Source organism: Streptomyces sp. NPDC006193 (assembly GCF_040613915.1).
Taxonomy (GTDB): Bacteria; Actinomycetota; Actinomycetes; order Streptomycetales; family Streptomycetaceae; genus Streptomyces.
Map to the genome: position 1 here is coordinate 1 of NZ_JBEXTB010000042.1, position 47,876 is coordinate 47,876.

At 74.8% G+C, this 47,876-nt stretch carries 34 protein-coding genes and 2 pseudogenes; 22 read left to right on the plus strand and 14 right to left on the minus strand.

What is annotated here, in order from left to right:
- Positions 1 to 92, minus strand: a pseudogene (locus tag ABZ261_RS27405) (GlsB/YeaQ/YmgE family stress response membrane protein); the annotation flags it as partial.
- A gap of 322 nt (positions 93 to 414) precedes the next feature.
- Here ABZ261_RS27405 and ABZ261_RS27410 point away from each other — a divergent pair.
- On the plus strand, positions 415 to 1,611 hold the full coding sequence (locus tag ABZ261_RS27410) for an ABC transporter substrate-binding protein (protein ID WP_356863673.1): 1,197 nt from the start codon (positions 415 to 417) through the stop codon (positions 1,609 to 1,611).
- A 367-nt stretch (positions 1,612 to 1,978) separates the two neighbouring features.
- Here the strand turns inward: ABZ261_RS27410 and ABZ261_RS27415 are convergent, their stop codons facing one another.
- Positions 1,979 to 3,244 (minus strand): helix-turn-helix domain-containing protein, encoded by a 1,266-nt coding sequence (locus tag ABZ261_RS27415; protein ID WP_356863733.1) that lies wholly within the window; start codon positions 3,242 to 3,244, stop codon positions 1,979 to 1,981.
- A gap of 579 nt (positions 3,245 to 3,823) precedes the next feature.
- Between ABZ261_RS27415 and ABZ261_RS27420 the strand changes: the two genes are divergently transcribed.
- Positions 3,824 to 4,510 carry a LuxR C-terminal-related transcriptional regulator gene (locus ABZ261_RS27420; RefSeq protein WP_356863675.1) on the plus strand — a complete coding sequence of 229 codons (687 nt, stop codon included), beginning with the start codon at positions 3,824 to 3,826 and terminating at the stop codon, positions 4,508 to 4,510.
- Positions 4,511 to 4,601: 91 nt separating this feature from the next.
- On the opposite strand, the gene ABZ261_RS27425 is transcribed toward ABZ261_RS27420, so the two are convergent.
- Positions 4,602 to 5,120, minus strand: a complete 519-nt coding sequence (locus tag ABZ261_RS27425) for an RNA polymerase sigma factor (RefSeq protein ID WP_356863677.1) — start codon at positions 5,118 to 5,120, stop codon at positions 4,602 to 4,604.
- Between the two features lie 62 nt (positions 5,121 to 5,182).
- Positions 5,183 to 6,532, minus strand: a complete 1,350-nt coding sequence (locus ABZ261_RS27430) for a protein kinase (RefSeq protein WP_356863679.1) — start codon at positions 6,530 to 6,532, stop codon at positions 5,183 to 5,185.
- Between the two features lie 431 nt (positions 6,533 to 6,963).
- On the opposite strand from ABZ261_RS27430, the gene ABZ261_RS27435 reads away from it, so the two are divergent.
- Both ABZ261_RS27435 and ABZ261_RS27440 read left to right on the plus strand, forming a co-directional pair.
- The gene (locus tag ABZ261_RS27435) at positions 6,964 to 15,696 is read left to right on the plus strand and encodes an amino acid adenylation domain-containing protein (RefSeq protein ID WP_356863681.1); all 8,733 of its coding nucleotides are present in this window, start codon (positions 6,964 to 6,966) and stop codon (positions 15,694 to 15,696) included.
- Entirely contained in the window at positions 15,689 to 19,528 is a 3,840-nt protein-coding gene (locus tag ABZ261_RS27440) for a beta-ketoacyl synthase N-terminal-like domain-containing protein (RefSeq protein WP_356863683.1), read from the plus strand. Before ABZ261_RS27435 ends, ABZ261_RS27440 begins: the two co-directional genes overlap by 8 nt.
- Positions 19,529 to 20,344: 816 nt before the next feature.
- Here the strand turns inward: ABZ261_RS27440 and ABZ261_RS27445 are convergent.
- Genes ABZ261_RS27445 through ABZ261_RS27455 form a run of 3 tightly spaced genes read right to left on the minus strand, consistent with a single transcriptional unit; the run spans position 20,345 to position 22,824 of the window.
- Positions 20,345 to 21,064 (minus strand): enterobactin synthetase, encoded by a 720-nt coding sequence (locus ABZ261_RS27445; RefSeq protein WP_356863685.1) that lies wholly within the window; start codon positions 21,062 to 21,064, stop codon positions 20,345 to 20,347.
- 30 nt (positions 21,065 to 21,094) lie between these two features.
- Positions 21,095 to 22,573: an AMP-binding protein gene (locus ABZ261_RS27450; RefSeq protein ID WP_356863687.1), complete on the minus strand. Its 1,479-nt coding sequence runs from the start codon at positions 22,571 to 22,573 to the stop codon at positions 21,095 to 21,097.
- Positions 22,573 to 22,824: an acyl carrier protein gene (locus tag ABZ261_RS27455; protein WP_356863689.1), complete on the minus strand. Its 252-nt coding sequence runs from the start codon at positions 22,822 to 22,824 to the stop codon at positions 22,573 to 22,575. The genes ABZ261_RS27450 and ABZ261_RS27455 overlap by 1 nt, the downstream gene beginning before the upstream one ends.
- 341 nt (positions 22,825 to 23,165) lie before the next feature.
- Between ABZ261_RS27455 and paaA the strand changes: the two genes are divergently transcribed.
- The 9 genes from paaA (at position 23,166) to kynU (ending at position 31,155) form a co-directional block, all read left to right on the plus strand.
- The gene (gene paaA / locus ABZ261_RS27460) at positions 23,166 to 24,278 is read left to right on the plus strand and encodes a 1,2-phenylacetyl-CoA epoxidase subunit PaaA (protein WP_356863691.1); all 1,113 of its coding nucleotides are present in this window, start codon (positions 23,166 to 23,168) and stop codon (positions 24,276 to 24,278) included.
- Positions 24,275 to 24,586, plus strand: a complete 312-nt coding sequence (paaB, locus tag ABZ261_RS27465; protein WP_356863693.1) for a 1,2-phenylacetyl-CoA epoxidase subunit PaaB — start codon at positions 24,275 to 24,277, stop codon at positions 24,584 to 24,586. Before paaA ends, paaB begins: the two co-directional genes overlap by 4 nt.
- A 46-nt stretch (positions 24,587 to 24,632) precedes the next feature.
- Positions 24,633 to 25,367, plus strand: coding sequence for a 1,2-phenylacetyl-CoA epoxidase subunit PaaC (gene paaC, locus ABZ261_RS27470; RefSeq protein ID WP_356863735.1), 735 nt, complete (start codon positions 24,633 to 24,635; stop codon positions 25,365 to 25,367).
- A complete protein-coding gene (gene paaD / locus ABZ261_RS27475) occupies positions 25,364 to 25,912 on the plus strand; it encodes a 1,2-phenylacetyl-CoA epoxidase subunit PaaD (RefSeq protein WP_356863695.1) in 549 nt (182 codons plus the stop codon). Before paaC ends, paaD begins: the two co-directional genes overlap by 4 nt.
- Before the next feature lie 8 nt (positions 25,913 to 25,920).
- Positions 25,921 to 27,240: a 2Fe-2S iron-sulfur cluster-binding protein gene (locus ABZ261_RS27480; protein WP_356863696.1), complete on the plus strand. Its 1,320-nt coding sequence runs from the start codon at positions 25,921 to 25,923 to the stop codon at positions 27,238 to 27,240.
- A 56-nt stretch (positions 27,241 to 27,296) separates the two neighbouring features.
- Entirely contained in the window at positions 27,297 to 28,073 is a 777-nt protein-coding gene (locus ABZ261_RS27485; protein WP_356863698.1) for an SDR family oxidoreductase, read from the plus strand.
- A gap of 101 nt (positions 28,074 to 28,174) precedes the next feature.
- Positions 28,175 to 29,023, plus strand: a complete 849-nt coding sequence (locus ABZ261_RS27490; protein WP_356863699.1) for a tryptophan 2,3-dioxygenase family protein — start codon at positions 28,175 to 28,177, stop codon at positions 29,021 to 29,023.
- Complete coding sequence (locus tag ABZ261_RS27495) at positions 29,013 to 29,861, plus strand: alpha/beta fold hydrolase (protein ID WP_356863701.1); 849 nt, start codon at positions 29,013 to 29,015, stop codon at positions 29,859 to 29,861. Before ABZ261_RS27490 ends, ABZ261_RS27495 begins: the two co-directional genes overlap by 11 nt.
- Positions 29,862 to 29,904: 43 nt before the next feature.
- The gene (gene kynU / locus ABZ261_RS27500; RefSeq protein ID WP_356863703.1) at positions 29,905 to 31,155 is read left to right on the plus strand and encodes a kynureninase; all 1,251 of its coding nucleotides are present in this window, start codon (positions 29,905 to 29,907) and stop codon (positions 31,153 to 31,155) included.
- Between the two features lie 42 nt (positions 31,156 to 31,197).
- Here kynU and ABZ261_RS27505 read toward each other — a convergent pair whose 3' ends face one another.
- Positions 31,198 to 31,923, minus strand: a complete 726-nt coding sequence (locus tag ABZ261_RS27505; RefSeq protein WP_356863705.1) for a dienelactone hydrolase family protein — start codon at positions 31,921 to 31,923, stop codon at positions 31,198 to 31,200.
- Positions 31,924 to 32,109: 186 nt separating this feature from the next.
- Between ABZ261_RS27505 and ABZ261_RS27510 the strand changes: the two genes are divergently transcribed.
- Complete coding sequence (locus tag ABZ261_RS27510) at positions 32,110 to 32,856, plus strand: VOC family protein (RefSeq protein ID WP_356863707.1); 747 nt, start codon at positions 32,110 to 32,112, stop codon at positions 32,854 to 32,856.
- Positions 32,857 to 32,937: 81 nt separating this feature from the next.
- Entirely contained in the window at positions 32,938 to 33,396 is a 459-nt protein-coding gene (locus ABZ261_RS27515; protein WP_356863709.1) for a MarR family winged helix-turn-helix transcriptional regulator, read from the plus strand.
- Between the two features lie 127 nt (positions 33,397 to 33,523).
- Here ABZ261_RS27515 and ABZ261_RS27520 read toward each other — a convergent pair whose 3' ends face one another.
- Both ABZ261_RS27520 and ABZ261_RS27525 read right to left on the minus strand, forming a co-directional pair.
- Entirely contained in the window at positions 33,524 to 34,447 is a 924-nt protein-coding gene (locus ABZ261_RS27520) for a GntR family transcriptional regulator (protein WP_356863711.1), read from the minus strand.
- A gap of 320 nt (positions 34,448 to 34,767) precedes the next feature.
- The gene (locus ABZ261_RS27525; RefSeq protein WP_356863713.1) at positions 34,768 to 36,006 is read right to left on the minus strand and encodes a glycosyltransferase; all 1,239 of its coding nucleotides are present in this window, start codon (positions 36,004 to 36,006) and stop codon (positions 34,768 to 34,770) included.
- A gap of 213 nt (positions 36,007 to 36,219) precedes the next feature.
- On the opposite strand from ABZ261_RS27525, the gene ABZ261_RS27530 reads away from it, so the two are divergent.
- Positions 36,220 to 36,348 (plus strand): hypothetical protein, encoded by a 129-nt coding sequence (locus ABZ261_RS27530; protein ID WP_356863715.1) that lies wholly within the window; start codon positions 36,220 to 36,222, stop codon positions 36,346 to 36,348.
- Positions 36,342 to 36,533, plus strand: a complete 192-nt coding sequence (locus ABZ261_RS27535) for a hypothetical protein (protein ID WP_356863737.1) — start codon at positions 36,342 to 36,344, stop codon at positions 36,531 to 36,533. Before ABZ261_RS27530 ends, ABZ261_RS27535 begins: the two co-directional genes overlap by 7 nt.
- 179 nt (positions 36,534 to 36,712) lie before the next feature.
- On the opposite strand, the gene ABZ261_RS27540 is transcribed toward ABZ261_RS27535, so the two are convergent.
- Positions 36,713 to 37,357: a helix-turn-helix domain-containing protein gene (locus ABZ261_RS27540; RefSeq protein WP_356863717.1), complete on the minus strand. Its 645-nt coding sequence runs from the start codon at positions 37,355 to 37,357 to the stop codon at positions 36,713 to 36,715.
- Positions 37,358 to 37,523: 166 nt separating this feature from the next.
- Here ABZ261_RS27540 and ABZ261_RS27545 point away from each other — a divergent pair, with 166 nt between their 5' ends.
- A complete protein-coding gene (locus tag ABZ261_RS27545; RefSeq protein ID WP_356863719.1) occupies positions 37,524 to 38,486 on the plus strand; it encodes a zinc-binding dehydrogenase in 963 nt (320 codons plus the stop codon).
- Positions 38,487 to 38,625: 139 nt separating this feature from the next.
- On the opposite strand, the pseudogene ABZ261_RS27550 reads toward ABZ261_RS27545, so the two are convergent.
- Positions 38,626 to 39,059, minus strand: a pseudogene (locus ABZ261_RS27550) (hypothetical protein); the annotation flags it as partial.
- Positions 39,060 to 39,630: 571 nt separating this feature from the next.
- On the opposite strand from ABZ261_RS27550, the gene ABZ261_RS27555 reads away from it, so the two are divergent.
- Positions 39,631 to 41,217: a beta-N-acetylhexosaminidase gene (locus ABZ261_RS27555; protein ID WP_356863721.1), complete on the plus strand. Its 1,587-nt coding sequence runs from the start codon at positions 39,631 to 39,633 to the stop codon at positions 41,215 to 41,217.
- Positions 41,218 to 41,303: 86 nt separating this feature from the next.
- The gene (locus ABZ261_RS27560; protein ID WP_356863723.1) at positions 41,304 to 42,737 is read left to right on the plus strand and encodes a cellulose binding domain-containing protein; all 1,434 of its coding nucleotides are present in this window, start codon (positions 41,304 to 41,306) and stop codon (positions 42,735 to 42,737) included.
- A gap of 93 nt (positions 42,738 to 42,830) precedes the next feature.
- On the opposite strand, the gene ABZ261_RS27565 is transcribed toward ABZ261_RS27560, so the two are convergent.
- Positions 42,831 to 44,174, minus strand: coding sequence for an MFS transporter (locus ABZ261_RS27565; RefSeq protein WP_356863725.1), 1,344 nt, complete (start codon positions 44,172 to 44,174; stop codon positions 42,831 to 42,833).
- A gap of 94 nt (positions 44,175 to 44,268) precedes the next feature.
- Entirely contained in the window at positions 44,269 to 44,958 is a 690-nt protein-coding gene (locus tag ABZ261_RS27570) for a FadR/GntR family transcriptional regulator (protein ID WP_356863727.1), read from the minus strand.
- Positions 44,959 to 45,147: 189 nt separating this feature from the next.
- Here ABZ261_RS27570 and leuA point away from each other — a divergent pair, with 189 nt between their 5' ends.
- Positions 45,148 to 46,953: a 2-isopropylmalate synthase gene (gene leuA / locus ABZ261_RS27575; protein ID WP_356863729.1), complete on the plus strand. Its 1,806-nt coding sequence runs from the start codon at positions 45,148 to 45,150 to the stop codon at positions 46,951 to 46,953.
- On the plus strand, positions 46,950 to 47,756 hold the full coding sequence (locus tag ABZ261_RS27580) for an ATP-binding cassette domain-containing protein (RefSeq protein WP_356863731.1): 807 nt from the start codon (positions 46,950 to 46,952) through the stop codon (positions 47,754 to 47,756). The genes leuA and ABZ261_RS27580 overlap by 4 nt, the downstream gene beginning before the upstream one ends.
- Positions 47,757 to 47,876 lie beyond the last annotated feature (120 nt).

Below are 47,876 nucleotides of genomic sequence, written 5' to 3' on the forward strand. Positions count from 1 at the left end.
ATGACGATGCCGCCGGGGTCCTTGCCCGGCATCAGCGCCTTGGCGATGAAACCGGCGAGCAGGCCGATGAGTATCCACGCGATGATGCCCATGACATCTCTCCTACCTCGTCGTATAAAGCCAGTGTCAATGCTCCGTCTTTACCGCCGGGCCATTTGTAAACGCGGTGCGAAGCGACCATCTGCCGGACGGTGTTCCCGCCCGCCCGGAAGTCTTCGGCGTCGCGGCCGGAGCGGCGCAGCCGATCGGCTGCCGGGCGGGTGATTCATCTTGCGGCGGCCATGCCGTTCGGCCGCGGCGTCGTTGAAGCCGACGGACCAGTCGGAGAACGGCCGGGGCGACCGGTGGCCGGGCGGCACACGTCAGCACGGGCCCACCCGCAGCTCCCGGCGAGCGACGAGAAGGCAGGCAAGGGTGAACACGTCCCCGACACAGCTGACGATCGGCGTGGTGGCACCGCTGACGGGACGGCTGGCGCCGCTCGGCAGACCGCTGTCGTACGTCCTGCGGGCCGCGGCACCGCGGTTGGCCCGCGTCCGCAACGGCGGCGGCCACAAGGTGTCCGTCGTCGTGCGCGACAGCCGGTCCGACCCGGCGGCAGCCCGGCGGGCCGTCCACGACCTGGCCGCCACCGACCGTGCGCACATCGTCCTGACCATGGCCGGGACCCAGGTGCTGCCCGCCGTGGCGGACGCCTGCGAGGAACTGGGGGTCCCGTGCCTGTCGACGACCTTCCCCTGGCAGACGTACGTGCGCGCACGCGGCGCCGACCCGGGCCACCGCTTCCGGTGGACCTATCACTTCGCATGGGGCCTGGACGACATCGCCGCCGTCTTCGCCCAGCTGTGGGAAGAACTCGGCGGACCGCACACCGTCGGCTGCCTGTGGAACGACGACCTGCAGGGCAGCCTGCTGCGCCACGAGGAGTACGGCTTCGCGCCGGTGGCGTCCGCGCGGGGGCACCACCTGGTGGATCTCGGCCCCTACCGGGAACCCGCGCACGACTTCCGCGCCCAGGTCGGCCGGATGCGGGAGCACGGCGTCGACGTCGTCACCAGCGCGGCCACGGCCGGCGACCTGGCCCGCTTCCACCGCCAGGCCCGCCAGGCCGGGCTGCGGCCCCGGCTGATCACCTGCTCCAGGTGGCTGACCTACCCCCACACCCACACCGTCTCCGCCCCGGACGTCCACGCGGAGCTCGCCGACGCACGCGTGGCCACCCTGGTCTACTGGAGCCCCGGCCACCCCTACCGCTCCAGTCTGGACGGCACCACCTGCGCCGAGCTCGCCCACGCCTACCGGCGCGACACCGGTGAGGCCTGGCTGCAGCCGCTCGGCCTGGCCCACGCTCTCGTGGAGACCGCCCACCACGCCCTGAGCACGGCCGACGACCCCACCGACCGCGCCGCCGTCGCCCGGGCCCTCGCCGGCACCACCCTCGCCACCATCGCGGGACCCCTCGACTGGAACCACGGCCCGACCCCCAACATCGCGCTCATCCGCCTGGCCGGCGGGCAGTGGCACCCCGGCCCGGACGGCCCCCGTCTCGCCGTCGTCACCAACGCGCACATCCCCGAACTGCCGGTCACCGGCCGGCTCACCGCGACGTGACGGACCGACGCGCCCTGCCCGCGTCCTGCCCGTGCGGGGCGGGCACGGCACCGCGTCCTGCCCGTGCGGGCGGACACGGCACCGCGGTCCGGCCGCGGCCTTTCTCGGCGCCGTCCCGTCCGCGGCGGTGGGCGCCGGGACCGGCGCGGCGCCCGGTGCCGAGGTCAGCCCGTCCACGCGGCGGGCGCGGAGCCGTCCCGGGCCGGCGGTGCGACGGCGCAGGAGCGGGCCGGCGGTCCGGCGACGGCGCCGCGGACGTGCCGGGTCGCCGCCGGCGACCCGCTCGCGGCACGGCCCGGACGCCGCCGAAGACGCGGCAGTCCTCGCCGGCGCGGCCCGCCGCCGGTCGCCGGCGAGGGACGAGCGGTCACCTGCGGCTGCGGGCGGACCCCACCGCGTCGCGTGCCGCCGGTGCGCGGACCTGGGCCAGCGTCGTCGCCAGGGACTGCCAGACATGGGCGGCCAGGTCCATGTTCCGCGCCCCCGTCGCCTGGTGGCCGAGCCGCTCCAGGGCCGCTATGCCCTCCTCGATCCGGCCGTCCAGGATGGTCAGCCGGCCGTCGAGGACGGCCAGCCGCACCCGGTCCCGGTAGGGCAGCCGCAGTTCGTCGTCGGACAGCAGGGCACAGCACAGCGCCCGGGCCTCGTCCAGCCTTCCCTCGTGGAACGCCAGCTGGGCGCGCAGCGCGCGCAACGCCTGCCCCTGGACAGGGGTGCCGGTCAGTTCGACCAGCGCCTCGGCCTCGCCCAGCCAGCGGCGGGCCGCCTCCAGGCGGGGCGGGGACATCTCCAGCGCGGCGGCGGTCGCGGCGGTGCGCAGCCGCGTCCACAACTCCAGGTCGTCCCGGCCCCGGAGCAGCCCGAGAGCGGTCTCCAGGCGGTTCTGGGCGGCGGTGTGGTCCCCTTGGCGGTGGCTGACCAGGGAAGCGGTCCACAGCGCTTCCGCCGCCTGGGGTGCGGTGGCCGCGGGCAGCAGGTCCCGCTCCAGTTCGTTGACGTGCCGGCAGGCCGCGTCCAGCCGGCCCAGCTCGGTCTCGACGCCGATCAGCGTCACCAGCGCGGTCAAGGTGTCGGCGACCTCGAGGTCTTCCTCGCGCGCGATGGCCAGCGCGGTCACGGCCGCCGACTCCGCCGTCCCCAGGTCGCCCAGTGCGCGCAGGCACCGCGCGTACTGGACGTGCGCCCGCACCCGGAGTTCCGGCGCCCCCAACAGGTCGCTCAGCTCGATGAGTTCACCCAGCCGGGCGCGTTCCTGCTCGTAGTCGCCGTTGCGGTCGTCGATCCGGCTGAGCAGCCACAGCGCCTGCCAGCGGCTGGAGAGGTCCGCGCGTTCGTCGTCCTGCAGCGCGCGCAGCAGGGCGACGGTGCATTCCGTGCCGGGCGGCGCCGAGCACGCGGCCGCCAGCGCGTGGCCGAGTGATCCGGCGCCCAGCGGCTCGCTCAGCGCGGACACGTCGACGCCGAGCCGCTGGGCCAGGTAGGTGACGGCGCGCGGGGTGGGCCGGCGTTCACCGGACTCCAGTCGTGACAGGTATCCCGTCGACATGCCCTCGCCGACGACCGCCGCCTGGCTCAACCCTCGTTCGAGCCTCATCTTCCTCAGCCGTCGCCCGAAGTACGGCTGCTCGAGCATTCCCACCCTCTGATCCCCCGAGGTGTTCGTGAGTCCGCTTCCTTCCGCGGGTTCCGCTGGCAGCGTGCGGAAGTGGGTCCACACTCTACGAAGCGTCGACAGCACGGGCAACACAGTGGCAAACACGGCAGCCACCGGTCGTCCGCACATGGTTCCCCGTGCAGGGTTTTTCCGTCCCCGCGGAAACCGGAAGGCGGCCGAAAAGTGGCCTGGGTAAAAAGAGTTGACACAGCGTCGGTACCGTCAGGCAAACCCTTGCCAAGGGCGTTGCCCGGCCGTAGCCTCCGAAGTGCCGACCTGATGCGATCTCGCCCTCACTCCGGAGACTTCTGTGCCCCCTCGTGTTCCGTCGGGCCCGTTGCGGGAGCCGGCCGCGCAGACGGCCGCGGCAGCCGCTTCCAGGGCGTCCGGCAGGCGGTTGTGCGGCACGAACGCCCCGGCGGGGCGGGCGGGCGTAGCGGTGGTCCTCGAGGATCCTGAGCGGGCGACAAAGGGGAACACAGCCCCGACAACGTTGTCCGAAGGTCGTCACGCAAGCCAACCCCACGTGCACAGAAAGAGGGTACGTCTGTGGCCGCCATGAGCACCGCCTCCTCCCTCTCCCTTCCCTCCCACGATGGCGGAAAGACGACCGCCGACCCCGCCGCCCGGGCCGTGCCACGGGACGCCGACGGCAGCCGCCGGCGCCGCACCTACACCGCCCACGTGTCCGCCCTGGACACGACCGTCACCGCCGCGGAGACGGAATTCGCCGGGGCGTTCGGCCTGAGTCCGGGCGAGATATGCGGCCGCGACCTCTGCGACCTCCTCCTCGCGCGGTTCCCCGCGCTCCTGCAGCGCCGGTTCGCCGATCTCTCCGAAGGCCGGACCGACTGGTTCACGGAGCAGGTGACCGGCCAGGACGGCACCGGCCGCACCTTCTGCGCGGTCCTGACGGCCGTGGCGGTCGCCGGCCCGGACGGCCCGGCGGGACTCGTCATCCTGCTCAGCCACGCCGAGGACCGCGAACCGGCACAACCCCGTGGCGAGCAGACGCTCAGCGAACTCGACGCACGCGTCCTCGAGGGCGTGGCGAGCGGCGCGTCGACCGTGCAGCTCGCCAGCCGCCTCTACATGAGCCGTCAGGGAGTCGAGTACCGCGTGGGAAGACTGCTGCGCAGATTCGACGCACCCAACCGGCCGGCCCTCGTGGCACGCGCCCACGGGCTCGGGATGTTCGCCGCGGGACAGTGGCCGCCGCGCGTCCTGCCGGACTTCGTCGAGTGACCACCGGGCGGTCCCGCGCCCCCGCCGGGCCCGCCGCGCAGGGTGCGCGACCGCACGCGGCCGCCCCGGGGCCGGGGCGGCCGCGGGCGGTCTACGCCGCCGAGGGCAGCCATGCCTCCCGGAAGCGGCGGCGGGCCCGGTGCAGACGGGACCGGACCGTGCCCACCGGCAGGGACAGGACCTGCGCCATCTCCTCCTCGCTGAGGCCCCAGGCGCGCAGGGTGAGCACCTGCCGGTGGGAGGTGGACAGCCGGTCCAGGACGTCGCTGATGTGCACGGCGTCCAGCGGATTCGCCTCCTCGCCCGAGTCGACCTGCACATAGGCTCCTTCGTCGCCCGCCCGTTTCGCGGTGCGGACCGCCTCGCGCACCGTCACCGAGCGCACCCAGCCGTAGAACGCGGCCGGCTCGCGCAGGGTGCGCAGGCCGCGGTAGACGGCGAGGAGCGCCTCCTGGGTGGCGTCGGCGCCGTCGTCATGGGTGACGGACCGGCACAGTCGGGCGACGTACGGCGTGATCGCGGTCAGCAGGTGGTTCATCGCCTGCTCGTCGCCCGCCTGTGCGCGGGGCAGCAGCGCGAGAGGGGTGGGGAGGTGGCTGACGGTGCTCATGCGGGGGAGTGCTCCTTGTGGCAGCCGGTGCGGTCGGGCGCGGTGGGCCGGGGTGGCCGTCCTCACCGTGCGGGCGCGGGCAGGGGCTCGGCGGCGTCCGCGAAGGCCAGGAGCCCGGCGTGGACGTCGTCGCGGAACGCCTGCATGAAGGAGGGGCTGAAGCAGGCGGTGAAGTGCGGGAACTCGATGGCGAGCCGTCCCTCGAAGGAGACGACGCACGCCATGACGGGACTACGGCCCGCCTGCGGGAAGTACTGCTCGCGGGCGGGCACCAGCCGGACCTCGGCGGCCCGCAGTCCGGCCGGCAGCCGGGGACCGGGGACCACGCCCATGTTGGTGGCGATCACGGTGGCCAGCTGCAGCGCCGGGTTCCGGGGGATCTCCGGCGCGATGCGCATCTCGTGACAGTGGTCCCCGCGGGCGATGAAGTCGCGCAGCCGGGTGTGGACGGTGCGCGCCAGCTCCATCGGTTCGGTGTCCAAGGCGACGCCGAGCGTCTGCAGATGGGTGGTGACCGCCGGCACCATCACGAGGGCGGGCAGCGCAGGAGACAGCCGGGAGCGCAGGTCCACGGGGGACAGGCAGCCGAGTGTGCGGGGACCGTCGCCCTCCAGGCGGCGCCGCGCCGTCGACAGCAGCGCCGCCGCGACGAGGGAGTGCACGGACACGCCCGCCCGGCGAGCGGTCCGCCGCAGCCCGCTGGTGCGCTCCTCGTCGAGGGTCAGCCGGCACACCTCGATGCGGCCGTCCACGGCCGGCTCCGCACCCGGTCCGACGCCGGCGGCGGCCGGCCGGGGCACGTCGTAGGGAACCAGCTCGACGGGGTGCCGCCGGGTCTCCTCGATGCGCCGCTCCAGGTACGCGGCGGTGGCCGCCGGATCGGCGTCGGGCAGCGACCGGCTGACGGGTTGCGGCCAGTCGGGGGAGCCCTCGGCGTCCCCCGGGGCGGCGGCGGAGCCGGCCGCGGCCGGCTCGTCCCCGCCGCCTTCGACCAGGGCCCGGTAGTGGTCCCACAGGGCGTTGTGCACGGCGATGCTGCTGTGCCCGTCGGTGATCGTGTGGTCGATGACGAGGACGAACAGATGGCGGTCGCCCCCGGGCGCGCTCACCAGGACCGCGCGGCTGAGCGGGCCCCCGACCGGCAGCGCAGTGTTCAACTCCGTCGCATAGGCGTCCTCGCCGCCGGTGCGGGTGATCAGCCGGGGCCGTTCGTCCTCGGGGAGGAGGCGCAGCGCGAAGCCCTCGCCGTCGGGCGCGATCCGCGCCCGCAGCGTCGGGTGGGTCCGCGTGACGGCGTCGAACGCCGCGGACAGCGCCCCGGTGTCGACCTGCCCGTGCAGGGTGCAGGAGAGCACCGCTCTGCTTCGCTGCCCGACGTACAGCGTCTCGACCGGACACAACGCACGTTGCATGCCGCCAGCCTTCTTTCCCTCTGTCTCTTCATTGCTTTCACGGCTCGATGACGAGGCGTCACCCATGCGGGCCGAATGCCCGGCGCCCGTCCGAGAGTGCAACGCCCGGGGCGGGCGAATCCACCGGGAACAGGGGGCCGGACGAAAGTTGCGGGAAATCCTGAATGCCGGCCGGAAGCGGCGCTATCCCGGCCGGCGCCTTCTCCAGGGAAAAACCTGAATTCGCGCGGCGGGTCCGGTCCGGGCTTGATCGGTTACGCCGCCGCGTCGCACGCTGGGGGCACTTGCAGGACCAGCGGCGGGCCGATGCCGGCCCCCGCTTCGGCGTGCGACCGTTGCTTCCCCGCTCCGTGGGCCGAGGCCGCACCCCCGTCCGCCCGGCCGGGCCGTTCCGGCCGGGACATCGCGACTTGCCACGTGAGGGTTGTGCCATGTCACTCCGTGAGGGGTCATTCCGTGCCAACGAGCACCGGCCGCTGTCCGGAGCCCAGGAGGGACTCTGGTACGCCGGACGGCTCGCGTCCGACAGCGCCGCGTACAACACCGCAGAGGCGGTGGAGATCCACGGCGCCCTCGACACCGGCCTGTTCGAGACCGCCCTGCGCCGGACCGTGGGAGAGGCCGACACCTTCGCCCTGCGCTTCCACGAGACGGACGACGGCCCCCGCTGCCACCGGGCGCCGGACGCGGACGACTGGACGCTGCGGCGGATCGACGTCAGCGACGCCGGCGACCCGGAGGCCGCCGCCTGGGAACTGGTCCGCACGGAACTCGCGACGCCGGTGGACCTGGACAAGGGGCCGCTGTTCTCGCACACCCTGCTCACCCTCGCCCCCGACCGGCATCTGTGGCTGCTGAGGGCCCATCACATCCTGCTCGACGGCTACAGCTACAAGCTCCTCGGCCGCCGCCTCGCCGACACCTACAACGCGCTGGCCGAGGGGCGCGAACCCGCCCCGAGCGTCTTCGCGCCCGTGAGCCGGCTCCAGACCGAGGAGGCGGCCTACCTCGCCTCCGAGCGCCGCGCCCGCGACCGGGAGCACTGGTCGCGGCGGCTGGCCGGACTGCCGGAGCCCGCACGGCTCACCCGCCGTACCGCCGCGCCCGTCGCCCCCTTCCTGCGCCGCACCGCGGAACTCGAGGGCGCCGACGCGCGGGCCCTGTCGGACGCGGCCGCCCGGCTCGACGTGACGCGCACCGACCTGCTCACCGCCGCCGTCGCCGTCTACCTGCACCGCATGACCGGCGCCGACGACCTCGTGCTGGGCATGGCCACGATGAGCCGGCTGGGCAGCGCCGCCCTGCGCACCCCGGGCACCGCCTCCGACGTCCTGCCGCTGCGCGTCGCCGCCGACCCCGGTACGGCCGTCGCCGACCTGGTCCGGGCGGTCGCCCATGAGGTGCGGCAGCTGCGCCGGCACCAGCAGTACCGCGGCGAGTCCATCCGCCGGGACCTGAACCTGCTGGGAACCGGACGCCGGCTGTACGGGCCGGTGCTGAACATCGTCCCGTTCACCGAGTCCCTCGACTTCGGCGGTCACCCGGCCACCTGGCACCACCTCTCCGGCGGCGCCGTCGACGACCTCCAGATCTCCGTGCGGCCCGGCGCCCGGCCCGACGGCCTGTGGCTGGCCTTCGACGCCAACCCCGCCCTGTACGACGAGGACGAACTCGCCCTGCACCGCGACCGGTTCCTCGTCCTGCTGCGGCGGCTCGCGGACGCCCCGCCCACGACACCGGTGGGGGACCTCGACCTGCTGCTGCCCGGCGAGCACCCCGGCGACGCCCCCGTGCGGGACTTCCCGGTCGACGCGACCCTCACCGACCTGTTCGAACGGCAGGCGCGGACCCGGCCGCAGCGCGTCGCCGTGTCGTACGAGGGCGAACAGCTCACCTACGCGGAACTCGACGCCCGCGCCGACCGCCTGGCCCGGCTGCTGGCCGAGCGCGGCGCGGGTCCCGGCCGGGTGGTGGCGCTGGCCCTGCCCCGGGGCCCGCGGCTGCTGCCCGCCCTGCTGGCCGTCCTCAAGACCGGCGCCGCCTACCTCCCCCTGGACCCCGGCCACCCGGCACCGCGGCTGCGGCTCGTCATGGACGACGCCGCCCCCGTCCTCCTCGTCACCGAGACCGCTCTCGCCGCCCGCTTCACCGGCGGCGTCCCCGCCGTCGTCCTGGACGACCCCGCCGTCGAGGCGGACCTCGCCGCCCGCCCGGCCGGCGGGCTGACCGACAGCGACCGCCGGGGCGCGACGAGCCCCTCGGACATCGCGTACATCATCCACACCTCCGGCTCCACCGGCCGCCCCAAGGGCGTGCCCGTCACCCACGCCCACGTCGTCCGCCTCTTCGCCGCCGCGTCCGAGCACTTCGACTTCGGCGAGGACGACGTGTGGACGCTGTTCCACTCCTACGCCTTCGACTTCTCGGTGTGGGAGATCTGGGGCGCCCTGCTGCACGGCGGCCGGCTCGTCGTCGTCCCGTACGCCGTCAGCCGCTCGCCCCGTGACTTCCTGCGGCTGCTGCACCGCGAGGGCGTGACCGTGCTCAGCCAGACGCCCTCCGCCTTCGAGCAGCTCATGGACGCCGACGGCGAACAGACGCCGGCCGACGGCCCGGAACCGGCGGGCGCGCTGCGCTACGTCGTCTTCGGCGGCGAGGCCCTGCGTCCCGAGCGGCTGCGGCCGTGGGCCGACCGGCACGGACTGCAGCACCCGGCCCTGGTGAACATGTACGGCATCACCGAGACCACCGTGCACGTCACCCACCACCGCATCACCCCGGACGACCTGACCGACCCCCGCCGGACGAGCGTCATCGGCACACCGCTGGCGGACCTGCGGGTGCACCTGCTCGACCCCGCCGGCCGGCCGGTGCCGCCGGGCGCCGTCGGCGAGATGCACGTGGCCGGCGCGGGCGTGACCGGCGGATACCTCGGCCGGCCCGAACTGACCGCCGAACGGTTCCTCGACGACCCCTTCGGCCCGCCCGGCAGCCGCATGTACCGCTCCGGCGACCTGGCACGGCGCCGCGCCGACGGCGCCCTCGAATACCTGGGCCGCGCCGACCAGCAGGTCCAGCTGCGCGGCTTCCGCGTCGAACCCGGCGAGATCGAAGCCGTCCTCGCCGCCCACCCGGGTGTCGCCCGGGCCGCCGTCGTCGTGCGCCGCTCCGGCAACGGCGCCCAGCAGCTCGTCGCCTACACGGTGCCCACCGGACAGGAGCCGCCGAGCCCGGCGGAGCTGCGCGCCCACGCCGCCGCGCACCTGCCCGACCACATGGTCCCCGCGGCCTGCGTGAACGTCGACGCGCTCCCGCTGACCGCCAACGGCAAGCTCGACACCGACGCCCTGCCAGCCCCCGACTTCACCGCCGCCGCGGCCGGAGCCCGCCCGCAGACCCCCCGGCAGGCCCTGCTGTGCCACCTGTTCGAGGACGTGCTGCGGCTGCCGCGCGACTCCGTGAGCGCCGACGCCAACTTCTTCGACCTGGGCGGCGACTCCTTGCTCGCCACCCGCCTCCTGGCCCGGCTGCGGCACGAGAGCGGCGCCGAGGTGCCCATCACCGCCCTGTTCGACGGCCCGACACCGGCCGCGCTCGCACAGCGCCTCCCCTCCCGGCCCGGCACCGCTCCCGCCCGCCCCGCGCTCGGCGGCGTCCGGCGCCCGGAGCGCCTCCCGCTGTCCTACGCCCAGGAACGCATGTGGTTCCTCAACCGGCTCGACGGCTCGGCGGCCACGTACAACATCCCGCTGGTGGCGCCGCTCGGCCCCGCCGTCGACGCCGAGGCGCTGCACAAGGCGCTCGGCGACCTCGCCGACCGGCACGAGAGCCTGCGGACGGTGTTCGCCGAACAGGACGGCGCACCCCACCAGCGGATCCTGCCGCCGGGACAGCTGCGCCCACGGCTGCGAAGGGTGGACTGCCCGGCCGACGAGGTCGCCGCGCACGTCCTGACGGCCTCCCGGCACCGCTTCGACCTGAGCCGCGAAAGCCCCCTCGCCGCCTGGCTGTTCGGCCCCGCCGAGAACCCGACGCTGCTGCTGGTGCTGCACCACAGCGCGGCCGACGGCTGGTCGCTGCGCCCCCTCGCCGACGACCTGACCGCCGCCTACGCGGCCCGCCGGGCGGGCCGCGCCCCGGCATGGGCCCCGCTGCCGGCGCAGTACGCCGACTACGCCGTCTGGCAGCGCGCCCTGCTCGCCCCGGAACCGGACGGCCCGGGACGGCTGGAGCGGCTGACCGCGCACTGGCGCGAGGCGCTCTCGGGACTGCCCGAGGAGTGCACGCTCCCCGGCGACCGGCCCCGCCCCGCGGCGCCGAGCGGCGACGGCGCCCACGTCACCGAGACCCTGGACGCCGCACTCCACCGGGGCCTGCTGGACCTGGCCGACCGGGAGGGCGGCAGCCTGTTCATGGTGCTGCACGCCGCGGTGAGCGCCCTGCTCACCCGCAGCGGAGCCGGCGAGGACATCGTCGTCGGCACCCCCGTCGCGGGACGCTCCGAACCCGCCCTGGACGACCTGATCGGCCTGTTCACCAACACCCTCGTCCTGCGCGCCGACACCTCGGGCGACCCCGCGTTCCGGGAACTGCTCGCCCGGCTGCGCCCGCACGACCTGGCGGCCCTGGACCACCAGGACCTGCCCTTCGACCAGCTCGTGGACGAGCTGGGCCCGCCCCGCCGCCCCGGCCGCCATCCGCTGTTCCAGGTCATGCTGGCCCTGCAGAACAACGAGCCCGCCGTCCTCCGGCTGGACGACCGCGAGGCGCCGCTGCGGCCCACCGCCACCGGCACCGCCAAGTTCGACCTCTTCGTCGACGTCCTCGAACGGCACCGCGCGGACGGCGCCCCCGACGGGCTCGACCTGCACGTCGAGTACGCCACGGACCTGTACGACACCGCCACCGCCGAGGAGTTCGCCCGCGCCCTGGGCGAGACGCTGCGCGCGGTGAGCGCGGACCCGGACCTCAGGATCGGCGACCTCCCCGCACCGCCGGCGCGCACCCCGGCCGCCCCCCGCACGGCCGACGCCGCCGAGGTGGCGGACGCGGCCCTGTCCGTGCCCGGCATCCGCGACGTGCTCGCCCTGCCCGGCGCCGACGGCGCGCCGCCGCACCTGTACGTGGTGCCGGGCCGCGCGGACGCCGCCGAACGCGTCGAACAGGTCCTCGACGAAGCCGGACACGGCGTCGTCCGGGTCACGGCGGTCAACGCCCTGCCCCGCACCGCCGACGGCGCCCCCGACACCGGCGCGCTGCGCGACCTGCCCCTGGCCGACCGCACCGCCGCCGAGACCTGGCGGCAGCAGCTGGCCCGCCTCGCCGGCGTGCGCACGGCCGAGGCCGTGGTGGAGGCCGTCCCCGAGGAACTGGGCCGCCGGCACGCCGGCCCCCCGCGCCGCACCACCCCGCCGGCGCCCGCGGCCGGCCCCCGCACGGCGGCCGGCGCCGTGCCGGCGCTGAGCGAGGGACCGGAGCAGGCCGAGCCGACCGTGCCCGGCTGGGCGCAGGCCCTGGTCCGCGCCGCCGAGCGGGACCACGGCGACATCGTGCACGTGCACGCCGACGGCAGTGAGACCCGGCGCGGCTACGCCTCGCTGCTCACGGAAGCCTCCCATGTCCTCGCCGGGCTCCGGCGGGCCGGGCTGCGCCCCGGTGACCAGGTGATCCTCCAGTGCGACGCCACCGAGGACTTCCTCGCCGTGCTCTGGGGCTGCGTCCTCGGCGGATTTGTCGCCGTCCCGCTCACCGTCCCCGCCTCCTACGCCGCCCCCTCGGCGGCGCTGACCAAACTGGAGGGCATCTGGCGGATGCTCGGCCGGCCCTGGATGGTGTGCTCCGCGGGCCTGGAAGCCGGCCTGCGCGACCTGGCCGACCGCCAGAACTGGCCCGGGCTGCGGCTGACGACGGCCGACGCGCTGCGGGACGCGCCCGAGGACCGGGACTGGTACGCCGCCCGGCCCGACGACCTGATGCTGATGCTGATGACGTCCGGCAGCACCGGCCTGCCCAAGGCCGTGCGCCTGACCCACCGCAACGTGCTGGCCCGGTCCGCCGCCACCGAGCAGATGAACGCGCTCGGCGAGCGGGACGTCTCCCTGAACTGGATCCCCCTCGACCACGTCACCGGCGTGGTGATGTTCCACCTGCGCGACGTGTACCTGGGGTGCCGGCAGATCCACGCGCCGACCTCCTGGATCCTCCAGGACCCGCTGCGCTGGATGGACCTCGCCCACCGGCACCGGGTCACCGTCACCTGGGCGCCCAACTTCGCCTTCGGGCTGCTGGCCGAACAGGCCGACCGCTTCCGCGACCGGGAGTGGGACCTGACGCCGATGCGGCTGGTGATGAACGCCGGCGAGGTCGTGGTCGCGGCAGCCGCCCGCCGGTTCCTGCACACGCTGAAGCCGTTCGGGCTGCCGCAGGACGTGATGCACCCCGGCTGGGGGATGTCGGAGACCTGCTCGGTGGTCACGGACGCCGTGCTGCCCGCCGAACCGCCGGGCGCCGACGAGACGTTCGTCAGCTGCGGCCTGCCCTACCCCGGGTTCGCCATGCGGATCGTGGACGAGCAGCGCGCCGTGCTCGCCGAGGGCGACGTCGGCCGCCTCCAGGTCCGCGGCACCTCCGTCACCGGCGGCTACCACGACAACCCGGCGGCCAACGCGGAGGCGTTCACCGACGACGGCTGGTTCGACACCGGCGACCTGGCCTTCCTGCGCGACGGCGAGCTGTACATCACCGGCCGCGCCAAGGACGTCATCATCGTCAACGGCGTCAACCACTACAGCCACGAGATCGAGGCCTGCGTCGAGGAACTCCCGCACGTCGTCCGCAGCTTCAACGCCGCGGTCGCGGTGCGCTCCGACCCGTCGGCGGCCACCGACGAACTCGCCCTGTTCGTCCACCTCGCCCCCGGACACGACCCCGCCACCGCGCTGCGGGAGATCGCCGGCAAGGTGACCCGGGAGACCGGCGTCAGCCCCGCCTTCCTCGTGCCGGTCGACGCCGCCGCCGTCCCGAAGACCGAGATCGGCAAGATCCAGCGGACCAAGCTGCGCAAGAGCTTCGAGGCGGGCGCCTTCGACGACGCGGTCCGCGAGGCCCAGCTGCTGCTGGGCACCGCCGCCACCCTGCCCGACTGGTTCCTGCGGCCGGTGTGGCAGCGGGCCGGGCGCCACCGGCCGCCCGCCGCGGCGGCCGGCCGGCACACCCTCGTCCTCACCGGCGGCGACCCGCGCGCCCAGGACCTCGCCGGACGCCTCGCCCGGGCGCTGCGCGCCGCCGGCGGACTGTGCACCCTGGCCGCCGACGGAACGTCGTACGCCCGGCTCGACGCCGCCCACCACCGGATCCGCCCCGCCGAAGAGGCCGACCACACGGCACTGCTGCGCAGCCTCGCCGCCGACGGGCGGCCCGTCGACGCCGTCGTGCACCTCGGCGCACTGCACCACGGCGAGGCCGCCGACCCGGCAGCCGCCGAAGCCGCAACCGCGGCCCTGCTCGCGCTCGCCCGCGCCCTCGCCGGCCGGTCCGGCGCGCCCCGCCCGGTCGACCTGCTGTACGTGACGGCGGGCGCCCAGGCGGTCACCGCCGAGGACCGCCCCTCCCCGGCGCACGCCATGGCCGGCGCCCTGCTGAAGTCGCTGCGGGAGGAGTCCGCCGGGCTGCGGTGCGTCCACCTCGACCTCGACCCGCACGGCGACGAGGACCCCGTACCCCTGCTGCTCGCCGAGGTGTCCGGCACCCCCGCCGACACCGAGGTCGCCCACCGCGGCGGCCGGCGCCTCGTCCGCCGGCTCGCCCCCCTGCCCGACCCGGCCCCCCGCGCCGAACCGCCCGCCGCCGACGGCTTCCACCTGGTCAGCGGGGGACTCGGCGGTGTCGGCGCCGAACTCGCCGCCCACCTGCTGCGGACCCCCGGAACCCGGCTGCTCGTCCTCGGCCGCACCCCGCTGCCCGCGGAGGACACCTGGCCGCGGCACCTGGCCGCCGGCGGGCCCGCTGCCGCCCGCATCGAGGCGTACCGGCGGCTGCGGGAACTCGGGGAGGTCCGCTACGCGTGCGCCGACGTCACCGACGAGCGACAGGTGCGGGACGCCGTCCGCGCGGCCGCCGGGCACTGGGGCGCGCCCCTGGTGTCGGTGCTGCACCTGGCCGGGACCCTCGTCGAACGCCCCGTCGGCGAACTGGACGCCGGAGCCTGGCGCGAGGCCCTGGACGCGAAGGTGCGCGGCGCCTGGACCCTGCACCGCGTGAGCGAGGACCACCCGGTCGGCTCCTTCGTCACCTTCTCGTCGGTGAACGGCTGGTTCGGCGGTGCCCTGAACACCGCCTACGCCGCCGCCAACGCCTACCTCGACGCGCTCGCCGTGCACCGCCGCGCCCTCGGCCTGCCCGCGCAGAGCCTGGCCTGGAGCATGTGGCGCGAGCGCGGCATGAGCAGCGGCTACCGGCTCGCCCCGCTGACCGAGGCCCGCGGCTACCGGCTGCTGGACACCGCCGCCGCGCTGCGCTCCTTCGACCTGGCCCGCACCCTGGACGAACCCCACCTGCTGATCGGCGCCGACCGCACCGCCCCCTGGGTCCGCAGCCACGTCGTCCAGCCCGCCCGGCAGGTGCGGCGGCTGGCCGGACGCGTCGCCCTGGAGGAGGGCGCCGACATCGGCGCGCTGTACCGGGCCGCCGCCGAAGCCGCCGGCGGCGACCACTGGGTGCTGCGCGCGGCCGGCGGCGCCGAGCAGCCGGCGACCGCCTCCGGCACCGGGGAGGAGCGGCTGCGCGACCTGGAGGACCGGCTCGCCGGCCTGTGGTGCGAGGTCCTCGGCCGCGACCGGGTCGGCCGGGACGAGAACTTCTTCGACCTGGGCGGCAACTCGTTGCTGCTGGTCGCCGCCCAGACCGCCGTCAACCGGGCCTTCGGATGCGAGCTGCCGGTCGTCGACCTGTTCGCCCACCCCACCGTGCGCGACCTGGCCCGCCACCTGGCGGCCCGGACGGGACCGGAGACGGGCGCCGCCCCCGCGGCGGATCCGCAGGCGCCGCCGCAGCCGGACGGGACCGGGCCGAGCGCCCTGGACCGCGCCAAGGAACGAGCCCAGCGGCAGCGTGCGGCCCGTGCCCGCCGCTCCGCACGGCACGGAAAGGACCAGAGCCATGCCTGAGACCACCCCGGAGCAGGACGAGCCGGCGCCGGCCGTCGCCGTGATCGGCATGGCGGCACGCCTGCCCGGCGCGGACGACGTGGACGCGTTCTGGGACAACCTCGCCGCCGGACGCGAGTCGGTGCGGCCCATCACCGACGAGGAGTTCCTGGCCGCGGGCGGCACCGAACGCGACCTGAAGGACCCCGCGCTGGTGCGCATGGTGTCGGTCGTCGAGGGGATCGACCGCTTCGACTCCGGGTTCTTCGGCTACAGTCCCGCCGAGGCCGCCGTCGTCGACCCCCAGCAGCGGCTGCTGCTGGAGACGGCCTACCACGCCCTGGAGGACGCCGGGTGCCTCGGCCCCGGCGCCGTGAACGGCGCGTTCGGCGTGTACGCGGGCAGCGGTGACAGCCGCTACTACCCGGCCCACGTGTACCCGCGGTACGCCGGGCAGCCCGGATCGGTGGAACTCGTGCACGCGGCCACCGCCAACTCCCTGGGCACGCTCGCCACCCGCGTCTCCTACGAACTCGGCCTGACCGGTCCGAGCGTGTCCCTGCAGACCGCCTGCTCCACCGCGCTCGTCGCGGTGCACACCGCCTGCCAGGACCTGCTCGACCACCGGTGCGACACCGCGCTGGCCGCCGCGGTGTCCCTCAACCCCTCCGCGTTCCTCGGCTACCGGCACGTGCCCGGCGGCCCCTTCTCGCCCGACGGCCACTGCCGCGCGTTCGACGCGGACGCGTCCGGCACCTCCTCCGGCGACGGCGTCGGCGCCGTCGTCCTCAAACGGCTGGAGGACGCCCTCGCCGACGGCGACCGCATCCGCGCCGTCATCCGGGGCAGCGCCGTCAACAACGACGGACGCCGCAAGGTCGGCTTCAGCGCGCCCAGCGCCGCCGGACAGACCGAGGTCATCCTCGCCGCGCAGGCCCAGGCGATGACCGACGCCGGCACCATCGGCCTGGTCGAGGCGCACGGCACCGCCACCCGCCTGGGCGACCCCATCGAGGTGGCCGCGCTCACCGAGGCGTTCCGGCAGTCCACGCGCCGCCGCGGCTACTGCGCCCTCGGGTCGGTGAAGACGAACATCGGCCACCTCGGAGCGGCCGCCGGCATCGCCGGGCTCATCAAGGCCGTCCTGGCCCTGGAACACCGGCAGATCCCGCCCAGCCTGCACTTCGAACGGCCCAACCCCCACATCGACTTCGCCTCAGGGCCGTTCCGGGTGCCCACCACCCTGGAGGACTGGCCCGCCGGCGAGCACCCCCGCAGGGCCGCCGTCAGCGCCTTCGGCATCGGCGGCACCAACGCCCACGTCATCCTGGAGGAGGCCCCGGCCGCCCCGCCCGCCCCGCCCCGCGGACCCGCGGACGGCCACCGCCTGGTGCTGCCGCTGTCCGCGCGCACGGCCGACGCCCTGCGCGGCCAGGCCGAGGCACTCGCCCGCCACCTGGAGAGGCGGCCGGACCAGCGCCTGGACGACACCGCGCACTCCCTGCGCGCCCACCGGCCCGCGCAGCGCCACCGCCTGGCCGTGACCGCCGCCTCCCGCGAGGAGGCCCTGTCCGCGCTGCGCGCCGCCGTGCCCGGCACACCGCCCCTGGCGGACGAGCCCCCGCAGGTGGCGTTCCTGCTGCCGGGCGGCGGCACCCAGTACCCGGGCATGGGCGCGGAGCTCTACCGCGGACACGACGTCTACCGCGACACCGTCGACGAGTGCGCGCGCGTCCTGCGCCCCGCCCTCGGCGGCGACATCCGCGACGCCCTGTTCGCGGGCCGCGACGCCGACAGCACCAGCACCTCCCTCCTCGCCCTGGTGGTCACCGAGTACGCCCTCGCCCGCACCCTCATGGCGGCGGGAGTCCGCCCGGACGCGCTCATCGGCCACTCCCTGGGCGAGTACACGGCCGCCTGCCTCGCCGGAGTGATCGACCTCGACGAGATGCTGCCCCTGGTCACCGAACGCGTCCGGCTCATCAGCTCCGCGGGCGGTGCCACCCTCGGGGTCGCGGCGCCCGCCGGGGACGTGCTGCCGCTGCTCGGCGAGGAGCTGTCCCTCACCGCCGTGAACGGCCCCGCCGCCTGCACCGTCGCCGGGCACGAGGACGCCGTCGCCCGGTTCGAGACCGAACTCGCCCGCCGCGGCGTGCCGTTCCGGCGGCTGCGCATACCGGTCGCCGCCCACTCCCACGTCCTGGACCCGGTGCTTCCCGCCTACGAGGAGCACCTGCGCGGCGTCACCCTGCGCCCGCCGCGGATCCCGTTCGTCACCAACGTCACCGGCGCCTGGATCACCGACGAGCAGGCGACCTCGGTCCGGCACTGGATCGCGCACACCCGTGACACCGTGCGCTTCGCCGACGGCGTCACCACCCTGTGGGAACGCCGGCCCGTCCTGGTGGAGGTCGGCCCCGGGGACACCCTGACCAAGCTGGCCGCCGCCCAGCTCGCCGAGCACGCGCCGGTGACGGTCACCACCATGCGGCACGCCAAGGCCGCCGCCGACGACGCCTTCGTCCTCGCCGAGGCGCTGGGCCGGCTGTGGAGCGCGGGCGTGGACACCGCCCTCCCCGCGGTGCCGGGCAGCCCGCGGCGGGCCCCGCTGCCCCCGTACGCCTTCGCACGGCACCGTCACTGGATCGACGCCCCCGGCGCCCGCACGGACCCCGGCGCCCGCACGGACCCCGGCGCCCCGGACACCGGGGCCGCGCGGCCCGCCGCGGCGCCGGCCCTCGATCCGCGGCCCCGCCTGACGACCGAGCACGTGCCCCCGCGCACCGAGCGGGAGCGGACGGTGACCCGCGTGTGGGAGGACACCCTCGGCATCGGCGGCATCGGCGTCCACGACAACTTCTTCGACCTGGGCGGCGACTCGATGCGCGCCGTCCTGCTGGTGGGTCGGCTGCGCCAGGCCGACGTGCTCGACGTGCCCGCCGCGACCCTGCTGGCCGCGCCCACCGTGGCCGGTCTCCTCGCGGCGGCCGACGACACCTCGGCACAGGCGCCCGGCGCGGGCTCGAACGCGCTCGCCCCGCTGCTGCCGCTGCGGGCGCAGGGCGGCGCCGTCCCGCTGTTCTGCGTCCACCCCGGAGCGGGCGTGTCCTGGCGCTACACCGGTCTGCTGCCCCACCTCGGCGGCGACCAGCCGGTCTACGGCATCCAGGCCGCCGGCCTCGACGGCGCCCGGCCGCCCGCACCGGACGCGGCGTCCATGGTCGCCTCCTACGTCGACCTGGTCCGCGAGGTGCAGCCGCACGGCCCCTACCGGCTCCTGGGCTGGTCCTACGGCGGTTTCGTGGCACACGCGATGGCCTGCGCCCTGCAGGAGCGGGGCGAACGGGTGGAACTGCTGGCCATGCTGGACGCCCCCCAGCCGCACGGCATGCGGTACGACACGGCGGCGGTCGAACGGCAGGTGGCGTCGCTGCTGCTGAGGGTGGCCGGTCTGCCCGCCGGACCGGAAGCGGCCGGAGTGCCGGACGTGGCGGCGGTCCTCGCCCGCATCGACGCCGCCGTGGCGGCCGATCCGACGCGTTCGCCGGTCACCCGCGCCGAGGCCGGGGCCATCGCCGCGGTCATGCGCAACAACCTGCGGATCGCCCACCAGTTCACGCCCGGTGTCTTCCGCGGGGACGTGCTGTTCTTCAGCGCCGCCCGGGAGGAGGCCACCGGCTTCCCCGGCGACCTGGCCGTGCTGCCCGACAAGGCCGAGAGCTGGCGGCCCCACGTCGAGGGGACCCTGCACGACCACCGGGTGCCGTGCGGCCACTACGAGATGACCGAACCCGAGCCGATCGCGCTGATCGGAGCCGCGGTCGCCAAGGCGCTGCGCGAGCCGTCCGCCTGACCGGCCGGGCTCCGGCCCCTGTCCGCCGCCCCGTCCCGTTCGGACGCGGCGGCGGACAGGGGCCCACGCGCTGCTCGACGCGGTCGCTCGACGCGGTGGCGCCGCCCGGCGGCGTGCGGCCGGTGCCCGACCGCCGGGTCCGACGGGCGGACGCCTCGGACCCGACGCCGACGGGGCGCCGTCCGAGGGCGCAGGCGCGGAACCGAACCGCGGAGCGGGTCCCTCCCGGCTGCGCGCGCAGGCAGCGAACTGCGCTGCTCGGCGGAGCGGGTTCGGCTCGCGCTCGCCGCTCCCGCGACGAGCCGCTGCGCAGCCAGGATCCGGCCCCGCCCGCACGGCGGGGCCTGCGCTGCGCTCCGGCCCCGCGGCCCGCCGAGCAGGTGCGGATACGTCCGGTCGGATCACACACGGAACGACCGGTGCCCTGACCGGCCTCCGGCCGGTGTCCGGCGCCGGGTGCGAAGGGCGGGCGCCTGGACTCGACGCCGACGGCGCGGCGCCCGAGGGCGCACGCGCGGAACCGAACCGCGGAGCGGGTCCCTCCGGCGCTGCGGCGGGGCGGTCGGGGGCGCGGACCGTGGTTCGGCTCCCGCTCGCCGCTTCCGCTCGCCGCTCCCGCGACGAGCCGCTGCGCAGCCAGGATCGGGCCCCGCCCGCACGGCGGGGCCTGCGCTGCGCTCCGGCCCCGCGGCCCGGCGACCGGCCGCGCTCACGCCACGGCCCCCGCCCCGCGCGTCGAGCGGCGGGACGGGGGCGGAGTGCCCGGGACGGGGGCCTGCCGAAGGAGGGGAAGCGCAGGCGGTCGGCGGTCAGGTGTCAGCGGCCGGCCCAGCCGAGGACCGTGCTGAAGACGCCCGCGCCGACCGGCATCACCTCGACGTGCACGGCGAGCGCCGGCTCCTGCCGCGTCCCGATCCGCAGCCCGCCGCCGAGCGGGCGCGCCCGCAGGTCCCGCAGGCTCACCAGCGCGTCGGCGGGAAGGGCGGCAGGCCCGGTGTGCAGGGCCTTCCACGCGGCTTCCTTCGCCGAGAACAGCGCGGTCACCGACCACGGCACCGCACCCGGTCCGGGAGCGTGCAGCAGTTCCCCCTCGTCCTCGCCCAGCACCAGCCGTGCCGCTCCGTCGGGCAGGGGGCGCAGTTCCAGATCGCAGCCGAGGGGGAGGTCCCGCCCCGGCATCCGGGCCACGGCCACCGCGACCCCCGCACTGTGCGTGATCGACGCCGCCCGTCCCGGCGGGAAGTCCGGCAGGCGGCCGGCCCGCGGGATCTCGCCGCAGTCCAGCCCCACCGCGCGCAGCGCGCGCCGCGCCGCGAGCCGGCCGGCCAGGAACTCCAGCCGGCGCCGCGGCGGCATTCCCTCGGCCGCGGCCTCCTCGGCGGGCCCGGCGGGGACGGCCCGCGGGTCCGTGACGACGGCGACGCCCAGCCCGAGCCCGGCCGCCGCCCAGGCAGGCCGCAGCCGGCGGAGCCGGGCGGCCGCCCCGGCGCCCGGACCGGCCCGCGCGACGGGCAGCGTGCCCGCGCGGCCGGCCACCGGCGCCGGGCAGGGACGCGAGCGCACCCGTCAGGCCCGCAGCAGCTTCTTGACGATCTTCCCGGCGGGGTTGCGGGGCACCTGCTCGATGAACTCCACCCGCCGGGGCCGCTTGTAGGGCGCCAGCCGCTCGCCGACGTGGGCGAGCAGGTCCGCGGGCCGGGTGCCCGGCTCGGCGACGACGTACGCCAGCGGCACCTCGCCGTAGTCCTCGTCGGGCATGCCGACGACCGCCGCGTCCCGGACCGCCGGGTGGGACATCAGCGCCCGCTCGATCTCCGAGGGGTACACGTTCTGCCCGGCCCGGATGATGACGTCCTTGCTGCGGTCCACGAGGTGGATGCGGCCCGCGTCGTCGACGAAGCCCAGGTCGCCGGTCCTGGTCCAGCCGTCGAGGGTGATCTCTCGGGTGGCGTCCGGGTCGTTCCAGTAGCCCTGCATGACGCCCGGCCCGCGCACGACGATCTCGCCGATGTCGCCGCGGGGCAGCTCCCGTCCGGCCCCGTCGACCGCGCGCGCGGACATGCCCGGCACGACCCGCCCGCAGGGGATGCGGGCGGTGACGTCGCCGGGCGCCGGGTGCTCGTCGGGGCCGAGCGTGACGAACGGCCCGCCGACCTCCGTCATGCCGTAGACCTGCCGGAACCCGCAGTCCAGGCGCTCCACCGCCGCGGCGTACACGTCCAGCGGCATGGGGGCGGCGCCGTACAGGATCTCCCGCAGCGAGGACAGGTCGGCGCGCTCGGCGCCCTTGGCCTGGAGCATGAAGCGGAGCATCTGCGGGACCAGCCACATGTGGGTGGCTCGGTGCTCCTCCACCGCGGCCAGCGCCCGCTGCGGGGTGAAGCCGGGCATCAGCACGACGGTGGCGCCGGCGGCCAGGTAGGTGAGGGACACCACCATGCTGCCGTGGTAGAGGGGGCAGCAGTTGACCATCACGATGTCGTCGGTGGGCCGGGCCATGACCAGCCAGCCCAGGGCGATGGCGCGGAACGACGCGCTGTCGACCGTGACGCCCTTGGCCTGTCCGGTGGTCGCCGAGGTGTGCAGCACGGCGACCGGATCGGTGTCGGCCACCTCGGGCAGGTCGCGCTCGGCGGCCACGGCGCCCAGGGCCTCGAAGGCCGGCTTGTCCAGGGCCATCCTGATCCGCACCGACGCCGGCAGCTCCGGGTGCCGGTCCAGCAGCTCCGACTCGCCGAGGACGGCCACCGCGCCGACGCGTTCGACGATGCCGGCGACCTCGGGCACCGCCAGACTGTGGTTCAGCGGGACGAACAGCGCGCCCAGCCGGGCGAGCGCGAAGTAGGCCTCCAGCACCTCGATGCGATCCTTGGACAGCACCGCGACCCGGTCACCGCGTTCGATGCCCAGGTCGGCCAGTCCCCGCGCCAGTTCCAGCGTGCGGTCGTGCAACTGCGCCCAGGTGACCCGGCGCCGCTCGTCCACCAGCGCCGGCCGGTCGGGCCAGCACTGGCGGTTGCGTTCCAGCAGTTGCGTCAGCCACATCAGGCACCGCCGGCGCCGGCGGCGGCACGCTCGGCGGTGAACCGCTCGTAGTCGGCGATGGTGCGCAGCTGCTCCATGTCGTCGGCGGTGATCTCCACGCCGAGCCGCTGTTCGACGAGCAGGACGAGACGCACCAGGTCGCCGGAGTCGATGCCGCTCGCGGCGAGGTCGACGTCGTCACCGACCCGCTCGGCGTCGGCGAACTCCGCGGTACCGGTGAGTTCGACCAGCAACTCCCTGATGGTGCTCATGCTCTCCCCTTTCGCCGCGGCGCGTGGCCGCCGGGCGGATCTCGTGGGTCCGGTGTCACCCGAACAAGAGGCCCCCGCGGCGCACGGCGATCCCCGCCGCCCCGCGTGACCTTTGTCACGCGCACGCAACGGCAGGCGCGGGGATAGCGGGGCCCGGTGCGCGGCCTCTTTCCGAGACGAGACCCGCAGCCCCGCCCGCCCGTGGAGCGGGCAGTGCGACGCGCCGGGCGTTGCCGAAGCCCGAGGAATGCCGAAGGAGTGATGCCAGTGCCCAGGCCCTGCGTCCGGCCCCACGGCCGGTACGTGCCCGCCGGGGCGGTAACCGGCCGCGGAGGCACCGCATGAGCGCACAGCCGGCCGCCGCCGCGCCCGCCGAGCCCGACGAGCTGCTCGCGCACTTCGACGGCCTCGTCGCCGCGGGGGAGACCGTCGAACCCCGTGACTGGATGCCCGACGGCTACCGCCGCATGGTGATCCGGCAGATCGCGCAGCACGCCCACTCCGAGATCATCGGCATGCAGCCGGAGGGCGCCTGGCTCACCCGGGCGCCCTCCCTGCACCGCAAGTCGGTGCTCATCGCCAAGGTCCAGGACGAGGCCGGGCACGGGCTGTACCTGTACTCCGCCGCCGAGACCCTCGGCGTGGACCGGGCCGACCTGCTCGACGCCCTGCACCGGGGCCAGCAGCGGGCCTCGGCGACGTTCAACCACCCCGCGCTGACGTGGGCGGACACCGGCGCCATCGCCTGGCTGACGGACGGGGCCGCCGTCATCAACCAGGCGCCGCTGTGCCGCACGTCCTACGGGCCGTACGCCCGGGCGATGCGCCGCGTCTGCCAGGAGGAGGCCTTCCACGTGCGGCAGGGCTACGACCTCCTGCGCGCCCTGTGCGAAGGCACCCCGGAGCAGAAGGCGATGGCCCAGGACGCGGTGAACCGCTGGTGGCTGCCGGCCGTGGCGCTGATGTTCGGCCCGCCCGACACCGAGGCGGGCGGCGCCGACGCCCGCACCGCGGCACTCGGCGCCGCGGTCTCCCGCCGCGCCCTGGCCTGGGGCATCAAACGGCACACCAACGACGAGCTGCGCCAGCGCTTCGTCGACAGCTGCGTCCCCCAGGCCGAACGCCTCGGGCTCACCCTCCCGGACCCGGCGATCCGCTGGAACGAGGAACGCGGCCACTACGACTTCACGCCGGTCGACTGGGACGTCTACCGCGCGGCGCTCGGCGACGACACCCACTGGTCCCGGCAGCGCGTCGCCCACCGGCGTGCGGCGCACGAGGACGGCGCCTGGGTACGGGAGGCGTCCGCCGCGTACGCGGCACGCGCGCGGGCCGGCGGGCCGCCCTCCGGCACGTACACGGACGCGGGCACGGGCACGGACGCGGACGCGGACGCGGGCACGGCAGCGGCTGCGGCGCGGGCCGCGCGGAGCGGGGCGGGGGAGCGCGTATGAGCCGGGAGCGGGAGGGCGCCCCGGCGTCCTGGGAGGTGTTCCTCAGGCCCCGCCGGGGACTGGCCCACCAGCACGTGGGGTCGGTGCGCGCCGCCGACGCCGACACGGCGCTGCTGCGGGCCCGCGACCTGTACACCCGGCGCGGCGACCCGCTGTCGCTGTGGGTGGTCCGCTCGGACGCCGTGCACGCGGCCTCCCCGGACGAACGCGACCCGTTCTTCGCGGGCGCCCGGCACAAGCCCTACCGGTATCCGGAGCAGTTCGCGCCGCTGACCGAGAAAGGCCCCGACGGTGACCACCTCGACTGACCCGGCCGCGGCCGCGGAAGCCGACCGCGCCGACGCCCACCTCGCGGTGCTCCTGCTGCGCCTGGGCGACGACGCCCTCGTCCTCGGGCAGCGGCTGTGCCAGTGGATCACGCGGGCGCCGACCATCGAGGAGGACATGGCCCTGTCCAACATCGCCCTCGACCTGATCGGCCACGCCCGCGTGCTGCTCACCCTGAGCGGACAGGCCGACGGAACCGGACGCACCGAGGACGAGCTGGCCTTCACCCGCCGCGACCGCGACTTCACCAACGCCCTGCTGACCGAACTGCCCAACGGGGACTTCGCGGTCACCGTCGCCCGGCAGCTCGTCTACACCCACTACGCGGTCCTGTACTACGAGGCCCTGGCCGGCTGCGCGGACACCCGGCTGGCCGGGTTCGGGCAGCGGGCCGCGAGGGAGGTGGCCTTCCACCGGATGCACGCCGACAACTGGACGCTTCAGCTGGGACTCGGCACCCCCGAGAGCTCCCGCCGCATGCAGCGGGCCCTGGAGCGGGTGTGGCCGTACACCGCCGAGCTGTTCGACGAGGACGACGTTTCGCGCCACCTCGCGGCGGCGGGCACGGCACCCTCACCGGCCCCGCTGCGTCCGGTGTGGGAGGAGCGGGTCGGCGAGGTCGTGAGCCGTGCCGGCCTCGCCGTGCCGGCCCCGGGCTGGCAGGCGCGGGGCGGCCGGGCGGGCCTGCACACCGAGGAGTTCGGGCCGCTGATCGCCGAGATGCAGTCCGTGCACCGGCAGTTCCCGGGAGGCCGCTGGTGAACGGCCGCACCCCTGCAGTGGCGCCCCCGGCGCCGCGACCCGCCCGGCCCGGGCGGGTCGCCCGCCCGGCGGCGGAGGTCCGCGCCCTGGTCGAGGCGCTGCCCGACCCCGAGCTGCCGATGGTGAGTCTCGGCGACCTCGGCGTGATCCGCTCGGTCGCCCCGGCCGCCGACGGCGTGCTCGAAGTGGAGATCACCCCGACCTACCTGGGCTGCCCGGCGCTGCCCGCCATCGTCTCCGCGATCCGGGACGTGTGCGCCGAGAACGGCCACCCCGAGGGGCGGGTACGGCAGGTCCTGTCCCCGCCGTGGACCGCGGACCGCATCTCGGCGGCCGGCCGGGGCAAACTCGCCGCGCACGGCATCGCCCCGCCCGTCCCCGCCGCGGCGAACGGTCCCGTCCCCGTCGCACTGGCCCATGTGCCCTGCCCGCACTGCGGCTCCCGGGCCACCCGGCCGCACAGCCCGTTCGGGCCGGCCCGCTGCCAGTCCGTGCTGCGGTGCACGGCATGCCACGAGCTGTTCCCCCACCTGAGCGCGCTGTGAGGCGGACCGTGAACCCCATCGACACCTCCCGGGCGACCCCCGCCCCCGCGCACACAGCGACCGCGGGCCCGCCTCCCACCCCCGCACCGGGCGCCGGCGCCGGCGTGCCCCCGGCAGCCGGTGCCGCCTCGGCGCAGGGCGCCGACGCGTCCGCAGCGACCGGCCCCGCCACCGCCCCCGCCCCCGACGTCACCGCCCCCGCCCCCGACGTCCCACCCCCGTCCGCCTCCCGTCCCGGATCCTCCGCCCGGCCCCGGCGCACCGGCTGGTACCGGCTCGTGGCCGCCGAGATCCAGCACCTGGCCGGGGACGCGGTCGCGGTCACGTTGGAGGTGCCCGGGGCCCTGCGCGAGGTCTTCGCCCACCGGCCCGGCGAGCACGTCGTGGTCCGGCACCGCCGCGCCGGCACGGAACTGCGCCGCAGCTACTCGGTGTGCCCCCCGCCGGGCGACCCGGACGCGCTGCGCCTGGTGATCCGGCGCGGCGCTCCCGACGGCTTCGGCGCTCACGCCGCCACCGCCCTGGCACCGGGCGACGTCCTCGAACTCTCCCCGCCGATGGGCGCCTTCGCCCTGCCCGAGCTGCCCGGCGGCCATCACGTCCTGATCGCGGGCGGCTCCGGCATCACCCCGCTCGCCGCCATGGCCGCCGCCGCGCTGCGCGAGGACCCCGCCTGCCGCGTCTCCCTGATCCACTCGGTCCCGACGACCGCCGACGCCCTGCTCGCCGACGAACTGGCCGAACTCAAGGACACGTTCGTCGACCGCTTCACCGCCCTGTACGTCCTCACCCGCGAGGAGCACCACAGCGGGCTGGCGGGCGGGCGGATCGACGGCGTGACGCTGCCGCGCCTGCTCGCCGCGGTCGACGCCCGCCCCGGCCCCGGCGCCACGTTCGCCCTGTGCGGCCCGTCCGGCCTGGTCGTCGCGGTGCGCCGGGCGCTCACGGCCTGGGGCGCCGACCCCGCCCTGATCCGTTCCGAGACGTTCACCCCCGCCGGCACCCCGCAGCCGGGCGCACCGCGGAACCGGCCGCCGGCCGCCTCGCACCGGATCCGCGTCACCGCGCTGCTCGGCGGCCGCCGCCGCCTCGCAGCCGCCGGCCCCGAGGACGCGACGCTCCTCGACGCGCTGCTGCGCGCCCACCCCGACGTGCCCTACGCCTGCCGCGAGGGCGTGTGCGGCACCTGCCGGGCCCGGGTCCTGTCCGGCCGTGTGACGGCAGCACCGCAGCACGCCCTCGACGCCGAGGAGGTCGCCGCGGGCTACACGCTGGTGTGCCGGGCCGGACCGGCCGGCACCGACCTCACCCTCGACTTCGACGCATGACCCGGCGCACCTGTCGTGCGCCCACGATCACAGCCGACCCGCCCAAGGAGAAGACGTTGACCACCACCCTGCGGCACGAGGGCAGAACCGCCCTGGTCACCGGAGGAAGCCGCGGCATCGGCCGGGCCGTCAGCCGGCGCCTGGCCCGGGAGGGCGCCCTCGTGGCGGTCCACTACGGGCACGACCGGGAGGCGGCCGAGCGCACGGTCGGGGAGATCCGGGCCGACGGCGGCCGGGCCTTCCCCGTCCACGCCGAACTGGGCGTGCCCGGCGACGCCGACACGCTCTGGGAGGCGTTCGACCGTGCCCTGGCCGACCAGGGCGCGGACCCGGGCGTGGACATCCTCGTCAACAACGCCGGCATCACCCTCCCGCGCCGGATCGCGGACGTCACCGAAGCGGACTGGGACCGGGTGTTCGCCATCAACACCAAGGCGCCGTTCTTCATCCTCCAGCGCGCACTGGACCGGCTGCGCGACGGCGGCAGGATCGTGAACGTCTCCTCGGTGGCCACCCGCGTCGCCTTCCCCGCGATCGTCGCCTACACCATGACCAAGGCCGCCCTGGACTACCTCACCCTGTCCCTCGCGCAGGAGCTCGGCCCACGGGGTATCACCGTGAACAGCGTCGCGCCCGGCTACACCGAGACGGAGATCAACCCCACGCTGAGCATCCCGGAGATCCGCCGGAGGTACTCGGACGCCTCCGTGTTCGGCCGGCTGGGCGACCCCGCGGACATCGCCGACGTCGTGTCGTTCGTGGCGAGCGACGACGCCCGCTGGGTGACCGGCCAGTGGATCGACGCCTCCGGCGGCGTCCACCTCGGCGTGTGAGACACCCGCTCGCGGCCCCGCTTCTTCCGCACCGCACGACCGGTGGCCCCGCCCCGGCCGCACGGCCGCCCTCCCGGCCTGCGGCAGCAACAGGAGATGCCATGAACGACCGCACGTCCGCCCCGCCCGCCGCGGACGACCTCGATCCGCTGACCCGGCCCTTCCCCGGCCCGAGCCCCTACGACGCCTACGTGCACGCGTCCGTCCTCAACACCCTCCAGCACCCGCTCACCGAAGCCCCGGACGAGATGGGCTTCCTCGTCACCACCCAGGTGATGGAGCTGTGGTTCACCCTGATCGTCCACGAGTGGCGCACCGCCAGGACCGCCTTCGCCAAGGACGACCTGGACGCGGCGACGGACGCGCTGGTGCGCAGCCGCCGCGCCCTGACCGCCCTCAACGCCGCCTGGGCGCCCATCGCGGCCCTGACACCCGCCCAGTTCAACGGGTTCCGCGACGCGTTCGGCAGGGCGTCCGGCTTCCAGTCGGCGATGTACCGGCACATGGAGTTCCTCCTGGGCGACAAGTCCGCCGGGATGCTCCGCCTGCACCGGGGCGACCCGGCGGTCCACGAGGCGCTCGGCGAGACCTACCGCGAACCGTCCCTCTACGACGAGGTGCTGCACTTCCTGCACCGGCAGGGCCTGCCCGTCCCCGAGCACGTCCGCGACCGGGACGTGACCGCCCCGCACACCTCGGACCCGGGCGTGGTCGAAGTGTGGCGGCAGGTCTACACCGGCCCGCAGCACCACCCGCTGCTCGCCCTCGGCGAACTCCTCACCGACATCGCCGAACTCGTCACGCGCTGGCGCTTCGACCACGTCATGGTCGTACGCCGTGCCATGGGCGCCAAGACCGGCAGCGCCGGCTCCACCGGGCTCGCCTGGCTGGAGCGGCGCGCGTCCCTCCCGGTCTTCCCCGAGCTGTGGGAGGTGCGCGGTGACGTCTAGGACCGTCTCCGCCTTCGCGGCCGAGGAGGAGAAGCGGGTGCTGAGCCTGAAACCGGTGCTGGCACCGGTGCACGGCTCCTACGGGGACCACCCCCACCAGGTCTACGACGCCTGGCCCGCCGAGGACCCCGCCGCCCCGCTGGTCGTCCTGCTGCACGGCGGCTACTGGCGCTACGACCGGATGCACCTGACCCCCTTCGCGGCCTACCTCTCCCAGCAGGGCTTCGACGTGTTGCTGCCGGGCTTCCGCCGCTCCGGCGGCGCCGGCGGCTACCCCGAGACGTTCGACGACGTCGCGCGGATCGTCGACACGCTGCCCCAGGGACGGCCGTACGTCCTGGCCGGGCACTGCTCCGGCGGCCACCTCGCCCTGTGGTGCGCGGCCCGCGGCCTGCTGCCCGCCGGCTCGCGCTGGCACACCGCCGAGCTGCCGACCGCCGTGCTGGCGCTCGCCCCGCTCACCGACCTCGCCGCCACCCGCCGCGACGGCCTCAGCAACGACGCCGCCCTGCAACTCCTCGGCGGCGAGGACGTGTTCGAGGAGCGGCTGCCCTCGGTGGACCCCGTCACCCTGCTGCGCGAGGCGGGCACGACCGGCGTCCCCACCGTGCTGCTGCACGGAGCCGCCGACGAGGAGGTCCCGCTCACCCAGTTCGCCGACTACGCGGCCGTGCACCGTGATCTGAGGACCGTCGTGCTGCCCGGCACGGGCCACTACACGCTCATCGAACCGGGCGCGCCCGGCGCCCGCGCGGTCGCCGACACGCTCGGGGAGCTGTCGGCCGCCTTCGGCGCACCGCGCCCGGACGGGCACCGGCGGAAGGCCCCGCACCCGTGACGACCGCCCCCACCGAACCACGACAGCCGGAAGGCCGACAGACGTGACGACGACCCTCAGCGCACTGGACGAACAGGCCGTACGACTCGACGCCGACGACGTCCTGGCACCCCTCCGCGAGCGGTTCCTGCTCCCGGACGGCGTCGTCTACCTCGACGGCAACTCCCTGGGCCCCCTGCCCGCCGCCGTCCCCGAGGCCCTCACCGACGTCGTGTCCCGGCAGTGGGGCACCGACCTCATCCGCTCCTGGAACACCAACGGCTGGTGGGACGCGCCCCTGCGGGTGGGCGACGCCGTCGGCCGCCTGCTGGGCGCGGCGCCGGGGCAGACGGTGGCGGGGGACTCCACCAGCGTGCAGTTGTTCACCGCGCTCAGCGCCGCCGCCGCACTCCGCCCCGGCCGGACGCTGCTGGTCACCGACCCCGGCCATTTCCCCACCGACCGCTACCTGGCACAGGCGGTGGCCGACCGCCAGGGGCTGGAAGTACGGCGGATCCCCCCGGCCGGCCTGGCGTCGTTCCTCGCGGCCGAGGGCGATCGCGTCGCCGTGGTCAGCTACTCGCCCGTCGACTTCCGCACGGGGGAGCTGTACGACATGCGGGCGCTGACCGGCGCCGCGCACCGCGTCGGCGCGCTGGTCCTGTGGGACCTGTGCCACGCGGCCGGCGCGCTCCCGCTGCGGCTCGACGATCTCGACGTGGACCTCGCCGTCGGCTGCGGCTACAAGTTCCTCAACGGCGGCCCCGGCGCCCCCGCGTACCTGTACGTGGCCCGACGCCACCACGAGGCACTCGACACCCCCCTGCCCGGCTGGACCGGGCACGCCGACCCCTTCGGCCTGAACCGCGACTACACCCCCGCGCCGGGCATCGCCCGCGCCCGCATCGGCACCCCGCCCGTTCTGTCCCTGCTGGCCCTCGAAGCCGCGCTGACCGTCTTCGACGACGTGGACCTCGCCCAGGTCCGCGCCAAGAGCCTCTCCCTGACGGAGTTCTTCCTCCGCTGCGCCACCGAACTGCTCACCCCCCTCGGCTTCGCCTCCGTCACCCCGTCCGACCCCGCACGCCGCGGCAGCCACGTCGCCCTGCGCCACCCCCACGCCCACGGCCTGACCCGGGCACTGGCCGACCGCGGCGTGATCATCGACATGCGAGCCCCGGACCTCCTGCGCTTCGGTGTGAACGCCCTCTACACCACGCACCGGGACCTGCTGACCGCCGCCCGCCACCTGCGCACCCTCGTCCGGGAAGCCGCCTACGACCCGACGCCCCAGCCGTCGGGCCCGGTCACCTGAGCCCCGCCACCCGGCCGCCGTCCACGCCGGCGAGGACGATCGTCACCGCGTCACGGGCAGGCACTCGGCGAGCACGTCGAGGACGTCGCGCCAGGCCCGCTGCGCGTGCCGCGGGTGGTAGCCGACGCCGGGGCGCACGGTGTGGCCGACCGGCGGGTGGTGGAAGGCGTGCAGGGCGCCGCCGTAGACCACGAGGCGCCAGTCGACGCCGGCCGCCTGCAGCTCCGCGGTGAACGCCTCCCGTTGCGCGGGCGGCATGATCGGGTCCTCGGAGCCGACCCCGGCCCACACCGGGCAGCGGATGCGCGCCGCCTCGCCCGGCCGGCCCGTGGTGGTCGCGTTGACCGTGGCGATCGCCCGCAGATCGACGCCGTCGCGCCCGAGCTCCAGCGCGATCGCGCCCCCGGTGCCGTAGCCGACGGCGGCGATCCGGCCGGGGTCGGTCCGCGGCTCGGCGCGCAGCACGTCGAGCGCCGCGTGACCGATGCCCCGCATCCGGTCGGGGTCGGCGAGCAGCGGCAGGCAACGGGCCAGCATCTCCTCGGGGTCGCCCAGGTAGCGCCCGCCGTGGAGGTCGAAGGCCAGCGCCACGTATCCCAGCTCGGCGAGAGCGTCGGCCCGGCGGCGCTCGACGTCGCTGAGCCCCACGCCCTCGGGCCCGACCAGGACCGCGGGCCGGCGGTCGGTGCCGGCGGGCAGCGCGAGGTGCCCGACCATCGTCAGCCCGTCGGCCGGGTACTCGACCGAGCGCGTCGTAACCGTCGTCATGGACGGGACTGTAGGGATCGCCGAGCCCGGACGGACCGGTGTTCACCGGCGGCTGAACCCCCGCGGACGCCTCCGCGACGCGCCTCCGCGACGGCCTCCGCGACGCGCCGACGGCTCGGCGGCGCCGCGGCAGCCGACCGGAGCTGACCAGTCGTCATCGCGCAGCCGGAGCATAGGATCGCGGGCATGGCACTGCGACCTGTCCAGGTGAACATCAAGGCCGTCGACGCGTGGGCGGTCGGCCGGTTCTGGGCGGCGGCGCTCGGCTGGAGCGCCCACCGTCCCGGCGTGACCACCTACGTGGGACCCGCCGACGACTTCGTCTGGCCGGAACCGGTCGGCCTCGGCATCGACGTGGTTCCCGTCCCGGAACCCAAGACAGCGGCGAAGAACCGAGTGCACCTCGATCTGGCCACCACCTCGGCGGCCCAGCAGGCGGAGCTGGTCGCGCGCCTGGAGGCGCTCGGTGCGACGCCCGCCCACGTGGGCCAGGGCGAAGTGCCGTGGACGGTCCTCGCCGACCCCGAGGGCAACGAGTTCTGTGTGCTGCAGCCGCGGGACACCTACCGGGACACCGGGCCGATCGCCGCCGTGGTGGTCGACTGCGCGGACCCGCGGGCCATGGCCCGGTTCTGGGGCGAGGCGGTGGACTGGACCCTGCACGAGGTGAGCGACGATCACGCGGTGCTGCGCTCCGCCGAAGGCGCCGGCCCCTGGCTCGAGTTCCTCCGCACCCCCGGTGCGAAGACCGCGCCGGACCGCGTCCACCTCGACCTGCTGCCGCGCCCCGGTGACGATCAGGAGTCCGAAGCGGCCCGGCTGCGGGCCCTCGGCGCCACCGACCTGGACCTCGGCCAGGGCGACGTCCCGTGGACGTGCCTGTCCGACCCGGAGGGTCACGAGTTCTGCGTCCTCGCGCCGCCCGGCGCGTAGCCGGCGCTTGACCTCCAGCGCGCTTGAGCTTCTACGGTCGGATCGACCCAGCCACCTCGAGCGACGACGGAGGAACCGGCCGTGGAGTACTCGCACGACGACGCCGAACTGATCAAGCAGCCCATCGGCTACTGGAGCTGGGCCGCCTACAAGGCCGTCGTCACCCGCACCCGTGCCGCTCTCGCCGGGATCGGCACCACCCAGCCCCAGTGGTGGGTTCTCGCGCAGGTGGCACGAGCCGGCACCGCGAAGACGCGGGACGAGGTGTCCCGCCTCCTGCGGAACTACCTCGACACGGGCGAGGAAACCATGGAGCGGGAGATCGACATGACCATCGCCCAGGGCTGGATCACCGAGGACGCGGAGGGACGACTCGGCATCACGGCCGAGGGCAGGGCGTTCCACGACAGAGCCGCGGCGCTCCAGAAGGAGCTGTGGGCGGAACGGCACGCGGGCATCTCCGACGAGGAGTACCTGACCACCCTCAAGGTGCTGCAGCGGTTCATCCACAACACGGGCGGGAATGCCTGGCACCACTGAAGCGCACCGCCGCCGTCCGCCCGGCAACGGTCACCGCACAAGTGCCCGCGCACACAGGGGACGGCCGCCCGCTGCGCCGGGTCCCGGGCGCCCTTCCGCGGGCGTCGCCCGGCCGGCGTCAGCCGGATCAGCGCCGCTGTTCCTGCACATCGCCCAGCGTCGAAGCCGCCACCAGGTTGCCATGGGGCAGGTCGCCCGGCGGGATGCCCGGATGATGGCCGCCGCCGGGCTCGGCGGGCGCGGTGTCCGCACCGAGCGTCAGGCGGGAGACGATGCGGTACCGGTCCCCGCGGTACACCGAGTGGACGTGCTCCACCGGCTGTCCAGCGGTGTCGGTGGTCAGCCGTTCGAAGAGCAGGGCGGGGGAGAGCTCCGGTACGCCCAGCAGTCCGGCCTCGTCACGGGTCACCACGGTGGGTTCGATCGCCTGCGTCGCCTCGCGCACGTGGACGCCATGGTGCGTGTGCAAATGCTCGTACAGGTCGCCGTGCTCCAGTTCGCTGCGGGTGAGGCCGGGCACCAGGGCGGCCGGGATGTGCAGATGCTCGATGGCCATGGGCGAGCCGTCGACCAGTCGCAGCCGGGCCACGTAGACGATCGGGGCGGCGGGGGAGAGGTGCAGCCTGCGGCCTGTCCGGGCGCCGGCCGGCACGGTGGTGAACTCCAGCAGCCGGCTCGTCCAGGCGCCCGACGCGCGCGGCACGCCGAGCGAGTGGCGTCCCGGCACCAGTTCCTGGGTGATCTTCTCCGGGGCGACGAACACGCCCCGGCCGTGTTCACGGACGAGAATGCCCGCGATGACCAGTTCGTCGACGGCGGCTCGCAGCGTCGGCCGGGACACCCCGAGCTGCGCGCACAGGACGCGCTCCGAGGGGATGGCGTCCCCCGGCCTGCGCTCCTCGGCCATCTCCAGCACCGCGTCCCGGACCCGCTCGCGTTTGAGCACGCCGCCCGGCCGGCTCACGTCCCGCCCGTCGCCCCGGGTGGGCGCGAGGGCCGGCTCCGCGCCGGCGCCGGTCCTGCGGGCCGTGCCCGCGTTCCTGTCGCCCATCTGCGTTCTTCCCCTTCCAGCGCCGGGACGGCGTGCCGCAGGGTGACCGGCTTTCGTCACACCGTCCTCCATACTGCTCTGGTCAGGACCAGTTCAGGGAGGGGATGGCGGTTGAGGAACATGGGAACGAGAACCCGCGCTGAGGATTCCTGACAGAACGGTTCCGGAGGCCGGTGCCCTTGCCCGCCGGTGCTACGACGTCGGGCTGCTGCTGCGGCGGACCCCGCGGAGTATGCCCGTCTCTGCGAGCATGCCGAACCGGCGGTGCAGACCGGCGACCGGCGCCGGGCACCGTCCCCGGCTCAACGAACGCGCGTGGTTCACGCCGACGCCGGCGGCCTTTCTTGGCTGACGGCGTCGAGCAGCAGCTTCGCGGCCACCGTCGCCCCGTCGGCGCGGATCGTGCCGGCCACGGCGGTTGCCCGTGCGCGGGTCTCGGGGATCAGGACCGTCCTGAGCGCGACCGACAGCGACTCGGCAGTCGGTGTCGGACCGTCGTGTGCCGCGCCGATGCCCAGGTCGGCCACCCGGCCGGCCCAGTACGGCTGGTCCGCCCCCTGGGGTACCACCACCTGAGGCGCACCGACCCAGGCGGCCGTCGTCGTGGTGCCCGCACCGCCGTGGTGCACGACAGCGGCCGCCCGCCGGAACAGTGCTTGATGGTTGACTTCGCCGACGGCGAAGCAGTCGTCCTGGTCGTCGATCAGGGCAAGGTCGGCCCAGCCGCGGGAGACGACCGCGCGGCGGCCCTGCGCGCGGATCGCCTCGATGGCCGCCCGGGCTACGTCCTCCGAATCGCGCATGGGCATGCTGCCGAAGCCCACGTACACCGGTGGGGCGCCGGCCTCCAGGAACGCCACCAGCCCGTCTGGGAGCGGGCGTTCATCGGTCAGGATCCACGCGCCGGTCTGCACCACGTCGAGATCCGTCGGCTGCCACGGAGACAGAACCGGGTCCGTGGCCAGCCACGGCTGGTCGGTGAAGGCGTAGTCGCGGACGTTGTCCACCGGCGGCAGGCCGATCGACGCCCGTTGGGTGTTGAGCTCCTCGCCGAACATCGCGTTCGCGATCTGGGCGTCCACGTCCCACAGCGCGCGGTTGTCGGTCACCTCCGGTGGCAACGGCCGGCCCCGCCGCGCGGGCGGCCGGCGGTACGGCGAGGGCAGGCTGACCGGCTGGTGGCTCACGTGCACGTAGCGGATGCCCAGTTTCTCGGCCACCGACCGCGCGCCGGCCGTGGCCGGCAACGGGCCGGTCGCCACCAGCGCATCACATCCCTCGGCCGCCGCGGCGACCGTGTCGAACTGCGCGGCCATCAACTCGGTCGCACGCTGCGCCAGTCCGGCCGCCGACCCCGGCGTCACCGTGGTCACCAGCGGGCGCACCGGCGCGCCGGTCGGCACCAGCGGCACACCGACCCCGGCCAACCGCTCCGCGAACTCCTCGTCCGGGGGCGCGCACACCCGGACCTCCGCGCCGAGTTCCCGCAAGCGCACCGCGAGTCCCGCTATCGGTTCGACGCTCCCACGCGACCCGTACGTTGAGAACAGCACACGCATGTCGAGACTCCCCTGTTTTCGTGATCTTCGGCATGGGTCGGCGATTCTGCGGCACGACCCGGGTCTTGCCGCAAGCCCCCCGGTGCGCTATAGGTTGATCACGGAAGGCGACGAGCCCCCTCTTCCCTATGTCCGTCCGCAGTGCACAGACAGCCTCCTCGCGAAGCCGCGGCGCGTCACATACGGCGGTAGGTCGGCACGGGAGGATCGCCCATGCACCGCGCGCCGTGGAGGCGATGCCGCCCCCGCGCCGACCTGCCGGAGGCCCTGCGGGTGGTGTTCTCCTGGACCGGTGCCGACCAGGCGTTCACCTCGGTCACCGGCGGCGAGGCGAGGTGCTGAAGGACCTGCACGCGACCATCGCCGCGCTCCTGGTCGCGCACAGCTGCAACGTCGGCAACCTGGCCCGCCTCTCGCCGTTCGCCAGGCGCCACTTCAACATGCTCGGCCGGTACTTTTTCCAGCTTCCCGACCTGCCCGGCGGCCTGCGCCCGCTGCGCGACCCGGATGCCACCGACGAGGAATGACCCGGGTCCTGGCCTGCGCCGCCGGATGGGAGGCCCCTGGAGTCATGTCCAGGAGGTACGTCCGGCGGTGCGGCCAGTGCGGCAAGGAGCTGCCCAAGGGCAGCAGGCGGTCGCGCCGGTACTGCGACTCAGCCTGTCGTACAAGAGCCCGAGGATTGACGGATCTCCAGGTGACGGATTCATGGGGTGCTGGGCGAGTGCGTGAGCTGCAGGCGTGGTGCCGGCGGCAGCGGCGTAGGCGCTCCCGTCGCTGGTGGGGCGCTGAACGCTTCGATCATGTAGGCGGCGAAGCGGCGGGAGGCCGTGATCCGGGCGGCACGCGGCGTGTCTTGGAGGCCCCGGTGGGCCATGAGCATGAGGACCAGGTCGTCGACGACGAAGCCGGGGCGCAGCTGGCCGGTCTTCTGGGCGCGGCGGGCCAGTTCGCGGACCGCGTGCAGGGTCCGCTCCCGGTCTGCGGCGAAGTCCATGGCCTCGGGGAAGGCCGTCATGAAGGCGTCGGCGAATCCCCTGCTGTGGGCGTGGAGTTCGCAGATCCGCTCGATCAGGCTCCGGAATCCGTGCCACGGGTTCGAGTCCGTGAGGGCGTCGCGGACGGCGGCATGGCAGGCTCGCCGCTGCTCGGCGAAGGTCTCCGCGAACAGTGCCTGCTTGGTCGGGAAGTGCCGGTACAGCGTGGCGGGGCTGACGCCTGCATGCCGGGCGACCTCGCGCATGGGCGCACTCAGGCCCTCTTCGCCGAACACCGCGCGGGCGGCGTCCAGGATGCGGGCCCGGTTGTCGCGGGCGTCGGAGCGCACGGTCTGAGGCAAGTGGCTGGTCATCGTCTCTCATTTCAGCGTAACGGACGGGGGCGTCCGTTACGGTCCGATGGCGGTGCTGCCGCCGCGTCCCGGCACGTCACCGGTGATGCCCTGGCGGCGGGGGCCGACTCGGCGCCCACAGCCGCGGCAGCTGCGATCCGTCCCTCAACCGGCCCGAGGAGCAGTGATGAAAGCCGTTGTGATCAGGACGTTCGGAGACCCCGATGGCCTGGAGGTCGTCGATGTGCCCGTGCCCGTTCCTGCCCCGGGGCAGGTGCGGATCGCCACGGAGGCGATCGGGGCAGGCGGCGTGGACGCGGTGATCCGCCGGGGAACGCTTGCCGCCTACGGCTTCCGGGAGGGCCACCTCCTCGGCAGCGAGGTCGCGGGAAGGGTCACCGCGGTGGGAGAGGGCGTGGACGCCTCGTGGCTCGGGCGGCGGGTGTGGGCGTTCACCGGCCTGTCCGGAGGGTATGCCGAGCAGGCCGTCGCCTCGGTCGAGGATGTCCTTGCGCTGCCCGACGGCCTGACCGGCGCCGACGCGGTGACCCTCGGAGGCTCCGGCGTGGTCGCCCACTTCGCCCTGGACCGGGCCCGTTTCACGCCCGGCGAGACGGTGCTCGTGCGCGGTGCGGCGGGCAGCATCGGGATCACCGCGGTCCAGCTCGCAGCCAGGGACGGCGCGGGCGCGGTGGCGGTCACCACCTCGTCGGCGGAGCGTGGCGCCCGCCTGCGGGACCTGGGCGCGACCCATGTCCTTGACCGCTCCGGGGAGAACGGCCCGGACACACCGGCGGGCTTCGACGTGGTGATCGATGTCGTGGGAGGTCCCCAGCTGCCCCTTTTCCTGGACAGGCTGAACACCAACGGGCGGTATGTGGCTGTCGGTGTGGTTGGCGGGCAGCCGCCGGCGGACTTCGGCATGCGGCTGATGGACGCCTTCCGCAGGTCGTTGTCGTTCGCTACTTTCAGCTCCGACACCGTGACCGGCCCCGACCGGCAGGCCGTGCGGTCGTCCCAGTTCGCCGATGCCGCGCACGGGGACCTGCGCACGGTCGTGCACGAGGTGTTGCCGCTGGACCAGGCGGTGCGGGCCCACCGCGCGATGGACGCGGGGGAGGTGTTCGGCAGGGTTGTGCTGGCGCCCTGAGCGGGGCAGGGACGGCGTTCGCGGCCCCGGGGAACGAAAGGGGACCCGCTCAGGTGGTGGCTGACACCCGGCGCTGACGGTCACCATCAGCGGCGGGCGTTTCCGGGGGCGAGCAAGCTGGTCAGCTCTGCGATCGCGTCCCCGGGCGGCGGTGGGTGACGAACACCGGCCCGCGGGTACGGCCCTTGAGCAGTCCGGACAGGAGCCGGCGGTGCCGGCGTCCCAGCAGACGGTCTCCAGCACCAAGTCCTCGCGGGCCTGGCCCCGGCGGCGGGCCTTGCTCCGGGCGCCCTTGGCCTCGACCGGGCAGCGGCGCGCGGCGAGGTCCAGATCCTCGATGTTCACGCCGAGGATCTCCTCTGCCCGCCCGGCGGTCTCGTAGAGCATCCGCCACAGCGTCTTCTCCCGCAGGTGCACCTCGCGCCGCGCGATGAGCCGGTCCACGGCCGTCTTCGAGCGGGCCGGGGTCTCGGAGTCCGGCACCGCCAACCGCCTCGTCCAGGCCGGCACGGACGGCCTCGCTGTGCGGACGGTCAGCGCCTCGCCGGTCGGCAGCTGCATGACGGTGGGCACCGTTTCCCCCTTGCCGCGGACAACAGGGCCGCTTCACGTACGGCCCGGAGAACGTCACCACAGGTGACGTGAAGCCCGGGATGGGGAGGCGAAGCCTCGCGGTCCCCGTCCGGGGTGTGCAGAACCCCGGTGAGCCACAGGGGTTGACGACCCTATTGGTCTATGCCAGCTTCTCTCTCACCGACAGGTCACTTGTCCAGCGGACAAGTGGTCAGGTCTCTGGTGCGCAGCCCTGCTCCCCCCCGGCGCCATCCCTGAGCCTTCCCGAGGTGAACCGTGACGTCACGTTCGCTCACCGGTGTGTGTCTCCCGGCGCCGTCCGCCGCCCTCACGGCCCGCTCCCGAGGCTCCGACGACACCACCGGTCCCGGCGCGGACGGCGACACCGCGCCGGCGAGCGGCACCGCCCCGCGCATCGACCGTCCTCGTCCGCCCCCTCCGCCGGCGCGCCGCCACGTCCGGCACAGCCCCCGGCGCCCTGCGGAGCAGACGCACCACCCCGTGCCGCAGACCGCGGACATCTCACCGCGCACCCGCAACTTCCGCCCGCCCCGTACCGGAAGGCCGCCCCGTGCCCCCACCCCGCCGCGAACCGGCCCTGCTGCCCCGGCCGACCAGGCTCGTCCGCCGTTCCGGCCGGTTCTCCCTGGACACGACCACCGCCGTCCGGGCCACGGAAGGCGCCGAGGGCGCCGCCGACCTGCCGCGCCTCCTCCTCACACCCGCAACCGGGCTGCCGCTGGCCCCCTCCGCGGCCGGCGCCGTCACCCTCACCGTCGACCCGCACCTCGGCGGTCTGGGACAGGAGGGCTACGGGCTCACGGGCTCCCCGCCCCGCGTCCTGCTGCGCGCCGCCCGGCCCACGGGTCTGCTCCGCGGCGTCCAGACCATCCGTCAGCTCCTGCCGCCCGAGGCTCTCGCCCCGGCCCCGGGCACCGTCCGGCACGAGCACGGGGAGCTGCCCTGCGTCGAGATCACCGACGTACCTCGCCGTCCCTGGCGCGGCCTGATGATCGACGTCGCCCGTCACTTCCACGACGCGGCCACCCTGCGCCGCCACATCGACCTGCTCGCCCTGCACGAACTCAACGTCCTGCACCTTCATCTCACCGACGATCAGGGCTGGCGCATGCCGTTCCCCTCCCACCCCCGGCTCACCTCGGTCGGGGCCCACCGGGCCGGGACGATGACGGGACCGGACGGCACCACCGGCCTCGACGGCCGCCCGCACGGCGGCGCGTACACCGGCGCCGAACTCACCGACCCGGTCGACCACGCGGCTCGGCGCGGCGTGCGCGTCGTCCCGGAGATCGGGATGCCCGGACACGTCCGCGCCGCCCTCGCCGCCTACCCCCGCCTCGGCAACCGACCCGACCGCACTCTCGACGTGTGGACCCGGTGGGGAGTGTGCGACACCGTCCTCGGCGTCCACGACGAGGTCCTCGACTTCGTCCGGGCCGTCCTCCACGAGGTGATGGAGGTCTTCCCCTCCCCCTACATCCACCTCGGCGGCGACGAGTGCCCCACCACCGAGTGGGAGCGAAGCCCGAGCGCCCGCGCCCGGGCCACCGCGGAGGACCTGCCCGGCCCCGCCGCGCTCCACGGCTGGCTCCTGGGCCGAGCCGGGGACTTTCTGACGGAGCACGGCCGCCGCCCCGTCGGCTGGGCCGAGGACGGCGCCCCGCTCCCGCCCGGCTTCACGGTGATGAGCTGGCGCGACCCCGCGCACGCCGCCGCGGCGGTGAACGGCGGCCACGACGTCGTCCTCGCCCACCACCGCACCACCCACCTCGACCACGCGCAGGACGACGCCCCCGACGGGCCGCCCTCGCAGCCCGGACCCGTCGTCGACCTGCGCACCGTCCACGCCGGAGACCCCGAACCGGAGACCCCCGCCGTCGGCGGTGGACGCGTCCTCGGCACCCAGGCACAGATCTGGACCGAGTTCGCCCCCGGCGCCGCCGACCTCGACCGCCTCGCCTACCCCCGACTGTGCGCGCTCGCCGACCGCGCCTGGACCGGGCCCACCGCCTGGGCCGACTTCACGTCCCGGCTCGGCGCGCACATGCCCCGGCTGGACGCCCTGGGCGTCCGCCACCATCGTCCGACCGCGCCGAGGACAGCCGCGGCGCCCGCGAGTGCAGCGCCCTCCGCCTGACGTCACCCCGCTCACATCCCCGATCACATCCCCCCGATCACCGTTCCGATCGCATCCTCGATCGCATCACGGAGAGGACCCCCACTGTGATCAGCAGCCAGAACCGGCCGGCCGGGCAGCGCCGCGGCCGCCTGCGGTCCGCCGCCGCGGCGGGCGTCGTCACGGCCCTCGCCGCCGCCGCCCTCGCCGCCCTGCCGGGCACCGCCCGCGCGGCGGGCGACCTGTCGGTGCAATACCGCACCAGCGCCACCGGCGCCACCGCCGACCAGAGCGAGCCGTGGTTCAAGGTGAAGAACACCGGCGCCACCGCCCTGCCACTGAACGAGGTCAGGATCCGCTACTACTTCAAGGCGGACTCGGCCGACGCCGCCTACCGCTTCGCCTGTTCCTGGGCCGCCAGGGGCTGCGCCTACATCACCGGCGTCTTCGGCACCCTCGCCCACCCCACCGACACCGCCGACCGCTACCTGGAGATCGGTTTCACCTCCGGCGCCGGCTCCCTCGCCCCGGGCGCCGACACCGGCGACATGCAGCTGCGCTTCTACCAGTCCGGCTGGCAGACCCTGCGGCAGAGCGACGACTACTCCTTCGGCGCCGGCCAGACCGCCTACGGGGACTGGAGCAAGGTCACCGCCACCCGCGCCGGCGATCTCGTCTGGGGCACCGCCCCCGCGGGCGACACCCCCACCGAACCGCCGCCCCAGCCCGGCGGTTCCGGCACCCTCTGGGACGACTTCAGCTACACCTCGCACACCGACGCCAGGATCAGCGCCCACGGCTGGTCCGTACGCGCCAACTCCGGCGGCCCCGGCGTCCCCGGCGCCACCTGGGACCCCTCCAACGTCACCTTCTCCACCGGCAACGGCAACACCGTCATGACGATGGAGACCTCGACCGCGGGCACGGCGGCCACCACCGAGCAGACGGAAGTCCTCACCAGGGCGACCAAGTTCAAGAACGGCACCTACGCCGCCCGCGTCAGGTTCAGCGACGCCCCCCGGTCCGGACCCGACGGCGACCACCTCGTCCAGACCTTCTTCACCATCAACGACCTCAAGGCCCCGATGGCCGACGACTACGCCGAGTACGACTTCGAGTACCTCCCCAACGGCGGGTGGGGCGAGCCGTCCGACATCCTCTACACCACCTCCTGGGAGACGTACAACCCGGACCCGTGGCAGGCGGTCAACCAGCACACCGAGAGCCGCCGGAGCTACGCCGGCTGGCACGACCTCGTCGTCACCATCGACAACGCCTCCATCAAGTACTACGTCGACGGGCAGCTCTTCGGCACCCACGACGCCGCCTACCTCCCCGAACGCCCCATGTCGATCAACTTCAACCAGTGGCTGATCGACCTCGGCGGGCAGACGTCCACCACCCCGCGCGCCTACGAGCAACAGGTCGACTACGTCCTCCACGTCAAGGACCAGGTCCTCACCCCCGCCCAGGTCGATGCCAAGGTGGCGGCATACCGGTCCGCCGGCACCGCCTTCGAGGACACCGTCCCCGCCAACTGAACCCCGCTGGAGGCGGTCTGCGCCGCCGCCCCGCCTCGCGCCCGCCGGTGGCACGCCCCGGCCGCCGGGCCGGGGGAGGGGCGGTGGCGCCTGTCAGGACGTCGTGACCTCCCGCTCCCGCGTCTCCGGCAGGAGCAGCAGGCACACCAGCGACAGCACGGCCATCAGGCTCACGTACCAGCCGACCGACGCCGAGCCGAACGCGGCCTGGAGGCGCGTCGCCACCAGGGGTGCCACGGCGCCTCCCGCCACGCCGCCGAGGCTGTAGGCGAGCCCGGCTCCGGAGTAGCGCAGCCGGACAGGGAACAGCTCGGGCAGGAACGCCCCCATCGGCCCGTAGATCACTCCCATGAGGAACAGCGCCCCGCCGAGCCCGAGGACGATCAGCGGCAGGTCACCGGTGTCCAGGAGGGGGAAGAGCAGCGGGCCCCACACCGCCGCCGCGACCGTGCCGTACAGCGCCATCGGCCGCCGCCCGAGCCGGTCGGACCTGGTCGCGGCGGCCCATGTGCCGGCGGCGAGGAAGACGACGGCGGCCATGGAGGCCAGCAACATGGGGGTACGGCCGATGCCGAGCGTCTTGGTCCCGTACGACAGGCAGTAGGTGGTGGCGGTGTAGAACAGGCCGTACGCCACGATCATCGCGCCCGACCCGAGGAGCAGTGCCCGCGGATGAACGCGCACGACCTCGGCGAACGGGGCCCGGACGGCACGGTGGTCCGCCGTCGCCTTCCGGAAGGCCGGGGTCTCGCTGATCTGCAGCCGGACGAAGAGGCCCACCGCCACCAGGACGAGGGACAGCAGGAACGGGACACGCCAGGCCCACCCCTGGAAGGTCGCGTCGCTCACCTGGGTGGACAGCAGCAGGAACACACCGGTCGCGGCGAAGAACCCGACGGACGGACCGAGTTGGGGGAAGGCCGCGTACCGCCCCCGGTGGCCGTCCGGTGCGTGCTCCACCGCCAGCAGGGCCGCGCCGCCCCACTCCCCGCCGAGCCCGAGGCCCTGCAGGAAGCGCAGCAGCACCAGCAGCGCCGGCGCCCAGGCGCCCCACGTGCCGTACGTGGGAAGAAGTCCGACCGCCGCGGTCGACAGGCCCATGAGGAGGAGGGAGACCACCAGCACGGACTTGCGCCCCAGCCGGTCGCCGAAGTGACCGAACAGGACGGAGCCCAGCGGGCGGGCCAGGAAGGCCACGGCATAGGTGGAGAAGGAGGCGAGCACCGCGTTGACGGGGGAGAGGTTGGGGAAGAACGCCTCGTCGATGACGAGCGCGGCGGCGGTGCCGTAGATGTAGAAGTCGTAGAACTCGATCGCCGTGCCGATGAAGCTCGCCACGGCGACGCGGCGCAGCGGCCCGCCGTCGCTCGGCTGCTCCGGGGGGACGGGGAGCGCTGAGTCCGCCCGCTGATCCGGCGTTCCGTGTCTGTGCGGCATGGTTGACCCCTTGGTGTGTCACAGCTGCGGACCGTTTCGCCGCGGCGCGTCCCTGGACTCGGCGTCCACGCCCCCGTGCCCGGGGGCGGCGGTGTCACAGGGAGTGCAGGAGGGCGAGCGTCTGCCTGAGTTCGTTCCGCAGCGCGTTCCCGGCGGCCTCGGCGTCGCCCTCCGTCACCGCGGTCACCAGGGCGGTGTGGCCCTCCTCGCCGTGGTGCGGGTCGTCGGAGCGCAGGTTCAGCAACTCGACGAGATCCAGGAGCCGTTGCTTCAGGATGGGTATGAACTCGGTGAACAGCCCGGTCAGCACCGGGTTGTGCGCCGCGGCGACCACGGCCTCGTGCAGCGCGATGTCGGCCTCGACGAACGCGGCGTCGCCGGCACGTCCGGCGGTCCGGCGTGTGTCCAGAGCCGCCCGGAGCGCGGCGATGTCCTCGTCGGTGCGCCGCCGGGCCGCCAACTGCGCGGCCTCGACCTCGACGAGCATGCGGACCTCGTAGACGTCGGTGATGGCCGCCTGCCGGAGCTGGGTGGACCAGTCCTCCTTGGGGCGGTTCGCGATGACGAAGACACCGGAGCCCTGACGCGCTTGCACCAACCCGGCGCCGGCGAGGGCCCGCAGGGCCTCGCGGACGGTCGAGCGCCCCACGCCGAGCGACTTGGCCAGGGCGGTCTCGCCGGGGAGCTTCGTCCCCACCGACCACTCTCCGCTGGTGATCTGCTCACGCAGATGCGTGGTGGCCTGTTCGACCAAGGGGGACGGACGCAGGGCGCCTAGTGACATGTGAGGTCCACCTTCCCATACCTCTCGGGTTGTCTGAGGAGCTGAGTTGTCGTTACTGTACCCGCATGCTGCTGCACGAGCTTCTTCTCCTCGGCTGCCGCTGCGGGGCCTGACACGACCGGCACCTCCGCAGCGGGGTCTCGGGCTGTGCCGGTCTCCGGATGGCTGACTGAAAGAAGTTCCGCACCGATGGCTTCCTCTCCCCGCCCGCAGAGCACGGCGTTTCCCACCCTGCGCACCCCTTCCGGTGACGTCCCGGCGGACGCACCGCGGTGGAACCCCCAGCGCCCGAGCGCGATGCCGCACCACCGCTACCGGCCCGCGCACGAGCGGGTCCCGCTGCCCCTGACGGACCGCACCTGGCCGTCGCGCCGGCTGGAACGGGCTCCGCTGTGGGTGCCCGTCGACCTGCGGGACGGCAACCAGGCGCTGGCCGAACCGATGGACACCGAGCGCAAGCGCCGGATGTTCGACCTCCTGGTCACCATGGGATTCAAGGAGATCGAGGTCGGCTACCCCTCCGCGAGCCAGACCGACTTCGACTTCGTACGGCACCTGGCCGAGAGCGGCGCCGTCCCCGACGACGTGACCGTCTCCGTGTTCACCGCGGCCCGCCAGGACCTGATCGACCGGACCGTCGACTCCGTCGAAGGACTGCCGCGCACCCTCGTCCACCTCTACACCGCGACCGCGCCCACCTGGCGGGACGTCGTGCTGGGCCGCTCCCGCGCGGAGGTCCACGCCCTGATCCACGAGGCCGCCACCCATCTGCTGCGCCGCGCCGAGGAACGGCCGCACGCCGACATCCGGTTCGAGTTCTCCCCGGAGGTCTTCAACCTCACCGAGCCGGACTTCGTCCTTCAGGTGTGCAACAGCCTGACCGAGCTGTGGGACGCCAGCCCCGACCGGCCGGTGGTGCACAACCTGCCGGCGACGGTGGAGATCGCCACCCCCAACGTCTACGCGGACCAGATCGAGTACATGGACCGCCACCTGGCACGCCGCGACTCGGTGATCCTCTCGGTCCATCCGCACAACGACCGCGGGACCGGCGTCGCCTGCGCCGAGCTCGCCGTCCTGGCGGGCGCGCAGCGCGTCGAGGGATGCCTGTTCGGCAACGGCGAGCGCACCGGCAACGTCGACCTGGTGACCCTGGCGCTGAACCTGTACGCGCAGGGCGTGAACCCGATGATCGACTTCTCCGACATCGACGCGGTGCGCGAGGTCGTGGAGCACTGCAACCGGCTGCCCGTCCACCCGCGCCACCCCTACGGCGGCGACCTGGTGCACACCGCCTTCTCCGGCACCCACCAGGACGCCATCTCCAAGGGCATGGCCCACCACGCCAAGCAGGCCGCCGAACAGGGCGTTGCGCCCGAGCAGGCGCCGTGGGCGGTGCCGTACCTGCCGATCGACCCGGGCGACATCGGCCGCACGTACGAGGAGGTCATCCGGATCAACTCCCAGTCCGGCAAGGGTGGCATCGCCCACCTCCTGCAGACCCACTACGGCCTGGACCTGCCGCGGGCCATGCGGCCGGACTTCTCCCGCGCGGTGCAGCACGTCACCGACACCACCGGCGAGGAGCTGTCGCACAAGCAGCTGTGGGAACTGTTCCGCGCGACCTACCTCACCCCCGCCCTGGAGGGACCGGTCGCGCTCGAGTCCTGGAACACCGCCGAACCCGCGCCGGGCGAGCACCGGTTCACCTGCACCCTGCGCACCGGCGGGCGGGAACACGTCTGCCAGGGCACCGGCAACGGCCCCCTGTCCGCCTTCGCCGACGCCCTGCGCGGCATCGGCGTCACCGTCGACATCCTCGGCTACACCGAGCACTCCACCACCACCGGGCCGGGCAGCCCCGCCGTCGCCTACGCCGAGTGCCGCGTCGACGACGTCGTCTGCTGGGGCGCGGGCTGGGACACCTCGGTCCTCACCGCCTCCGTGCACGCGGTCATGGCCGCCGTCAACCGCTCCGGGCGGGTCCCCTCGTGAGCACACCCCCGGTACTGCGCGTGCGGGACGTGGACGTCGTACGCGACGGCACCCCGATCCTGAGCGAGGTGTCGCTGACCGTCCGGGCCGGCGAGCACTGGGCCCTGCTCGGCGCCAACGGGGCGGGCAAGAGCACACTGCTCGGTCTCCTCGGGGCGCTCACCCACCCCACCCGGGGCTCCGTCGAGGTGCTCGGCCACCGGCTGGGCCGCGTCGACATGCGTCAGCTGCGCTCCTACGTCGGCCACGTCAACCCGCGGCACGACCTGCGCTCACCCCTGAAGGTGCACGACGTCGTCCTGACCGGGCTGACCAACACCCTCGAACGCGTGCCCCGCTGGCAGCCCACCCCCGAGCAGACCGCCACGGCGGACCGTCTCATCGAACTGCTCGGCCTCGGCGACCGCCGCGACGCCCGGTGGCCCACCCTGTCCCAGGGGGAACGGGGCCGCGCCCTCATCGCCCGTGCGCTCATGCCCAGCCCCCGGCTGCTGCTCCTCGACGAGCCCGCCACCGGTCTGGACGTGGCCGGCCGGGAGCAACTGATCGAGCGGATCGACACGTTGCAGCACACCTACCCCGAGCTGGCGTCGGTGCTGGTCACCCACCACCTCGAGGAACTCCCCCCGGGGACGACCCATGTGATGCTGCTGCGCGAGGGGCGCTGTCTCGCCTCCGGCCCCGCCGACGAGGTGCTGACCGGTGACCAGGTCAGCAAGTGCTTCGACCATCCCGTCCGCCTCACCCGGGTCGACGGACGCTGGAGCGTGCGGGCCGGCCGCCCGGCCGGCGCGCCGGGCTGACGGAGAGACGGTCGTGGTGGCGCCCGCCGTCGGCGCCACCACCACCCGCCGGCACGCCGACGCGGGGCCCGCCAGCGCGACCGCCCCCCCGGCCCGGGGCCCGTCCCCCCCCGAAAGGTG

What these genes read in the sequence shown, in the direction of transcription:
- ABZ261_RS27415 (WP_356863733.1), bottom strand. Translation starts at nt 3,244, where the DNA reads ATGCTCGAGCAGCCGTACTTCGGGCGACGGCTGAGGAAGATGAGGCTC.
- ABZ261_RS27420 (WP_356863675.1), top strand. Translation starts at nt 3,824, where the DNA reads ATGAGCACCGCCTCCTCCCTCTCCCTTCCCTCCCACGATGGCGGAAAG.
- ABZ261_RS27425 (WP_356863677.1), bottom strand. Translation starts at nt 5,120, where the DNA reads ATGAGCACCGTCAGCCACCTCCCCACCCCTCTCGCGCTGCTGCCCCGC.
- ABZ261_RS27430 (WP_356863679.1), bottom strand. Translation starts at nt 6,532, where the DNA reads ATGCAACGTGCGTTGTGTCCGGTCGAGACGCTGTACGTCGGGCAGCGA.
- ABZ261_RS27435 (WP_356863681.1), top strand. Translation starts at nt 6,964, where the DNA reads ATGTCACTCCGTGAGGGGTCATTCCGTGCCAACGAGCACCGGCCGCTG.
- ABZ261_RS27440 (WP_356863683.1), top strand. Translation starts at nt 15,689, where the DNA reads ATGCCTGAGACCACCCCGGAGCAGGACGAGCCGGCGCCGGCCGTCGCC.
- ABZ261_RS27450 (WP_356863687.1), bottom strand. Translation starts at nt 22,573, where the DNA reads ATGTGGCTGACGCAACTGCTGGAACGCAACCGCCAGTGCTGGCCCGAC.
- ABZ261_RS27455 (WP_356863689.1), bottom strand. Translation starts at nt 22,824, where the DNA reads ATGAGCACCATCAGGGAGTTGCTGGTCGAACTCACCGGTACCGCGGAG.
- paaA (WP_356863691.1), top strand. Translation starts at nt 23,166, where the DNA reads ATGAGCGCACAGCCGGCCGCCGCCGCGCCCGCCGAGCCCGACGAGCTG.
- paaB (WP_356863693.1), top strand. Translation starts at nt 24,275, where the DNA reads ATGAGCCGGGAGCGGGAGGGCGCCCCGGCGTCCTGGGAGGTGTTCCTC.
- ABZ261_RS27490 (WP_356863699.1), top strand. Translation starts at nt 28,175, where the DNA reads ATGAACGACCGCACGTCCGCCCCGCCCGCCGCGGACGACCTCGATCCG.
- ABZ261_RS27505 (WP_356863705.1), bottom strand. Translation starts at nt 31,923, where the DNA reads ATGACGACGGTTACGACGCGCTCGGTCGAGTACCCGGCCGACGGGCTG.
- ABZ261_RS27510 (WP_356863707.1), top strand. Translation starts at nt 32,110, where the DNA reads ATGGCACTGCGACCTGTCCAGGTGAACATCAAGGCCGTCGACGCGTGG.
- ABZ261_RS27520 (WP_356863711.1), bottom strand. Translation starts at nt 34,447, where the DNA reads ATGGGCGACAGGAACGCGGGCACGGCCCGCAGGACCGGCGCCGGCGCG.
- ABZ261_RS27525 (WP_356863713.1), bottom strand. Translation starts at nt 36,006, where the DNA reads ATGCGTGTGCTGTTCTCAACGTACGGGTCGCGTGGGAGCGTCGAACCG.
- ABZ261_RS27530 (WP_356863715.1), top strand. Translation starts at nt 36,220, where the DNA reads ATGCACCGCGCGCCGTGGAGGCGATGCCGCCCCCGCGCCGACCTGCCG.
- ABZ261_RS27540 (WP_356863717.1), bottom strand. Translation starts at nt 37,357, where the DNA reads ATGACCAGCCACTTGCCTCAGACCGTGCGCTCCGACGCCCGCGACAAC.
- ABZ261_RS27545 (WP_356863719.1), top strand. Translation starts at nt 37,524, where the DNA reads ATGAAAGCCGTTGTGATCAGGACGTTCGGAGACCCCGATGGCCTGGAG.
- ABZ261_RS27565 (WP_356863725.1), bottom strand. Translation starts at nt 44,174, where the DNA reads ATGCCGCACAGACACGGAACGCCGGATCAGCGGGCGGACTCAGCGCTC.
- ABZ261_RS27570 (WP_356863727.1), bottom strand. Translation starts at nt 44,958, where the DNA reads ATGTCACTAGGCGCCCTGCGTCCGTCCCCCTTGGTCGAACAGGCCACC.
- leuA (WP_356863729.1), top strand. Translation starts at nt 45,148, where the DNA reads ATGGCTTCCTCTCCCCGCCCGCAGAGCACGGCGTTTCCCACCCTGCGC.